This is a genomic window from Stenotrophomonas sp. YJH_SMC_14-1 (genome assembly GCF_059372275.1).
Map to the genome: position 1 here is coordinate 1 of NZ_JCAFVK010000005.1, position 55,637 is coordinate 55,637.

General features: G+C 67.2%; 51 protein-coding genes. 26 read left to right on the forward strand and 25 right to left on the reverse strand.

Annotated elements, in window-relative coordinates; all coding sequences use genetic code 11:
- Positions 1-146, forward strand: a 146-nt coding sequence (locus tag AC5P9P_RS13170) for an integrase core domain-containing protein (RefSeq protein WP_495216051.1), incomplete at its 5' end; no start/stop codon positions are given.
- Between the two features lie 151 nt (positions 147-297).
- On the opposite strand, the gene AC5P9P_RS13175 is transcribed toward AC5P9P_RS13170, so the two are convergent.
- Both AC5P9P_RS13175 and AC5P9P_RS13180 read right to left on the reverse strand, forming a co-directional pair.
- Positions 298-2,589 carry an NADP-dependent malic enzyme gene (locus AC5P9P_RS13175; protein WP_005410971.1) on the reverse strand — a complete coding sequence of 764 codons (2,292 nt, stop codon included), beginning with the start codon at positions 2,587-2,589 and terminating at the stop codon, positions 298-300.
- Between the two features lie 230 nt (positions 2,590-2,819).
- Positions 2,820-4,163: a dicarboxylate/amino acid:cation symporter gene (locus tag AC5P9P_RS13180; protein ID WP_005410972.1), complete on the reverse strand. Its 1,344-nt coding sequence runs from the start codon at positions 4,161-4,163 to the stop codon at positions 2,820-2,822.
- Between the two features lie 332 nt (positions 4,164-4,495).
- On the opposite strand from AC5P9P_RS13180, the gene AC5P9P_RS13185 reads away from it, so the two are divergent.
- Positions 4,496-5,665: an OprO/OprP family phosphate-selective porin gene (locus AC5P9P_RS13185; RefSeq protein WP_483693610.1), complete on the forward strand. Its 1,170-nt coding sequence runs from the start codon at positions 4,496-4,498 to the stop codon at positions 5,663-5,665.
- Between the two features lie 66 nt (positions 5,666-5,731).
- Entirely contained in the window at positions 5,732-8,374 is a 2,643-nt protein-coding gene (locus tag AC5P9P_RS13190) for a hybrid sensor histidine kinase/response regulator (protein WP_495232851.1), read from the forward strand.
- Between the two features lie 558 nt (positions 8,375-8,932).
- On the opposite strand, the gene AC5P9P_RS13195 is transcribed toward AC5P9P_RS13190, so the two are convergent.
- Genes AC5P9P_RS13195 through AC5P9P_RS13210 form a run of 4 tightly spaced genes read right to left on the reverse strand, consistent with a single transcriptional unit; the run spans position 8,933 to position 12,737 of the window.
- Positions 8,933-9,583, reverse strand: a complete 651-nt coding sequence (locus AC5P9P_RS13195; RefSeq protein WP_005414428.1) for a response regulator — start codon at positions 9,581-9,583, stop codon at positions 8,933-8,935.
- A gap of 28 nt (positions 9,584-9,611) precedes the next feature.
- Positions 9,612-10,667 carry an ABC transporter substrate-binding protein gene (locus tag AC5P9P_RS13200; RefSeq protein ID WP_495232852.1) on the reverse strand — a complete coding sequence of 352 codons (1,056 nt, stop codon included), beginning with the start codon at positions 10,665-10,667 and terminating at the stop codon, positions 9,612-9,614.
- Complete coding sequence (locus tag AC5P9P_RS13205) at positions 10,664-12,055, reverse strand: sensor histidine kinase (protein ID WP_099523995.1); 1,392 nt, start codon at positions 12,053-12,055, stop codon at positions 10,664-10,666. Before AC5P9P_RS13205 ends, AC5P9P_RS13200 begins: the two co-directional genes overlap by 4 nt.
- Positions 12,048-12,737: a response regulator transcription factor gene (locus AC5P9P_RS13210; protein WP_019662067.1), complete on the reverse strand. Its 690-nt coding sequence runs from the start codon at positions 12,735-12,737 to the stop codon at positions 12,048-12,050. The genes AC5P9P_RS13205 and AC5P9P_RS13210 overlap by 8 nt, the downstream gene beginning before the upstream one ends.
- Before the next feature lie 242 nt (positions 12,738-12,979).
- Here AC5P9P_RS13210 and AC5P9P_RS13215 point away from each other — a divergent pair, with 242 nt between their 5' ends.
- The 6 genes from AC5P9P_RS13215 to AC5P9P_RS13240 all read left to right on the forward strand — a co-directional run bounded on the left by AC5P9P_RS13215 (position 12,980) and on the right by AC5P9P_RS13240 (position 20,065).
- Entirely contained in the window at positions 12,980-14,119 is a 1,140-nt protein-coding gene (locus AC5P9P_RS13215) for an OprO/OprP family phosphate-selective porin (RefSeq protein ID WP_033835202.1), read from the forward strand.
- Positions 14,120-14,193: 74 nt separating this feature from the next.
- Complete coding sequence (locus AC5P9P_RS13220; RefSeq protein ID WP_149501626.1) at positions 14,194-15,522, forward strand: CitMHS family transporter; 1,329 nt, start codon at positions 14,194-14,196, stop codon at positions 15,520-15,522.
- A gap of 24 nt (positions 15,523-15,546) precedes the next feature.
- Positions 15,547-16,287 carry an acetoacetyl-CoA reductase gene (phbB, locus tag AC5P9P_RS13225; protein ID WP_005419193.1) on the forward strand — a complete coding sequence of 247 codons (741 nt, stop codon included), beginning with the start codon at positions 15,547-15,549 and terminating at the stop codon, positions 16,285-16,287.
- 182 nt (positions 16,288-16,469) lie between these two features.
- Positions 16,470-17,090, forward strand: coding sequence for a hypothetical protein (locus AC5P9P_RS13230; protein WP_065426815.1), 621 nt, complete (start codon positions 16,470-16,472; stop codon positions 17,088-17,090).
- Positions 17,065-17,607 (forward strand): hypothetical protein, encoded by a 543-nt coding sequence (locus AC5P9P_RS13235; RefSeq protein WP_049450563.1) that lies wholly within the window; start codon positions 17,065-17,067, stop codon positions 17,605-17,607. Before AC5P9P_RS13230 ends, AC5P9P_RS13235 begins: the two co-directional genes overlap by 26 nt.
- A gap of 160 nt (positions 17,608-17,767) precedes the next feature.
- Complete coding sequence (locus AC5P9P_RS13240) at positions 17,768-20,065, forward strand: TonB-dependent receptor (RefSeq protein ID WP_495232853.1); 2,298 nt, start codon at positions 17,768-17,770, stop codon at positions 20,063-20,065.
- 597 nt (positions 20,066-20,662) lie between these two features.
- On the opposite strand, the gene AC5P9P_RS13245 is transcribed toward AC5P9P_RS13240, so the two are convergent.
- Positions 20,663-21,916: a flavohemoglobin expression-modulating QEGLA motif protein gene (locus AC5P9P_RS13245; RefSeq protein WP_024956039.1), complete on the reverse strand. Its 1,254-nt coding sequence runs from the start codon at positions 21,914-21,916 to the stop codon at positions 20,663-20,665.
- Positions 21,917-22,126: 210 nt separating this feature from the next.
- Positions 22,127-23,236 carry a ribosome small subunit-dependent GTPase A gene (gene rsgA, locus AC5P9P_RS13250; protein ID WP_032965961.1) on the reverse strand — a complete coding sequence of 370 codons (1,110 nt, stop codon included), beginning with the start codon at positions 23,234-23,236 and terminating at the stop codon, positions 22,127-22,129.
- Between the two features lie 114 nt (positions 23,237-23,350).
- Between rsgA and AC5P9P_RS13255 the strand changes: the two genes are divergently transcribed.
- The 3 genes from AC5P9P_RS13255 to AC5P9P_RS13265 are packed head-to-tail and all read left to right on the forward strand — an operon-like array spanning position 23,351 to position 25,969.
- On the forward strand, positions 23,351-24,625 hold the full coding sequence (locus AC5P9P_RS13255) for a pyridoxal phosphate-dependent aminotransferase (RefSeq protein ID WP_495232854.1): 1,275 nt from the start codon (positions 23,351-23,353) through the stop codon (positions 24,623-24,625).
- A 2-nt stretch (positions 24,626-24,627) separates the two neighbouring features.
- On the forward strand, positions 24,628-25,245 hold the full coding sequence (locus tag AC5P9P_RS13260) for an SGNH/GDSL hydrolase family protein (protein WP_033835206.1): 618 nt from the start codon (positions 24,628-24,630) through the stop codon (positions 25,243-25,245).
- A 4-nt stretch (positions 25,246-25,249) separates the two neighbouring features.
- On the forward strand, positions 25,250-25,969 hold the full coding sequence (locus tag AC5P9P_RS13265; protein WP_033835207.1) for a class I SAM-dependent methyltransferase: 720 nt from the start codon (positions 25,250-25,252) through the stop codon (positions 25,967-25,969).
- A gap of 120 nt (positions 25,970-26,089) precedes the next feature.
- Here the strand turns inward: AC5P9P_RS13265 and AC5P9P_RS13270 are convergent, their stop codons facing one another.
- On the reverse strand, positions 26,090-26,869 hold the full coding sequence (locus AC5P9P_RS13270) for a polysaccharide deacetylase family protein (RefSeq protein ID WP_033835208.1): 780 nt from the start codon (positions 26,867-26,869) through the stop codon (positions 26,090-26,092).
- 59 nt (positions 26,870-26,928) lie between these two features.
- Here AC5P9P_RS13270 and grxD point away from each other — a divergent pair, with 59 nt between their 5' ends.
- On the forward strand, positions 26,929-27,855 hold the full coding sequence (grxD, locus tag AC5P9P_RS13275; protein WP_049396503.1) for a Grx4 family monothiol glutaredoxin: 927 nt from the start codon (positions 26,929-26,931) through the stop codon (positions 27,853-27,855).
- Positions 27,856-27,932: 77 nt separating this feature from the next.
- Here the strand turns inward: grxD and AC5P9P_RS13280 are convergent, their stop codons facing one another.
- Complete coding sequence (locus AC5P9P_RS13280; protein WP_111108633.1) at positions 27,933-28,472, reverse strand: DUF924 family protein; 540 nt, start codon at positions 28,470-28,472, stop codon at positions 27,933-27,935.
- 43 nt (positions 28,473-28,515) lie between these two features.
- Positions 28,516-29,292 (reverse strand): AMP nucleosidase, encoded by a 777-nt coding sequence (locus AC5P9P_RS13285; protein WP_005414446.1) that lies wholly within the window; start codon positions 29,290-29,292, stop codon positions 28,516-28,518.
- A 152-nt stretch (positions 29,293-29,444) separates the two neighbouring features.
- On the opposite strand from AC5P9P_RS13285, the gene AC5P9P_RS13290 reads away from it, so the two are divergent.
- The 5 genes from AC5P9P_RS13290 (at position 29,445) to AC5P9P_RS13310 (ending at position 34,242) form a co-directional block, all read left to right on the forward strand.
- Positions 29,445-30,854, forward strand: coding sequence for an amidohydrolase (locus AC5P9P_RS13290; protein WP_033835210.1), 1,410 nt, complete (start codon positions 29,445-29,447; stop codon positions 30,852-30,854).
- Positions 30,854-32,137: an amidohydrolase family protein gene (locus tag AC5P9P_RS13295; protein WP_049403550.1), complete on the forward strand. Its 1,284-nt coding sequence runs from the start codon at positions 30,854-30,856 to the stop codon at positions 32,135-32,137. The genes AC5P9P_RS13290 and AC5P9P_RS13295 overlap by 1 nt, the downstream gene beginning before the upstream one ends.
- Before the next feature lie 20 nt (positions 32,138-32,157).
- Positions 32,158-32,790 (forward strand): 2-hydroxychromene-2-carboxylate isomerase, encoded by a 633-nt coding sequence (locus AC5P9P_RS13300; RefSeq protein WP_495232855.1) that lies wholly within the window; start codon positions 32,158-32,160, stop codon positions 32,788-32,790.
- 94 nt (positions 32,791-32,884) lie between these two features.
- Entirely contained in the window at positions 32,885-33,826 is a 942-nt protein-coding gene (locus tag AC5P9P_RS13305) for a DegV family protein (RefSeq protein ID WP_049403548.1), read from the forward strand.
- Between the two features lie 77 nt (positions 33,827-33,903).
- Complete coding sequence (locus AC5P9P_RS13310) at positions 33,904-34,242, forward strand: hypothetical protein (protein ID WP_005410998.1); 339 nt, start codon at positions 33,904-33,906, stop codon at positions 34,240-34,242.
- A 112-nt stretch (positions 34,243-34,354) separates the two neighbouring features.
- On the opposite strand, the gene AC5P9P_RS13315 is transcribed toward AC5P9P_RS13310, so the two are convergent.
- The 4 genes from AC5P9P_RS13315 to AC5P9P_RS13330 all read right to left on the reverse strand — a co-directional run bounded on the left by AC5P9P_RS13315 (position 34,355) and on the right by AC5P9P_RS13330 (position 39,468).
- On the reverse strand, positions 34,355-35,767 hold the full coding sequence (locus AC5P9P_RS13315) for an efflux transporter outer membrane subunit (protein ID WP_495232856.1): 1,413 nt from the start codon (positions 35,765-35,767) through the stop codon (positions 34,355-34,357).
- On the reverse strand, positions 35,764-36,846 hold the full coding sequence (locus tag AC5P9P_RS13320; protein WP_012481236.1) for an HlyD family secretion protein: 1,083 nt from the start codon (positions 36,844-36,846) through the stop codon (positions 35,764-35,766). Before AC5P9P_RS13320 ends, AC5P9P_RS13315 begins: the two co-directional genes overlap by 4 nt.
- 21 nt (positions 36,847-36,867) lie before the next feature.
- Positions 36,868-38,397 carry an MFS transporter gene (locus AC5P9P_RS13325; RefSeq protein ID WP_495232857.1) on the reverse strand — a complete coding sequence of 510 codons (1,530 nt, stop codon included), beginning with the start codon at positions 38,395-38,397 and terminating at the stop codon, positions 36,868-36,870.
- Between the two features lie 153 nt (positions 38,398-38,550).
- Positions 38,551-39,468, reverse strand: a complete 918-nt coding sequence (locus tag AC5P9P_RS13330; protein WP_033835215.1) for a LysR family transcriptional regulator — start codon at positions 39,466-39,468, stop codon at positions 38,551-38,553.
- 141 nt (positions 39,469-39,609) lie between these two features.
- Here AC5P9P_RS13330 and AC5P9P_RS13335 point away from each other — a divergent pair, with 141 nt between their 5' ends.
- Together AC5P9P_RS13335 and AC5P9P_RS13340 are read left to right on the forward strand one after the other, a co-directional pair.
- Complete coding sequence (locus AC5P9P_RS13335) at positions 39,610-40,056, forward strand: universal stress protein (protein WP_049403545.1); 447 nt, start codon at positions 39,610-39,612, stop codon at positions 40,054-40,056.
- A gap of 5 nt (positions 40,057-40,061) precedes the next feature.
- Positions 40,062-40,532: a hypothetical protein gene (locus AC5P9P_RS13340; RefSeq protein ID WP_005411004.1), complete on the forward strand. Its 471-nt coding sequence runs from the start codon at positions 40,062-40,064 to the stop codon at positions 40,530-40,532.
- Positions 40,533-40,571: 39 nt separating this feature from the next.
- Here the strand turns inward: AC5P9P_RS13340 and AC5P9P_RS13345 are convergent, their stop codons facing one another.
- The 6 genes from AC5P9P_RS13345 to AC5P9P_RS13370 all read right to left on the reverse strand — a co-directional run bounded on the left by AC5P9P_RS13345 (position 40,572) and on the right by AC5P9P_RS13370 (position 45,857).
- Positions 40,572-42,017 (reverse strand): GGDEF domain-containing protein, encoded by a 1,446-nt coding sequence (locus tag AC5P9P_RS13345; RefSeq protein ID WP_049403544.1) that lies wholly within the window; start codon positions 42,015-42,017, stop codon positions 40,572-40,574.
- Positions 42,018-42,175: 158 nt separating this feature from the next.
- Positions 42,176-43,006, reverse strand: a complete 831-nt coding sequence (fghA, locus tag AC5P9P_RS13350; RefSeq protein ID WP_495232858.1) for an S-formylglutathione hydrolase — start codon at positions 43,004-43,006, stop codon at positions 42,176-42,178.
- A gap of 63 nt (positions 43,007-43,069) precedes the next feature.
- The gene (locus tag AC5P9P_RS13355; protein ID WP_049433572.1) at positions 43,070-43,429 is read right to left on the reverse strand and encodes a YqcC family protein; all 360 of its coding nucleotides are present in this window, start codon (positions 43,427-43,429) and stop codon (positions 43,070-43,072) included.
- 8 nt (positions 43,430-43,437) lie between these two features.
- Positions 43,438-44,547, reverse strand: coding sequence for an S-(hydroxymethyl)glutathione dehydrogenase/class III alcohol dehydrogenase (locus AC5P9P_RS13360; RefSeq protein ID WP_033835220.1), 1,110 nt, complete (start codon positions 44,545-44,547; stop codon positions 43,438-43,440).
- A 58-nt stretch (positions 44,548-44,605) separates the two neighbouring features.
- Positions 44,606-44,881: a formaldehyde-responsive transcriptional repressor FrmR gene (gene frmR / locus AC5P9P_RS13365; protein WP_005411009.1), complete on the reverse strand. Its 276-nt coding sequence runs from the start codon at positions 44,879-44,881 to the stop codon at positions 44,606-44,608.
- Positions 44,882-44,951: 70 nt separating this feature from the next.
- Positions 44,952-45,857: a LysR family transcriptional regulator gene (locus AC5P9P_RS13370; RefSeq protein WP_184014093.1), complete on the reverse strand. Its 906-nt coding sequence runs from the start codon at positions 45,855-45,857 to the stop codon at positions 44,952-44,954.
- A 129-nt stretch (positions 45,858-45,986) separates the two neighbouring features.
- Between AC5P9P_RS13370 and AC5P9P_RS13375 the strand changes: the two genes are divergently transcribed.
- The gene (locus AC5P9P_RS13375; protein WP_184014094.1) at positions 45,987-47,090 is read left to right on the forward strand and encodes an alkene reductase; all 1,104 of its coding nucleotides are present in this window, start codon (positions 45,987-45,989) and stop codon (positions 47,088-47,090) included.
- Between the two features lie 112 nt (positions 47,091-47,202).
- On the opposite strand, the gene AC5P9P_RS13380 is transcribed toward AC5P9P_RS13375, so the two are convergent.
- Positions 47,203-47,880, reverse strand: a complete 678-nt coding sequence (locus AC5P9P_RS13380; protein ID WP_049433570.1) for an SMI1/KNR4 family protein — start codon at positions 47,878-47,880, stop codon at positions 47,203-47,205.
- 114 nt (positions 47,881-47,994) lie between these two features.
- On the opposite strand from AC5P9P_RS13380, the gene AC5P9P_RS13385 reads away from it, so the two are divergent.
- A complete protein-coding gene (locus AC5P9P_RS13385) occupies positions 47,995-48,411 on the forward strand; it encodes a VOC family protein (RefSeq protein WP_005414461.1) in 417 nt (138 codons plus the stop codon).
- Positions 48,412-48,423: 12 nt separating this feature from the next.
- On the opposite strand, the gene AC5P9P_RS13390 is transcribed toward AC5P9P_RS13385, so the two are convergent.
- Positions 48,424-49,119 carry a DAPG hydrolase family protein gene (locus tag AC5P9P_RS13390; RefSeq protein ID WP_495232859.1) on the reverse strand — a complete coding sequence of 232 codons (696 nt, stop codon included), beginning with the start codon at positions 49,117-49,119 and terminating at the stop codon, positions 48,424-48,426.
- A gap of 76 nt (positions 49,120-49,195) precedes the next feature.
- Between AC5P9P_RS13390 and AC5P9P_RS13395 the strand changes: the two genes are divergently transcribed.
- The gene (locus tag AC5P9P_RS13395) at positions 49,196-49,858 is read left to right on the forward strand and encodes a TetR/AcrR family transcriptional regulator (RefSeq protein WP_049450581.1); all 663 of its coding nucleotides are present in this window, start codon (positions 49,196-49,198) and stop codon (positions 49,856-49,858) included.
- 109 nt (positions 49,859-49,967) lie between these two features.
- On the opposite strand, the gene AC5P9P_RS13400 is transcribed toward AC5P9P_RS13395, so the two are convergent.
- A complete protein-coding gene (locus AC5P9P_RS13400) occupies positions 49,968-50,852 on the reverse strand; it encodes a LysR family transcriptional regulator (RefSeq protein ID WP_049403539.1) in 885 nt (294 codons plus the stop codon).
- Between the two features lie 107 nt (positions 50,853-50,959).
- Here AC5P9P_RS13400 and AC5P9P_RS13405 point away from each other — a divergent pair, with 107 nt between their 5' ends.
- Positions 50,960-52,018 carry an NAD(P)-dependent alcohol dehydrogenase gene (locus AC5P9P_RS13405; RefSeq protein ID WP_012481247.1) on the forward strand — a complete coding sequence of 353 codons (1,059 nt, stop codon included), beginning with the start codon at positions 50,960-50,962 and terminating at the stop codon, positions 52,016-52,018.
- Positions 52,019-52,109: 91 nt separating this feature from the next.
- Here AC5P9P_RS13405 and AC5P9P_RS13410 read toward each other — a convergent pair whose 3' ends face one another.
- The gene (locus AC5P9P_RS13410; RefSeq protein ID WP_033835224.1) at positions 52,110-53,474 is read right to left on the reverse strand and encodes a glutamate--cysteine ligase; all 1,365 of its coding nucleotides are present in this window, start codon (positions 53,472-53,474) and stop codon (positions 52,110-52,112) included.
- A 152-nt stretch (positions 53,475-53,626) separates the two neighbouring features.
- On the opposite strand from AC5P9P_RS13410, the gene AC5P9P_RS13415 reads away from it, so the two are divergent.
- Entirely contained in the window at positions 53,627-54,331 is a 705-nt protein-coding gene (locus AC5P9P_RS13415) for a VIT1/CCC1 transporter family protein (RefSeq protein WP_049403538.1), read from the forward strand.
- Positions 54,328-55,152: a helix-turn-helix transcriptional regulator gene (locus AC5P9P_RS13420; RefSeq protein WP_005411020.1), complete on the forward strand. Its 825-nt coding sequence runs from the start codon at positions 54,328-54,330 to the stop codon at positions 55,150-55,152. The genes AC5P9P_RS13415 and AC5P9P_RS13420 overlap by 4 nt, the downstream gene beginning before the upstream one ends.
- Positions 55,153-55,637 lie beyond the last annotated feature (485 nt).

The following is a 55,637-nucleotide window of genomic DNA, read 5'->3' on the forward strand; positions in this document are numbered from 1 at the left end:
GCGAGTACGCTTCGTCAGAGCAACGTGATGCCGTGCTGCCTGAATGGCTGCATTACTACAACTGGCACCGACCCCACATGGGGATCGGCAGCCAACCGCCTATTTCCAGAATCCCGCTGAACAACGTGGTGGGTTTACACAGCTAGTCGACTATCGCGCGATCGCGCGATCGCGCGGGATTTTCGGCGTCCGAATCAAGAGCAGTCGACTAACAGTCGACTCTACCCGTTTCCGCTTTGCGGAAACAGAAACGCGCCCCGTGGGGCGCGTTTCTGCAGCTGTCGCTGAAAAGAAGGCTTACGCCTTCTTTTCCGCTTCCAGCTGCTTGCGAATCTGCGCATCCACCGCCGCAATGGCGGTCATGTTCAGGATCCTGCGCGAGGTCGCGCTGGTGGTCAGGATGTGCACCGGCTTGTTCACGCCCATCAGGATCGGGCCGATCGCCACGCCGTCGGTGAACACACGCACCAGGTTGTAGGCGATGTTGGCCGCTTCCAGGTTCGGCAGCACGAACAGGTTGGCGCGGCCCTGCAGGGTCGAGCCCGGCAGCAGCTTCTGGCGCAGCGCTTCATCCCACGCGGTGTCGCCCTGCATTTCACCGTCCACGTTCAGACGCGGGTTGCGCTTGAGCAGCAGCTCGCGCACCTGGCGCATCTTCAGCGCGTCCTTGGAATCGTGGCTGCCGAAGTTGGAGTGCGACAGCAGCGCCACCTTCGGCTCGATGCCGAACAGCTTCATGCGGTAGGCCGCCTGCAGGGTCGCTTCGCACAGCTGCTCGGCGGTCGGGTCTTCCTGCACGTGGGTATCGACGAAGAAGAACACGCCCTGCTGGTTGATCACGCCGGTCATCGCAGAGGTCGAGGTGACCTTCGGCTCCAGCGGCAGCACGCTGCGCACGTAGCCCAGCTTCTTGTGGAAGCGGCCGACGATGCCGGTCAGCATCGCATCAGCTTCGCCACGGGCCACCATCACCGCCGCGATCAGGGTCGGGCGCGAACGCATCAGGTTCTTCGCCGCGGCCACGGTCACGCCACGACGGCCGGTCAGGCCGTGGTAGTACTGCCAGTATTCGTTGAAGCGCGGGTCGTCGTTGATGTTGGTGACTTCAACGTTCTCGCCGATCTTCAGGCGCAGGCCGAGGCGCTCGATGCGCGACTCGATCACTTCCGGGCGGCCGATCAGGATCGGGTGCGCCAGGCCGTCGTCGACCACGTTCTGCACCGCCTGCAGCACCACTTCCTCTTCGCCCTCGGCGTACACCACGCGCTGCTTGTCGCTGCGCGCGCGGTCGTAGACCGGCTTCATCATCAGGCTGGTGCGGTAGACGAACTGGGCCAGCTTGTCACGGTAGGCGCCCATGTCCTCGATCGGGCGCGAGGCCACGCCCGAGTCCATCGCGGCCTGGGCCACGGCGGCCGACAGCTCCACCAGCAGGCGGCGGTCGAACGGACGCGGGATCAGGTATTCACGGCCGAAGCTCGGCGTCTCGCCACCGTAGGCCGAGCCCATGTCGGTGGCCGCACGACGTGCCAGCGCCGCGATGGCGCGCACGCAGGCGATCTTCATTTCCTCGTTGATCGCGGTGGCGCCCACGTCCAGCGCACCACGGAACAGGTACGGGAAGCACAGCACGTTGTTGACCTGGTTCGGGTAGTCCGAACGGCCGGTGCCGATGATCGCGTCCGGACGCGCGGCGCGCGCCACCTCCGGCATGATTTCCGGGGTCGGGTTGGCCAGCGCGAAGATCACCGGATCCGGCGCCATGGTCTTGACCATGTCGGCGGTCAGGATGCCGGGTGCCGACAAGCCCAGGAAGATGTCCGCGCCGTCGACGATCTCGGCCAGGGTGCGCTTGTCGGTGTCGCGCGCATAGCGCTGCTTTTCCGGATCCAGGTCGGTACGACCGGTGTGGATCACGCCCTCGCGGTCGAAGGCCAGGATGTTTTCCGGCTTCAGGCCCAGCTGCACCAGCATGTTCACGCAGGAAATGCCGGCTGCGCCCATGCCCGTGGTCGCCAGCTTCACGTCTTCGATCTTCTTGCCGGTGATCGCCATGGCGTTGAGCACCGCCGCGCCGACGATGATCGCCGTGCCGTGCTGGTCGTCATGGAACACCGGGATCTTCATGCGCTCGCGCAGCTTGCGCTCGACCACGAAGCATTCCGGCGCCTTGATGTCTTCCAGGTTGATGCCGCCGAAGGTCGGCTCCAGCGAGGCGATGATGTCGACCAGCTTGTCCGGGTCGGTTTCATCCACTTCGATGTCGAACACATCGATGCCGGCGAACTTCTGGAACAGCACGCCCTTGCCTTCCATCACCGGCTTGCCGGCCAGCGCGCCGATGTTGCCCAGGCCCAGCACCGCGGTGCCGTTGGAGATCACCGCCACCAGGTTGCCGCGGGCGGTCAGCTCGCTGGCCTGCTGCGGGTCGGCCTTGATCGCTTCACAGGCGTACGCCACGCCCGGCGAATACGCCAGCGACAGGTCGCGCTGGGTCAGCATGGGCTTGGTAGCGGAAACCTTGATCTTTCCCGGCGGGGACATCCGGTGGTAATCGAGGGCGGCCTGTTTGAAATCTTCGTTGGACATCGATGTGGGTTACATGAATGGGCAGAAGGGACAGGGGATGATACCCCCGTTGGAGCGTCTGGACCTGTCGCTATCCTGTCGCAGGCATGCTGCGACTGCACAATTCCGTGCCGTATGCGACGGTACTGGGATGCCAGCATCGGCGCCCCCGATGACAGCCATGGGACGCCCTGAAACGCCGCGGGGCCGTACCACTGTCGTGATCGGCCCCGCGGTACCACACACCTGGGTCAGCCCTTGGCCGGCAGCGCCTCGGGCAGTGCGTCCACCGGCGGCGGCAGCTCGCTTTCGCGGCCATCCAGCGCCAGCTGCAGGCGGTTGCGGTCCAGCGCGCCTTCCCAGCGCGAAACCACCACGGTGGCCACCGCATTGCCGATGAAGTTGGTCAGCGAGCGGCATTCGCTCATGAAACGGTCCACGCCCAGGATCAGCGCCATGCCGGCCACCGGTACCTCCGGCACCACGGCAAGGGTGGCGGCCAGGGTGATGAAGCCGGCACCGGTGACGCCGGCCGCCCCCTTGGAGCTGAGCATGGCAACCAGCAGCAGGGCGATCTGGTGGCCCAGGGTCAGTTCGGTGTTGGTGGCCTGGGCAATGAACAGTGCCGCCAGGGTCATGTAGATGTTGGTGCCGTCCAGGTTGAACGAGTAGCCGGTCGGGACCACCAGGCCCACCACCGACTTGCTGCAACCGGCGCGTTCCATCTTCTCCATCAGCGACGGCAGCGCCGACTCCGACGAGGAAGTGCCCAGCACCAGCAGCAGCTCGGCCTTCAGGTAGCGCGCCAGCTTGAACACCGAGAAGCCGCACAGTCGGCAGACCACACCGAGGATCACCGCCACGAACAGGAACGCGGTGAGGTAGAACGAGCCCACCAGCCACGCCAGGTTGACCAGCGAACCGACGCCGTACTTGCCGATGGTGAAGGCGATGGCGCCGAAGGCACCGATCGGGGCGGCCTTCATCAGGATGTGCACCAGCTTGAACACCGGGGCGACCAGCGCCTCCAGGAAGTTCAGGATCGGCTTGCCCTTCTCGCCCACCGAGGCCAGCGCGATGCCGAACAGCACCGCGATGAACAGCACCTGCAGGATGTTGCCGTCGACGAAGGCGCTCACCAGCGTCTTCGGAATGATGTCCATCAGGAAACCGACCAGGGTCAGGTCGTGCGACTTCTCGACGTAGCTGTGCACCGCGGTCTGGTCCAGCTCGGCCGGGTTGATGTTCATGCCGGCGCCGGGCTGTACCACGTGCGCCACGATCATGCCCACGATCAGTGCCAGCGTGGAGAAGAATAGGAAGTACGCCATTGCCTTGGCGAACACCCGACCCACCGTGCGCAGGTGGGTCATGCTGGCGATGCCGGTGACGATGGTGAGGAAGATCACCGGCGCGATGATCATCTTCACCAGGTTGATGAAGGCATCGCCGAGCGGCTTCATCTTCTCGCCGATCAGCGGTTCGTAGTGGCCGAGGATGGCGCCCAGGACGATCGCCACGATCACCTGGAAATACAGCTGGCGATAGATCGGCAACGGCTTTGCAGGCGCCGGGGCTGCGGTCGGGATGTGCATGGCGGACTCCGGAAGGGGCGTTTTCAGGCACGTACGGCCCCGGGACAGCACGGGAACCGTTACCGTGGAAACTGATCGCAGGCCCTGTGCTGCATGCGCAGGAGGTGCGACCAATGGACGCCTTTGTACGCGCCGGGCACGCCGGCGCAGATAACCTATTGGTACTAGCCCCCCGGTTCAGGTGGCGGCGATGCCTACACTGGCGCCGCACCGCCCGATCCTGGGGAGGCCGGTGGCCCGTGCTGAACGGCCGGGCGCGTCATTGCGAAAGTTTCGGCCCCTGCGGCCGTTGTTGTCCTGTCCACACGCAATCTGAGAGAGCCGCACCCAACATGCGCCCGATTCCCACCTTGCTGGCCCTGTCGCTGGCCGCGCTTCCCGTCTTCGCTTCGGCTGCCGATTTCGACAACTGGCCGACCAAGTACGCCTTCGGCGACGGCACCGAGTTGGCCGCTACCGCCAACATCGCCTACGACTACAACGATTTCTCCTCGGGCAGCGGCCTGGAGGACGACGACGCCGTGCGCCGCAAGGAGTTCGGTGCGACGCTGAAGAAGAAGGGCGTCTACGACGCGATGGTCTACTACGACTTCCAGTCCGATACCTGGCTGGACGTGTTCGTGCGCTTCGAGAGCAAGGCCTTCTTCGGCCGCGACATCGGCCGCTTCCGCTTCGGCTATATGAAGACCCCGGTCGGCCTGGATGCGAACACCTCTTCGCGCGCCGGCAGCTTCCTGGAAACCGCGCTGCCCGTGCAGGCCTTCTACGAAGGCCGCCGCACCGGCGTGGAATGGGTGCTGGAGCGTCCGCAGTACCTGCTGCAGGCCGGCGCCTATGGCGGCAAGGACCTGCAGGGTGACAACCCCGGCACCACCCAGGCAGTACGTGCGGTGTGGACCCCGGTGAAGGCGCCGGGTGACGTGATCCACCTGGGCCTGGCCTACTCGCAGGAAAATCCGCGCGGTTACAGCGATGGCCGTGACGTGCACCACGAGGCCAGCGCGCGCCTTCGCGCACGCCCGGAAGCCGGCCTGACCGACATCCGCTACGTCGATTCCGGCGCCCTGGTCACCGCCGACCAGATCCGCCGCACCGGCCTGGAAGGCATCTGGATCCGCGGCCCGTTCTCGCTGCAGGCCGAAGCCCTGCGCGCCACGGTCACCCGCCATGACGGCAAGCCCGACTACACCGGCAGCGGCCAGTATGCGATGGCCAGCTGGGTGCTGACCGGCGAGTCGCGCCCGTACAACGCAGGTGCCGTGGCCAACATCAAGCCGGCGCACGACTACGGCGCGGTGGAACTGGTGGCCCGTTACAGCCGCATGGACCTGGACGATGGCAGCATCCTTGGTGGCCGCCAGCACGACCTGACCCTGGGCGCGAACTGGTACCTGACCAGCCACTTCAAGTTCCAGGCCAACTACGTGAAGGTCGACGCCAGCCGTCGCGGTGTGCACAGCACGCCGGAGATCTTCGAGCTGCGCGCGCAGATGCACTTCTGACCCCTTCCACGTCAGATCCCGGCGGGCGTGCACGCCACGCCCGCCGGCCCTGCGTAGACTGCCGCCATGTACTGGCTCAGCCGCCATCGGATGCTGTTGCTGACCATCCTGGTGATGGTCGGTGGCACCGTGCTGTGTGCAGTCGCCGCCGGCCACTACGCCTGGCGGCGCGCCCTCGGCGAGGAAAGCAGCCAGGTGCAACGCCAGCTGCAGCTGTACGGCCAGGGCCTGCAGCAGCGCATCGACCGCTTCGGCACGTTGCCGCAGGTACTGGCGCTGGATCCGGATCTGCTGCACGCCCTGCGTGTGCCACCCTCGCCCACCGAACAGCAGCGGCTGAACCTCAAGCTGCAACGCGCCAATGAAGTCACCCGTGCCTCGACCCTGACCCTGGTCGGCCACGACGGCGTGGCAGTGGCGGCCAGCAACTGGGACCAGCCGACCAGCAACGTCGGCGAGAACTACAGCTACCGCCCCTACTACCGGCAGGCGCTGGCGCAGGGCCGCGGCCGCTTCTACGGCATCGGCATGACCACCGGCGTACCCGGCTACTACCTGTCGCAGGCCATCGAGGAAGACGGCAAGCGGCTCGGCGTGGTGGTGATCAAGGTCGAGCTGTCGGCGCTGGAGCAGGAATGGTTGAGCAGCCCGGACGTGGTGCTGGCCAGCGACGACCATGACGTGGTGTTCCTGGCCAACCGTGACAGCTGGCGCTACCGCCTGCTGCGCCCGCTGGGCGCCGATGAGCGCCGCGAAATGCTGGACGCCCGCCAATACGCCGACCGCGCGCTGCAGCCATTGCGCGCGCGTACTGAAGACGTGCTTGCCGATGGTGGCCGCATGGTGCGCCTGCTCGATCCCGCGCTGCCGCAGCCGATGCTGTGGCAAAGCCTGCCGCTGCCCGCCGAAGGCTGGAAGCTGCATCTGCTGCACGACGCCAGCGCCGCCACCGCCGCCGGTCGCGCAGCCGCCCTCACCGGAGGTGCCGCGTGGCTGGCGCTGGGCTTCCTGGTGCTGTTCGTGCAGCAGCGCCGACGCCTGGCCAAGCATCGCCTGCGCAGCCGCCGCGAACTGGAAACCCTGCTCAAGCAGCACGCACAGGAACTGCGCACCGCACAGGATGGCCTGCTGCAGGCGGCCACCGACGCCGACAGCGGACTCAGCCGCAGCCTCGAACACCTGCCGCAGGGCGTGGTGGTGATCGACCGCGAACTGCGCCTGGTCGCGTGGAACTCGCGCTACCTGGAACTGTTCCGTTTCCCACAGGACCTGGTTCGCGTCGGCCGGCCGATCGAGGAACTGTTCCGCTTCAACGCACGCCGTGGCCTGCTCGGTCCGGGCCCGGTCGATGAAGCAATCGAGCGTCGCCTGAACCACCTGCGCAGCGGCCGCCCGCACATGCGCGAGAGCGAGAAGGACGACGGCACGGTGCTGGAGATCCGTGGTAATCCGCTGCCTGACGGCGGCTTCGTCACCAGCTATGCCGACATCACCAGCTACAAGAACGCCGCGCGCGAACTGCGCTCGCTGGCCGATGCGCTGGAGCACCGCATCGCCGAGCGCACCCATGATCTGGAAGAAGCACGCCGCGAAGCCGAGCAGGCCAACCGCTACAAGACCCGTTTCGTTGCCTCGGCCGTGCACGACCTGCTGCAGCCCCTCAACGCGGCGCGCATGTTCGTCTCGGTGCTGCGCGGCAAGCTGAGTGACCCGGCGCAGCAACAGACCAGCGACCACATCGATGCTGCATTGGCCGCGCAGGATGCGATCCTCAACAGCCTGCTGGATATCGCGCGCCTGGAATCGGGCAGCCTGCCCACGCGCGTACAGGCGTTCCGGCTCGGGCCTTTGCTGCAGACGCTTGCACGCGAGTTCGGCATCGCCGCGCAGTCACGCGGGCTGGCGGTCGACTGGGTCGACACCGCTGCGGTGGTGGTCAGCGATGAAGCGCTGCTGCGCCGCATCCTGCAGAACTTCCTGTCCAACGCACTGCGCTACAGCGATCGTGGCCGCGTGCTGCTCGGCTGCCGTCGCCGCGAAGGCCTGCTGTGGATCGAAGTTCACGACCAAGGCCCCGGCATTCCCGATGCGCTGCAGGGCGAGATCTTCGAGGAGTTCCGCCGCCTGCACGACGGCCAGCAGCGCGGCGCCGGCCTTGGCCTGGCGATCGTCGACCGCATCGGTCGGCTGCTCGGCCACCCGATCCGGCTGCGCTCGCAGCTGGGCCAGGGCAGTGTGTTCGCGGTGGGCGTGCCGTTCGGCGAAGCCAGCGCGATTCCCGCTACTGCTCCTGTGCCGGTGCTGGTGCAGGAACCGGCCGCGGACAATCCGCTGCGCGGTCGCCGGGTGTGGGTGATCGACGACGATCCGCACGTCTGCGCCGCCAGCCGCGCGCTGCTGGAGCGCTGGGGCTGCGAGGTGGCGCTGGCCGACGGCCCGCAGGCGGCGCTGCAGCTGGCGGCAACAGGCGCGGTGCCGGAGCTGGTGCTGCTGGATGTGCGCATGGGCGATCACCACGGGCCGGTGCTGTACGAGACGCTGGCCGAGTTGTGGCAGGCCCGCCCACCGGTGGTGCTGGTCACCGCCGAGCGCGATGCGGGATTGCGTGAGATGGCCGCCGAGCGCGGCTGGGGAATGATGGCCAAGCCGGTGAAGCCGCCGGCGCTGCGGGCGTTGATGAGCCAGTTGTTGATCCGCCATCGCGGGTAGTTTCCAGCCAACGGCGCAGCCCCTTGTGGGTGGTCGCACAAAGCAGTTCATCGGTGGGGCCGGGCAGATGGGCTGCACAGGGGCCGCTGCAAGTACGTCCCTGTAAGCTCGGTCGCCGCATCCATGCGGCTCACGCCCCTGTGCAGCCCATCTGCCCGGCCACGGACACGTTCCGTGCGCGTCCACCCTCGGAGAAGAAAAAAGATCAAAAGCGGGTCGCGCGCTGCGCTTGCTCGTGTAGAGCCGAGCCCATGCTCGGCTTCACGGACCGGCCAGAAAGCAGCCGAGCGTGGGCTCGGTTCTACGAAAAATGGCCTGCCAGGCTGCCTTTGCTTTTGATCTTCTTTTCTCTTCCGTGGGTGACAGGCCACCGAAATCTGTCAGAGGTCGGTCGGGTTGGGTGCGCGGGGGTGTCAGCCGCATGGATGCGGCTGCCAAGCCTCCAGGGACGGATTCACGGCGTCCCCCGCGCACCCAACTCGACCGGCCCGCTCGCAGCTTCTGCTTTCAGCGACCAACCCAAACCCACCCACGAGGGGCTGCGCCGTTGGCTGGAAACTACAACCCGATGCCGGCGTCGCCCTCAGGCTCCAGCGCCTTCACCAGTACCGCTGCCTGTGTGCGGCTGTGGCATTCGAGCTTCTTCAGGATCGCAGTGACATGTACCTTCACCGTGTTCTCGGCCAACCCCAGCGTGTAGGCGATCTGCTTGTTGAGCAGGCCATCGGCCAGGCACAGCAGTACCCGGAACTGCTGCGGGGTCAGCTGGGCCAGGCGGCTGGCCAGCAGTGCGTCGGCCTCGGAGCGTTCGGCGGCCATCGCCGGGAACCACAGGCCACCATCGAGCACCGCCTGCACCGCCTCGCCGATGGTCTCGGCCGGAGCAGACTTTGGAATGAAACCAGCCGCGCCGAACTGCTGGGCACGACGGATCACCCGCGGATGGTCGTTGGACGAGAGGATCACCACCGGAATGTCCGGATGCGAGCCGCGCACGTGCAGCAGGGCGGAGAAACCGTGCGCGCCGGGCATGGTCAGGTCCAGCAGCACCAGGTCCACATCCGGGTGGGCATCCAGCGCTTCGGCCAATGCCTCGGCGCTGGCGACCTCGCGCACCTGCGCCAGCGGCAGGCTCTGCCGCAACGACTGCACCACCGCCGAACGCAGCAGCGGGTGGTCATCGGCGATCAGGATGGTGTATTCGCTCATGCCGCCATTGTACGGGCAGGCCGGAGCCTCAGCGCCCCGCCGGCTCCACGCTGCTGCGCCAGGCATCCAGGAACTGGCGGCGCTTGAGTGCGTCCAGGTACACCAGCAGGCCCGGGCCGAGCTGGATCGGGCGGCGGCTGCGGCCGGGCGCATCGTCGCCACGTGCGTTGCCGGTCACGATCGGCATCAGTCGTGCCTCGCGCGACAGCACCTGCTGGCCACGCGGTGACAACAGGTAGTCGAGGAAGCGCCGGGCTTCTTCCGGGTGTGGGCCGGTACGTGGAATCACCGCGGTACGCAGCACCACCAGCGTGTAGTCCTCGGGCTCCACGATCGCCAGCGGCGCACCCGCGTCGATGCGCGCCTGCGCGTAGGAGCCGAGCACGTTGTAGACCAGCGACAGCTGTCCGCTGGCGACCTTGTCCAGCAGCACGCCGGTGCGCTCCTCGCGCACCACGTCGTTGTCGCCCAGCGCGCCCAGCAACGCGCCGGCGATGCTGCCACGCTGCGCATCCTGGGTAGACAACAGGTAGCCGACACTGCTGCGCTCGATGTCATAGGTACCGACCCTGCCGCGCAGCGGTGCCCCCTCCGCGCGCAACCGGTCCAGCAGTTGCCGACGCGTGTGCGGCACCTTCGCAGCCGGCAGTGCGCGGGTGTTGTAGACCATCACCACCGGCTCGTAGCTGATGCCGAAGGCCTCGTTGCGCCACTGCGCCCAGGCCGGTAGCGCAGCGGTCTGCGCCGAACGATGCGGCAGCGCGTGGCCGTCGTTGACCAGCTTGGTCTGCAGGTCCATGCCGCTGGAGATCAGCAGGTCCGGCGATGCCGGTCCGCCGCGGTCGTGCAGGTACCGCGCGTACAGGTCCTGGGTGATGATGTCCTCGTACACCACCTCAGTGCCGGGGTGCAGCCGCTGGTAGTCGGCAATCACTACCGCGAAAACTTCGATGTCGGTGGTGCCGTGGATGCGCAGCTGCGCAGTGGCCTTTGCCTGGGCCCGGAAGCGGCGCACGTCGCCCGGTGCCGCAAGCACCGGCAGGGCCAGCAGCAAGGCAACAGCAGCAGCGAACAGGCGGATCATGGACTGCTCCGGGGCAGGCGGATGGTGGCGACCAGCCCGCCCTGTGGGCGATTGCTGAGGTCGATGCGACCGCCATGGCTGTCGACCACGCGCTTGACGATGGCCAGGCCAAGCCCGGCGCCGCCGGACGGCGCGCCTTCGCCACGGGCGAAGCGCTCGAACACGCGTTCGGCATCGGCGGCGGCAATGCCGGCACCGTGGTCGGCGATGGTCAGCACGGCCTGCCCGCCTTCCACGGTCAATGCGATCTGCAACGGCCCATCACCACCGTACTTCAACGCGTTGTCGACCAGGTTCTTGATCGCCTCGCGCAACAGCAGCGCATCGCCATGTACCTGTACCGGCTCGGCGGTCATCGCCAGTTGTACGCGCGGTGCCGGGCCGGCCTGCGGCAGTGCTTCATGCAGGGCCTGGTGCACGGTCTCGGCCAGGTCCACCGCTGCAAAGCGCTGCAGATGCGAGCGATGGATCACGCTGGCATCGCTGAGCAGCTGGTTCAGCAACCGGCTCATGTGGGTGGCATTGCGTTCAATCGCCTGCAGGCTGCGCCGCATGTCCTCGGGGTCGTCGTCATCGAGCGCCAGCTGTGCCTGCGCGCGCAGGGCAGCCAACGGCGTACGCATCTGGTGCGCGGCCTCGGCCATGAACGCGCGCAAGGTCTCGTTGCTGCTGGACAGTCGTTCCATGAAGCGGTTCAACGCCGCCACCATCTGGTCCATCTCGCGCGGCACGCGCGCATCCAGCGGTTTCAGATCGGACGGCTCGCGGCGCGACAGCTCGCGTTCCACCCGCACCAATGGCCGGAACGCGCGATGCACGCCAAAGGCCACCAGCGCCAGCAGCAGCCCGGACAGCACACCGATCGCCAGCAATGCACGGTTGACCATGTCCTGCGCAACCGCTTCACGTGCACGCCGGGTCTGGCCGACCTGCACCTGCACCTCGCCCTGCGCCGACGCGGCGGCGAAACTGCGGCCGACCACCACGAAGCGCACGGTCTCGCCGCTGTATGCCGCATCAAACAGCTGCGGTTGCGTGCCGGGCCGACGCGGTGGCGCCGGCAGGTCGCCGTAGCCGGTGATCAGATTGCCGCGACTGTCGGCGACCCGATAGAACACACGGTCTTCCGGGGCCATCGCCAGCAGGTCCAGCGCGGCATAGGGCAGATCGACCTGCCACTGGCCATCGACCAGGGCCACCGAATCGGCGATGGACAGTGCCGAGGACACCAGCAGATGGTCGTAGGAACGGTTGGCGGCGCGCTGGCCATAGCCGCGCGCGGCAAACAGCAGGGCCACCGCGAACACCGCCAGCAACGCGCCGAGGTAGACCAGCAGCGTGCGCCGCAGCGAGCCCGGTGCGGCATTCGCGGTACGCGCGTCAGCCATCGGCGTCGGCGCTGCCGTCACTGGCTTCCAGCAGGTAGCCAACGCCGCGCACCGTGGTGATGCGCAGCGGTGCGCCTGCCAGCTTCTTTCTCAGGCGACCGACATACAGCTCGATGGCATTCGGGCCGGCTTCGTCGTCGAAGCCGAACAGGCCGTTGCCGATTTCGTCCTTGCCGACTACCTGGCCGAGGCGGCCGACCAGGATCTCCAGCAGCCGGTACTCGCGGTTGGGCAGTTCGATCGGTTCACCGTCGAGACTGACCCGGTGCGCCGCGTTGTCGAACTGGAAGCCACCGATCTGCACCACTTCGCTGGCCTGCCCACGCGCACGCCGCAGCAGCACGCGGCAGCGTGCTTCGAACTCGCGGAAATCGAACGGTTTGCCCAGGTAGTCGTCGGCGCCGACATCCAGCGCCTGCACGCGGTCTTCGATGCCATCGCGCGCGGTCAGCATCAGCACTGGCGTGCTGTCGCCGCGCTCGCGCATGCCGGCCAGCACGCGCAGGCCATCGAGCTTGGGCAGGCCGATATCCAGCACCACCAGGTCGAAGCTCTGGTAGCGCAGCACGCTGGCCGCCGCCAGGCCATCGGCCTGCCAGTCCACGGCATGCCCACTGCGGCGCATGCGGCGGATGATCGCATCGGCCAGATCCGGGTTGTCTTCGACCAGCAGCAGGCGCATGGGCACGGGGGTGGGAGGGGAAACGAATGCTACCGCATGCCGCTGCCGCGCTCGCCGGGCCCCGCCCGGAGGCAGCAGCGGGCCGCTTTACGCTGCACCGCACAATCCGTTGACAGGACGATGACAGCTTGCCCGACCCAGACTGCGGCCGCGCACCGTCCGGTGCCCACGATTGCCGCGCGCCTGGCGCGCACCTGGGAGGGTTTGTGGAATTCACGTTTGCCTGGCGGCGCCCTGCCGCCATGATGGCGCTGGCTGCCCTGTCGGCGCCGGCCTTCGCCGCGGAAGACGACCGTCCGGTCACCGCCACCCTCGGTGGTCGCCTGCACCTGGACTTCGCCACCTTCGACAACGACAACCGGGGCACCCCGAACAAGGACGACACCGAAATCCGCCGTGCGTGGGTTGACGTGTCCGGCAAGTTCTTCGTGGTCGACTACAAGCTGGAAGCCGATTTCTCCGGCGACCGCGTCGAGGCCAAGGACGTGTACCTGGCACGCAGCTTCGGCAAGGCCGGCAAGCTGACCGTGGGCCAGTTCAAGCAGTACTTCTCGCTGGATGACCGCACCAGCTCCAACTACGGCAGCTTCCTGGAACGTGGCAACGCCGGCACCACGTTGGCGCCGCTGTACCGCTTGGGTGCGTCATGGCAGGCCAACCCCGGTGACTTCACCTGGGCGGCCAGCCTCTACAGCCTGGAGAGCATCGACGCCTGGCAGGTGAAGGGTCGCGCCGCCGGTGGCCGCGTCACCTGGGCACCCTCGCCCAGCGATGGCAACGTGCTGCACCTGGGCCTGTCGCTGGCCCGCGAGGCCTACGACAACCCCGGCGCCAACGGCGTGCCCGGCCTGCGCATCCGCCCGCGCCCGGCCGGCCATCTGTCCGACAACAGCCGCCTGACCCTGGTCGACTTCTCCGCCGGCCGCGATACCGACGTCAACAAGTGGTCGCTGGAATACGCGCAGGTGCGCGGCCCGCTGTCGTGGCAGGGCGAGTTCAGTGGCGCCACCTTCGACGACGGCGCGCAGCGCGGCGATGTAATGGCGGCCTACGGCATGCTCAGCTGGTTCGTCACCGGCGAAAGCCGTGCCTACGACCGCAAGACCGGTCGATTCGCGCGGGTCAAGGACATCCGGCACAAGGCCGGAGCCTTCGAAGTGGCGCTGCGCTACGACCAGATGTGGGGCGCGCAGCATCTCGACGGTGCGCCGGACCTGCGTCGCGGCAGCACCGAAGCCTGGACGCTGGGTGGCAACTGGTACCTGCGCGACAACCTGCGCTTCATGCTCAACGTGATCGAAAGCCGCAACCGTGATCGCCTGGCCGGGGTCACGGTGGACCGCACGCGCGCGGTCACCGGCCGCCTGCAGTACGACTTCTAGGCCCGACATTCCGGGCATTCCGCCCGGGCCCCTTCCACTCCCCACGTCCTGTTTTCGCAAGGAGTCCGCAGATGATGCTGAGCATCCTCGGCTTTGGCATGGTCATTACGTTCATGTACTTGATCATGAGCAAGCGCCTGTCGCCGCTCGTCGCCCTGATCACCATCCCCATCCTGTTCGCGCTGATCGGCGGCTTCGGTGCCGGCATCGACGAGATGATGCTGGAGGGCATCAAGAAGATCGCGCCGACCGGCGTGATGCTGATGTTCGCCATCCTCTACTTCGGGGTGATGATCGACGCCGGCCTGTTCGATCCGCTGGTGCGGGTGATCCTGCGTTTCGTCAAGGGCGACCCGATGAAGATCGTGCTTGGCACCGCGGTGCTGGCGATGCTGATCTCGCTCGATGGCGATGGCTCGACCACCTACATGATCACCGTCTCGGCGATGCTGCCGCTGTACCAGCGGTTGAGCATGAACGCGCTGAACATGACGTGCGTGACCATCCTCGCCGGCGGCGTGATGAACCTGACCCCGTGGGGCGGCCCGACCGCACGCGCGGCCACCGCGCTGCACGTGGACCCGGCCGACGTGTTCGTGCCGCTGATCCCGTCGATGGTGATCGCCTGTGCCGGCGTGCTGCTGCTGGCCTGGTACCTGGGCCTGAAGGAACGCCGCCGCCTCGGCGTGGTGACCCTGCCCAAGGGCGGCAGCTGGATGGACAACAGCGTGTCCGATGACAGCAACCCGCTGCCGACGGTGGAAGACGCCGAAGACATCAAGCGCCCGAAGCTGCTGTGGGTGAACCTGGCCCTGACCGTGGCACTGATGACCGCGCTGATCATCGGCGTGCTGCCGATGCCGGTGCTGTTCATGGTCGGCTTCGCCATCGCCCTGGTGATCAACTATCCGAACCTGGCCGAGCAGCGCCGCCGCGTGGTCAACCATGCCGGCAATGTGCTGTCGGTGGTGTCGCTGATCTTCGCCGCGGGCATCTTCACCGGCATCCTCAACAACACCGGCATGGTCGAAGCGATGTCACACAGCTTCCTGGCGGTGATTCCGGAATCGTGGGGCCCGTACCTGGCGGTGATCACGGCGGTGGCGTCGATGCCGTTCACCTTCTTCATGTCCAACGACGCGTTCTACTTCGGCGTGCTGCCGATCCTGTCCGAGGCTGCCGGCAACTACGGCATCACCCCGGTGGAAATGGCACGCGCCTCGCTGGCCGGCCAGCCAGTGCACCTGCTCAGCCCCCTAGTGCCGTCCACCTACCTGCTGGTGGGCCTGGCCAAGGTCGAATTCGCCGACCACCAGAAGTTCACCCTGAAGTGGGCCATCGCCATCTCGATGCTGCTGATGGTCGGCAGCCTGCTGTTCGGCCTCTATCCCCTCGCCGCCTGACCCTTTGCCAAGGAGCCTTCTGCAATGACGCTTCGAATCGCTTACGTCACCAGTGGAATGGGCAGTGTCGGCACTGCCATCTGCCAGAGCCTGGCCCGCAGCGGCCACACCGTGGTTGCCGGCTGCGCGCCGAACTCGCCGCGCAAGGCCAACTGGCTGCGCGAGCAGCGCGAACAGGGCTTCGACTTCATCGCCTCCGAAGGCAACGCGACGGACTGGGCCTCGACCAGCGCGGCGTTCGCCAAGGTCCGCGCCGAAGTCGGCGAGGTGGATGTACTGGTCAACAATTCCGGCGGCAGCCGCGACCTGCTGTTCCGGCAGATGACGGTGGAGGACTGGAACGCGGTGATCGCGTCCAACCTCAACGCGCTGTTCAACCTGACCAAGCAGGTGGTGGACGGCATGGCCACGCGGGGCTGGGGCCGCATCATCAACATCGGTTCGGTCAGTGCCCACAAGGGACAGATCGGCCAGGTGAACTACGCCACCGCCAAGGCCGCGATGCATGGCTTCAGCCGTGCGCTGGCTGCCGAAGTTGCGTCGCGCGGGGTCACCGTCAACACGCTGTCACCGGGCTACATCGCCAGCCAGGCGATCAGCAGCTTCCCGCCGGATGTGCTGGACCGGCTGGCCGCCTCGGTACCAGTGCGCCGCCTGGGCCGCCCCGAGGAAGTGGCCGGCCTGTGCGCGTGGCTGGCGTCGGATGAAGCCTCGTATGTGACCGGTGCCGACTATCCGGTCAACGGTGGTCTGTACATGGGCTAAGCCCTCCCCCACGGAGTGCGCGGGGGCCGGATCACCTTCAGTTGTGAAGGTGATCCGGCCCCTTTTGTTTCTGCATTTCTGAGACGCACTTCCCGATACATCGGCAGAACCGGTGCTATACCTGCCAGCGCTCGCCGAGCCCGATGGATGAACGGCTGGAATCGCGGATCAAGGAGGTTGGCATGCGTGCATTGCTGATTGCGCTTCTCGTGGTCGCCACTACGCTGCTGGCGACACCGACCCGCGCGGAGCCCCCGCCTATGCGGGTGATCACGGGCCTGGGCTGCCCCGACTGGCTGATCCCAGGCGCGCCCACGCTCGACGCGCAGATCACCGGCCATCCGGAGTGGACCTTCGCCTGGGCTCCCGCGTCCTATACCAATCGCGATCCCATCCGGATCTACATCCAGTCCTTCGACTGCGATTCCTCCGACATTGCAGGCTATTACTTCCGGATCGCAGCCATTGCCCATGAAGTGGGACACGCACTGTATTTCGAAGGTATCGCCTTGAGCACCCGAGGTGCGTTCATCCAGCACTTCTGCACCATGGAGGGGAAAGCGGTACTCAACAACCTCACCGCGCGCAGTGAGCTTCTGGTGACCAGCCTGGGGTACTACGACATCGGCGTAGCTGCGTCCAACGGTCCTGGCCTCATCGCACAGGCCGATGCCGGCGGTGAAGACCTGGACCGGCAGGTAGGTAAGCTGTTCTGCGACAACAACGTAACTTCAACCACCGGCGAGAACTACAACGACTTCTACGGAAGAATCTACGATGAAGCGATCGCAGCCCGTCCCTGAACTTCTTCTGATCCTGAGCCTGTTGGTTGCCGGTTCTGCAACAGCAGCCACGTCCGCTGCCACTGCGGAAGAGGCGGATGCAACCTGGCGGCTCGTGGAGCGCTGGTCCTTGCAGCTGTCACGCTCTGACCTTGTCGCGCAGCTATCACCCCTGGCTCCGGCCGGCTCGCGTTCGGAAGCAAGAATGGGCCGGGGCGACAGCGCCACCATCGATCTGGCGCCATTCGCGGTCGCTGGGAGGATCAAGGGGCCCTCTGGCCAGATCTACACCGACGCGTCGGGGCGAATCATCAAAGGCATTACGCTGCGGCTGAGCGGCGCCTGCATCTCGCGAAAGCAGATGGGTCGTCGCTACCCCGACTTCAATGTCCTTTCCGTGCCGTCAGGGCATAGCCTGGACGAGTCGACGGTGTTCGGCACAGTAGTGAACGGCATCCAGATCGGGTTCTCATTCTCCGAACATGACCGTGACTGCATGGACCAGCTCAAATTGAGCTGGCCTGGGGAGCGCTTCTGATTCCCACCGGCCTACCACCATGACGAACATGTTGCAGGACACGCACCACTGCCCTGCATCGTTCGTTGGTTTTTCGTAAAGAAGGTTTCATGTTCCGTTCGCATAGTGGCCATGCACCGCGCACGCGTGCCGGTGACCACCCCCAATGCAACGGACCACCATGCAGACCCGACACCTGACGATCGCCGTGGCGATCGCCCTCTCCGCCGCCACCAGCGCCCATGCCGCCACCGCCGCCGATACCGGCGCCAGCACCGATGCCGCGCTGAGCGCGCAGACGCTGGATACCGTCTCCGTGATCGGCCAGGGCGAGACCCGCCAGGTGCAGCGCATCACCACCGTCGACAAGCAGGTGCTGCCGCCGGGCACCAGCGGCCAGAAGATCCTCGACCGCCTGCCGGGCGTGTCGGTGCAGTCCAACGATGCCTTCGGCGCCAACGAAGAATCGCAGACCATCAGCCTGCGCGGCTTCGACAAGAGCCGCCTCGGCTACACGCTGGACGGCATCCCGCTGGGCGACAACAGCTACGGCAACTACGACGGCCTGAGCATCGCCCGCGCGATCATCGCCGAGAACCTGGCCGGTGCCGAGCTGTCGCAGGGCATCGGTTCGCTGGGCGTGGCCTCGACCAGCAACCTGGGCGGCACCATCCAGTACTTCTCGATGGACCCGTCCACCGAGTTCGGTGGCCGCGCCAGCGTCACCGTCGGCGACAACAGCCAGCGCCGTGGCTACCTGCGCGTGGATACCGGTGACATCAACGGCTTCTCGGCCTATGTGTCCGGCGTGCACCAGGACCAGGACATGTGGGCCGCGCCCTACCAGAACCAGACCACCCGCCAGTTCAACGCCAAGGCAGTGTGGAATGTCGGCGACCACCGCTTCGGTGCGTTCGTGGCCACCTCGCGCGCCAGCCAGGCCAACTACGCCTACCTGTCCAAGGACATGCTGGCGCGTGGCCTGGGCTGGGATTGGAACATCTACGCGCCGGACTGGGATCGCGCCGTCGCCGCTGCGTACTGCGCGCCGGGCACCTACAACAAGGCACGCTGCAAGTTCAGCGGCGGCGTCAACAGCATCGACGATGCCTACTACCAGAGCCGCGCATTGCGCGACGACAATCTCTATTCGGTCGATGCCGACCTGCGCCTGGGCGAGCAGGGCCGCCTGAAGCTGCTGGCCTATCACCACGACAACCGTGGCCAGGGCCACTGGTGGGCACCGGGCCAGCCATCCTACCCGGGCACCGACAGGATGCTGCCGATCTCGATCCGCAGCACCAACTACACGATCAACCGCGATGGCCTGACCGCCGCATTGTCGTGGACGGTGGGCATCCACGAACTGGAAGCCGGCCTGTGGTACGAGCAGAACGACCACAACGTCTCGCGCAACTTCTACTACATCAGTGGCCCGTTCCTGGACGACCTGTACCTGAAGAACCCTGATCGCCTGCTGTTCAACCAGGACTTCGACATCCGCACGCGCCAGTTCTACGTGCAGGACCGCATGCGCTTCCTGGACCAGCGCCTGACCGTGGACGTGGGCATCAAGAGCCCGAACACCCGCATGCGTGCCACCGCCCAGCCGGGCGTGGAAACCAGCATCGCCTCGGGCACGCTGACCGCCAAGGAATCGGTGCTGCCGCAGGTGGGCCTGGGCTTCAAGCTCAACGCCAACAACGAGCTGTTCGCCTCGTACGCCGAAAACATCGCCGCCTTCGTCGGCGGTGGCAGCGGCGGCCCGCTGCAGGTGTCGCCGGAATCGTTCGCGGCCAGCGCTGGCTTGGAGCCGGAGAAATCCAAGAGCCTTGAAGCCGGCTTCCGTACCTTCGGCGAGAAGTACCAGGCGTCGATCGCGGGTTACAACGTGAAGTTCGACAACCGCCTGCTGTCGTTGAACCCGTGCTCGAGCATCGAAGTCGGCACGCGTCCGGAGTGCGTGACGCGCTTCATCAACGTCGGTTCGGTGAAGAGCTACGGCGCGGAACTGACCTTCATCCTCAAGCCGATCGACGGCCTGCAGTGGTACAACGCGCTGTCCTGGAACAAGACCACCTACGAGGATGACTACACCTCGGGCGGCGCCATCGTTCCGGTGGCCGGCAAGATCACGGTGGATACGCCGCAGCGCATGGCCTCCAGTGAGATCAGCTGGAACCGCGATGGCTTCTTCGCCAGCCTGCGTGCCAAGTACACCGGCAAGCGCTACTACACCTACACCAACGACCAGTCGGTGCCGGGCGTGACCACCTTCGACGCCGGTGCGGGCTACGACTTCGGCCCCGGCCTGGGCCTGCGCAACGTGCGGGTGTCGTTGAACGCGACCAACCTGACCAACAAGCGCTATGCCGGCCAGCTGAGTTCGTTCGCACCGACTGATCCGAAGGGCACGCGTTATGCGATCCATGCAAGCGCGCCGCGACAGTTGTTCATGACGTTGGCGGCGGAGTTCTAAATCGAAAGCGGGCGCTGCGGCGCGTTGATTGTTCCTGCATGGCGTGGGTAGGCAGGCCCATGCAGGACACGCCGTAAACCCCGCTCCACGGTCCGGCCCAGCCGCTGGCGGCTGTGCGTTCGGGCGCTTGCGAAGCAGTGCTTCGCAAGCAAAGCGCCCTCACCCTTGGGGGCTCGATGGCGCCTTGCCGTGTGCGCTGTCCTGCGCACACGGCAAGACCGGGGTTGGGCGTCCTGCCCAACCCGCCCGAGGCATGCCTCGGGCCCATGGCGCCAACGGTCCTGCATGGGCCTGCCTACCCGCGCTCGACAATTCACTGCGCCGGCGCGGAGGCAATGGAAAGCAAGAGCAAAAGCAAAGCGCCGGGCATTGCCCGGCGCTTTGCTTTTCAAGCTCTTCAAGCGCAATTCCTCTGGTGGACCTGCTGCCGCGCCCGCAGAAAACTATCTGGAGGAGGCGGGGCACCCTGGCCAGGACCGTTGGCGCCATGGATGGCGCCATCGAGCACCATGGAGGGGTTTTTGCGTGTCCTGGCCAGGGTGCCCCGCCTCCTCCCCACCGATAGCAGGCAGGCGCTGGAGAATCCGCCAACGCCTTTCATTCCGGCGCCAGCTGGTCCATCCGTATCCGGTTGGCAAACAGCGAGAACGCCAGCATCCCGGCCAGGCCATTCGCCCGGCTCACCCAGTGCGGCAGCCAGCGCGGAGGCTTCAGCACCCCCGCCTCGAACAACGGCGCGAACGCGATCGCATCGGTCAGGCTCATCTTGCCGGCGAACAACCAGCGGCAGACCTGCAGGCGGTCCTCGGCCAGCATGTGGCGGAAGAAGGTGTGCACCGACACCAGGCCGCGCAGGTACACCGTGTCCTTGGTGAAGGCCAGGCCGCCACTCGGCGGCACGCCGCGGAACACGCGCTGTGCCGAGGCGAAACTCTCCTCTGCGTTCTGCCCCGCATCGCAGAAATAGCGGAACACTTCGATGAAATCGGCGCCTTCGCGTGCCATCGCAATCGCTTCGGTACGAAGGCTGATGCGCTTGAGTCGCTCGATGTCGATGCTGCCGGTGATCTGCTCGGCGAAGGTGGCCAGACCTTCCTGGGTGGCGGTCACCCGTGGCGAGGACAATGCCAGGCTCGGCAGCACCGGTTGTTCGCGGCCGTTCAATGCGGTCAGCGAATGCACCAGCGCTTCGTGGTGGAACAGCTGCGCGCGGTCGTAGGCACTGAAGCGGGCACTGGTGCGCAGTCGGATACGGGTCGGACCGGCAGCCGCCTTGGACACCAGTTCCGGGTCGAGCTGCACCTGGATGATGCGCGATTCGAAGAAGGCATCCAGGTCGTTCTGCAGCTGCAGCTGCAGCGCGATGGCCGAGACCGGCACCTGCTCTTCCGGCGCCAGCAGTTCGTGGTCCAGTTCGGCGGCAATCTGGATGAAGTGGCGCGCCGCTTCGCGCGTGCTCGGGCCATTGCCCGGCAGCGGCTGCTCCGGCGCGCCGAACAGCTGCACCGAACAGGTATCGACGGCGGCGGTGCCCAGCCCTTCCAGCAGTTGCGCGGCCAGATCCCAGCTCTGCGCCGACTGCCGCACGTAGTGGCCCAGTGGGTGGCTGTCGTCGCAGTCGGCGGCGATCGCGGCCAGCGCGCGACGTTCTTCGCTGAAGTCCAGCCGTGGGTAATCCACCTTCGGCAGCACCGGCTGACCACGTGCCACGCTGTCCAGGAACGGTGCCTGCACCGTTGCCGGCCAACTGGTCAGGCCCAGCAGGCGGATGCCTCCCACGGCCTCGACCAGGCGCGCATCGAGCGCTGCATGGTGGGCCACGTCACGGTCCAGCGTCGCAGTCGGTTCCATGCGCGGACTATAGCGCCCTGCCCGCGCGTTGGTAGGTGCCAATCTTGGTTGGCATCCGCCGAAGGCGGGCTTCGGACACGTCCGTGCCAACCAAGGTTGGCACCTACCAGAAGCAGGTTTCCTGCACCTGCCAGGCGCGGGCAGAGGCGGGATTCATTGCGCAGATCAGCGCCCATTGCGGTGCAATGGGATCCGACCCCGCGGTACCGATCAGCGCCTACGCGGCTTGCCGGCCGGGCGAAACTGCTGGCCCTTGCCCTTCTTGCCGCCACGCTCCTGCGCGGTCTCGGCCTGGCGGACCGCCAGCTTGGCGGCGGCGGCGGCCACTTCTTCCTTCAGCTTGAAGTAGTTGAGCAGCCGGCTCTCTTCGATCTCACCTGCGTCGATCGCTGCGCGTACGGCACAGCCCGGTTCCTGCTGGTGCTTGCAGTCGTTGAAACGGCACTGTGCGGCCAGCGCTTCGATATCGGCGAAGCCGCCTTCGGACAGCGTCTCTTCACCGGTCGGCTTCAGCTCGCGCATGCCGGGAGTGTCGATCAGGCAGGCGCCGGTCGGCAGCGGCATCAGTGCGCGGTGCGTGGTGGTGTGGCGTCCGCGCGAATCGTTGGCGCGCACCGCGTTGGTCTTCATCCGCTGCTCGCCCAGCAGGGTGTTGGTCAGCGTGGATTTGCCGGCACCGGACGAGCCCACCAGCACCACCGTGCGACCCGGGCCCAGCCACGGTTGCAGCACCGCCACGCTGTCGGCATCCAGGCCATTGATCGCATGCAGGGCGATACCCTGCATCTCCAGCTCTTCCAGCACCGCCAGCGCGTCTTCGCTGTACTCGGTCTGGTCAGCCTTGGTCAGCACCACCACCGGTTCGGCACCGCCACCGCCGACCAGCAGCAGGTAGCGCTCGATGCGCCTCGGATTGAAGTCGGCATCCAGGCCGCAGACGATGAACACCGTATCGATGTTGGCTGCGATCACCTGCTGGTGGTAATGCTCGCCGGCAGCACCACGCTTGATCGCGGTACGACGCGGCAGCAGGGCGACGATGCGGATGCCATCGAGCAGCACCCAGTCACCCACCGCCGGCCGTTCATGGCTGGGGAAGCGCGGGCGCTGCCATTCCGGCAGCGACTCGGCCTTGATCGACGCATCCGGGCCATCGGCCACCACGTAGTGGGTGCGGTGCTGTTCGATCACCCGTGCCGGGCGGGCCTGCGGATGTGCGGCCATCGCGGCCTGCCAGTCGGCCTGCTGCGCCGGGCCCGGCCAGGGCCAGCCAATGGTCTGCAGGGCGATGAAATCGGGGGTCTGGGTCATCGCCGCCATTCTACCTGTGCCGGCGCCCTGCCAGCCCAGCAATGACGGGCCCCGCGCCCTTGCCATGCATTGCAGCAATTCCGGTAGGATGGAAGCCCCATGCCTTTTGACGGCCCAGCTCCCATGTCCACCAACTCGCCCAAGCCCCTGGCCATCCGCGAGCGCCTTTCCGAAGTGCGCTACGAAATCCGCGGAGAACTGGCGCGGCGAGCCCGGGAGCTGGAGGCGCAGGGCCGCAAGCTGATCAAGCTCAACATCGGCAATCCGGGCGCTTTCGGCTTCCGCGCGCCGGAGCACCTGCAGCGTGCGATCGCTGACGACATGGGCCGCACCGACCCGTACACGCACCAGCAGGGCCTACCGGTGGCGCGCGAAGCCATCGCCAGCTACTACGCCCGTCGTGGCGCGCCCGATGCGCACCCGGACCGCGTCTTCCTCGGCAATGGCGTCAGCGAGCTGATCGACCTGTCGCTGCGTGCGCTGCTCAACCCGGGCGATGAAGTGCTGGTGCCCTCGCCCGACTACCCGCTGTGGTCGGCCTCGACCATCCTCAACGATGGCCGTCCGGTGTACTACCGCTGCGCACCGGAGAACGGCTTCCAGCCGGACCCGAGCGAGATCGAGACGCTGGTGTCCTCGCGCACCCGCGCCATCGTGCTGATCAATCCGAACAACCCCAGCGGCGCCAGCTACCCGCGCGAACTGCTGGAGCGCGTGGTCGAGATCGCACGCCGCCACAACCTGTTGCTGCTGGTCGACGAGATCTACGACCAGATCCTGTACGACGACGCGGTGTTCCAGCCGGTCGCGCCGCTGGCCGGTGATCATCCGTGCCTGACCTTCAGCGGCCTGAGCAAGGTGCACCGCGCCTGCGGCTGGCGCGTGGGCTGGGCCCACCTCAGCGGCGACGATGCCCGCCTGGGTGACTTCCGCGCGTCACTGGACCTGTTGGGCGCGCTGCGCCTGTGCGCCAACGTGCCGGGCCAGTACGCCATCGAGGCCGCGGTGAACGGTCCGGACACCATTTCCGAACTGTGCACGCCGGGCGGCCGCCTGTATGAAACCCGCCGCGCGGTCATCGAGGCCTGCGAAGCCAGCGAGCACCTCTCGCTGGTCGCACCGGCCGGCGCGCTGTACGCGTTCCCGGCCGTGGTCGGCGCCGCTGCGAAGGGCTTCGACGACCACAACTTCGCGCTGGACCTGATGAACAACGAAGGCGTGCTGGTGGTGCCGGGCTCGAGCTTCAACGTGCCCTACCGCCATCATTTCCGCGTGACCCTGATGCCGGAGGCCTCGGTGATGCGCGATGTGTTCGCGCGCATCGACCGCGTGCTGGCGCGACGTGCCGAGGACGCGACCAAGGTCGTGCCGCTGAAGCCGCGCCGCTCGGTGGCCTGAGCGTGGCGCTGTCCTACCTGGCGCTGGGCGATTCGTACACCATCGGTGAAGCGGTTGCAGTCGAAGGCCGCTGGCCGCACCAGCTGGCCGCCACGCTGCGTGCGCAGGGCATTGAGCTGTCCGATCCGCAGACCATCGCCACCACCGGCTGGACCACCGACGAACTCGATGCGGGCATCGATGCGGCTGCGCCGCAGGGGCCGTTCGATTTCGTCAGCCTGCTGATCGGCGTCAACAACCAGTACCGCGGGCGTCCGCTGGACGAATACCGCAGCCAGTTCCAGGTGCTTCTGCAGCGGGCGATCGGCTTCGCTGGCGGTGATGCCGGACGCGTGCTGGTGCTGTCCTTCCCCGATTGGGGCGCGACCCCGTTCGGCGCAGGCAGTGGCCGCGACCTGGCCGCGATCGAGATCGAGACCGACGAGTTCAACGCGGCAGCCGAGGTGATCAGCACCCAGCAGGGCGTGGCCTTCGTCGACATCACCGATATCAGCCGCGCACAGGGCGAAGACCCGACGATGATCGCCGAGGATGGCCTGCACCCTTCGGCGCGGATGTACGCGCTGTGGAGCGCACGCGCCCTTCCGGTGGCCGCGCACCTGCTTGGCGGCACGGACTGAGGCGATGGACGGCACGCCACGGAACGGCCCGCCCCTGCCCTGCACTCCCCTGACGGCCCCGCAGGCCCGCTTGATTGCCGAGGCCTTCCGCCCGGCGCAGGCCTGGGGCAGCCGCCGCGACTACTACTACACCCGCGGCAAGCTCGGCAGCGATCCGCTGTACGACGGCGTGCTGCAGCATCTGCCTGACGATGGGCAGCCGGTGCTGGACCTGGGCTGCGGGCTGGGCCTGTTCGCCCATGTACTGCGCCAGCGCGGCGGTACCCAGCGCTACCTTGGCGTGGACGTGGATGCCGGCAAGATCACCCGCGCGAAGCGTGCTGCCGCCGACCTGCATGACGTGCGCTTCGATTGCGTGGATGTGCAGGCGCCGCTGCCGGCGCAGGCCGGGCACGTCCTGCTGCTGGACGTACTGCAGTACCTGGACGCGGGCCCACAGCAGGCACTGCTGCGCGCGGCCAGCGCTCAGGTGGCCCGCGGCAGCTGCCTGCTGCTGCGCACGCCGCTGGCCACCGGCGATGGCCGCGACCGCACCACGCGGGTGGCGGACCGGCTGGCCTGGCTGATCGGCTGGATGGGCACGCGACCACGCCACTACCCCGATCCGCAGGTATTGCAGACAACGCTTGCCGAAGCTGGATTGCAGGTGACCGCACCCCGCCCGCTGCACGGGCGTACCCCCTTCAACAGCTGGCTGCTGGTGGCCAAACGCCCCGCGTTGTAGGACCGAACCCAGGCTCGGCTGTGCTGTTGCGGTAGATCCACGCCATGCGTGGATGGCCTCGCGACCATTCCTGTAGGGGCGAGCCCACGCCCGGCTGCCCCAAGCGGCCAGAAGCCTGGTTTACAGGACCGGCAGCCGCGCCTTCAGCCCCCGCTCGTCCAGCGCCTGCAGCACGCGTTCGATGATCACCCGATTGTGACCGTGGGCGGCGCCCTCATGCAGCAGCACGATGGCGCCGGGTTGCAGGTCAGGCAGCAGCCGCGACAGCACGCCCTCCGGCGTGCAGCCGACGCCGTCGTAGCCCCGGGCACTCCAGCCCACGCGCACCAGGCCCAGCGCCTTCAACACCGGTGCCACGAACGGATTGGTCATGCCCACCACCGAGCGGTACCAGCGCACCGGATGCCCGCTCAGGGCCTGCAGTGCATGCTGGCAGCCCTCGATCTCGGCCCGCATCGCCGCCGGGCCCAGACGCCAGAAGCGCGCCTGTGGGTGGCTGTGGCTGTGGTTGCCCAGGTCGTGGCCGCGGCGCAGGATCTCCTGCACCAGTTCCGGCTGTGCCAGCGCACGTTCCCCCACCAGGAAGAAGGTGGCGCGCGCCTGGTGGCGGTCCAGCAGGTCGAGCACGGCGCGGGTTTCCGGGCCGGGGCCGTCATCGATCGTCAGCCAGACGCTGTTGCCGGCCTCTGGCAACCGGCTCAGCACCGGTGCGTAGAAGCGGCTGTTGGGCAGGAATATCGGCACCATGAACAGCGCGTGGCTGGCCACCATCAGCGGCAGGCCCCAGTGCCAGCCTGCCAGCACCCATACCAGGATCACGGCCAACTGCGACGCCACCAGCCAGGGCAGCCAGCGCCAGGGCCGGGTCGGGATGCGATGCAATGTTCCTGCGTTGCTCATCCCCCATGATGCCATGAGGGGTAGAATTGATGATTCGAATTCCCGGAAACCCGACGTCCATGTCCCTCGATCCCGCCCTGCGTTCGCGCATCGAATCCATCCTCAACGCCAACCGCGTCGTGCTGTTCATGAAGGGCCAGCCGTCGATGCCGCAGTGCGGTTTCTCGGCCAAGGCCGTGGGCGCCCTGCAGGATCTCGGCGTCGAGTTCGCCCACGTCAACGTGCTGGCCGACCAGGAAATCCGTGAAGGCATCAAGGCCTACGGCGACTGGCCGACCATCCCGCAGCTGTACATCGACGGCGAACTGGTCGGTGGCAGCGACATCGTGCTGCAGATGGCCGCCAGCGGCGAGCTGAGCAGCGTGCTGGGCCTGGCCGCACCGGACCGCACCCCGCCGAGCATCACCGTGACCCCGGCCGCCGTGGAAATGCTCAAGGGCGCGCTGGCCGATGCCCCGGGCGCTGCCCTGCAGCTGAGCATCGACGCCGGTTTCCAGCCGAACTTCCAGCTGGCCCCGCACGACGAAGGCGCGATCGCTGCCGAGTCCAACGGCCTGCGCGTGCAGTTCGACCTGGCCAGCGCGCGTCGCGCCAACGGCATCACCATCGACTGGGTGGACGACATCCGCGGCAAGGGCCTGGCCATCGACAATCCGAACGCACCCAAGCCGGTGCAGGAAATCAGCGTGCGTGATGCCGATGACCTGGTGCGTGCCGGCAACATCACCCTGGTGGACGTGCGCCCGGCCGAGGAGCGCGAGATCGCTGCCGTGGGCGTGCCGTTCAAGAGTTTCGACGGAAACGGCCGTGCGCAGCTGGAGGCCCTGCCGAAGGACACCGCACTGGCCTTCATGTGCCACCACGGCGGCCGCAGCGCACAGGCTGCCGAGCAGTTCCGTGCACTGGGCTTCACCAAGGTGTTCAACGTCACCGGCGGCATCAACGCCTGGTCGGAAGAGGTGGACAACGGCGTGCCGAAGTACTGATCGGCACTGAAAAAGGGGACGGAGGGGATTAAGTCGTTTATGGCACAAACGACTTAATCCCCTCCGTCCCCTTTTTCTTAGCCGGCGAACCCGCCTTCGGCCAGGTAATCCAGTTCTTCCGCCGTGGGGAAGCGACCGAGCACGGCATTGCGATGCGGGAAACGACCGAAGCGGCGGATGATGTCGCGGTGCAGTTCGGCGTACTGCAGGTATTCCTTGTCACCCAGCACGTCGAACATCGCCACCGAGCGGTCCTGGTCCAGCGGATCCTCGGAGTGCTCGAACGGCAGGTAGATGAAGGCGCGCAGCTTCGGCACCAGCTGCAGGTCCAGGCCTTCCTCGATGGCGCGCATGGCGTAATGCCGGGCCAGGCCATCGGTGGCGTAGGAATGGGCAGTACCCCGGAAGCAGTTGCGCGGGAACTGGTCGAGCAGCAGCATCAGGGCCAGCGCCCCTTCGGCACTGCCCAGCCAATGTTCGCGCGCGCGCGAAGCGGCGGCGAAATGCTCATCCAGAAACAACTGGCGGAACTGCGCGTCGAACGCGTCGTCGCGGGCGAACCACTTCGCAGGGCCCGCCTCCTTCCAGAATTCCACCACATGCGCGGCAACGTCCATCACCTACTCCCCAGGGCCGGCGCGCCGCGCCAGGCCATCATCATCATTCGTCGAAGCGCAGGTGGCGGACCGACTTGCCGTTGCGCCGGATAAGCTTAAGCGCCTCGATACCGATCTGGATATGGTTTTCCACGAACTGGGAGCTGACCTTGGCATCGGAGGCTTCGGTCTTGACCCCATCGGGGATCATCGGCTGGTCCGACACCAGCAGCAGCGCACCGCTGGGGATGTGGTTGGCGAAGCCGGCGGCGAACACGGTGGCGGTTTCCATGTCGATGGCCATGCAGCGCATCGCCCGCAGCCGCTCCTTGAAGGCCTCGTCGTGTTCCCAGACCCGGCGGTTGGTGGTGTAGACGGTACCGGTCCAGTAGTCGTGGCCGAGGTCGCGGATCATGGTCGAGACCGCACGCTGCAGCGCGAACGCCGGCAACGCCGGCACTTCCGGCGGCAGGTAGTCACCCGAGGTACCCTCACCACGGATCGCAGCGATCGGCAGCACCAGGTCGCCCAGCTGGTTCTTGCGCTTGAGGCCGCCGCACTTGCCCAGGAACAGCACCGCCTTGGGCATCACCGCCGACAGCAGGTCCATGATGATCGCGGCATTGGGGCTGCCCATGCCGAAGTTGATCATGGTGATGCCGTCGATCGTGGCGCTTGCCATCGGCCGGTCCAGGCCGATGACCGGCGCACCGGTCAGCTCGGAAAAGGTATGCAGGTAGCCGCCGAAGTTGGTCAGCAGGATGTGCTGGCCGAACTGGTCCAGAGGCACGCCGGTATACCGGGGCAGCCAGTTGTCGACGATTTCCTGCTTGCTTTTCATGGGCGGTCCGGTACGGCGGGGGACCGGGTATTTTCGGCCACCCGGCCGGTGCAGTCGAGCCGCCGTCGACCGTCCTGTGAAGAAGGTCACTTGGCAAGCCCGCCGCCACCGGGCTAGCGTCGGCGGTTGGACCAGGTTGCAAGGGGAACTGCATGGCATCGACGTTGTTGCGCGCCGGGGTGGTCCTGGCGCTGCTTTCATTGAGTACGGCTCCGGCGGTGGGCGCCTCGCGCTTTGTCGCCGATCCCTACCCCAGCACCTACCAGGCCCATCCCGATGCGCCGGTACTGATCCACAACGCCACCGTGCTGACCGGTACCGGCCAGCGCCTGGACAACGCCGATGTGCTGCTGCGCGACGGCCGCATCGTTGCCGTCGGCCGCCAGCTGCAGGCCGATGCCGGCGTCACCCGCATTGATGCACAGGGCAAGTGGGTCACTCCGGGCCTGATCGACGTGCATTCGCACCTGGGCGTGTATCCCAGCCCGGGTGTCGGTGCGCACAGCGACGGCAACGAGATGACCGCACCGGTCACCGCCAACGTCTGGGCCGAACACTCGGTGTGGCCGCAGGACCCGGGCTTCGCCACCGCGCTGGCCGGCGGCGTGACCAGCATGCAGGTGCTGCCGGGCTCGGCCAACCTTGTCGGTGGCCGCGGCGTGACGCTGAAGAACGTCCCGGCCATCACCTACCAGGCGATGAAGTTCCCCGGTGCGCCGTGGGGCCTGAAAATGGCCTGCGGCGAGAACCCCAAGCGGGTCTATGGCGAGGGCAAGGGCGTGACCCCGGCCACGCGCATGGGCAACGTGGCCGGCTATCGTGCCGCCTTCATCGATGCCGCCGACTACATCGCCAAGAACAAACCCAAGCCGGCCAAGCGCAAGAGCTGGTTCGGCAGCGACAAGGGCGACAGCGCCGGTGATGCCGGCGGCAAGCGCGATCTCAAGCTGGACACGCTGGCCGGCGCGATCGAAGGCGACATCCGCGTGCACATCCACTGCTACCGCGCCGACGAGATGGCCACCATGCTCGATCTGGCCAAGGAATTCGGCTTCAAGGTAGCCGCCTTCCACCACGGCGTGGAGGCCTACAAGCTGGCCGACAGGCTGGCCGCCGACGGCGTCTGCGGTGCGCTGTGGGCCGACTGGTGGGGCTTCAAGATGGAAGCCTTCGACGGCATTCCGGAGAACATCGCGCTGGTCGACCGGCCGAAGAACAGCTGCGCCATCGTCCACTCCGATTCACCCGAGGGCATCCAGCGCCTGAACCAGGAAGCAGCCAAGGTGATGGCGTCCGCGCGCCGCGCGCGCATGCCGGAGATCACGCCCGAACACGCCATCACCTGGATGACCGCCAACGCCGCCAAGGCGCTGGGCATTGAAGGCCAGACCGGCACCCTGGAGGCCGGCAAGATGGCCGACGTGGTGGTCTGGAACGGCAACCCCTTCAGTTCGTATGCGCTGGCCGAGCAGGTCTTCATTGATGGCCGCAGGTTGTACGACCGCAGTGCACCGGCAGCGACGCCGCGTTCTGATTTCCAGCTTGGCCAGGAGGTGCGTTGATGATGGTGCTCAAGCAGTTGGCGCAGTCTGCCGCGAAGGGCAGCCGAGCATGGTTCGGCGCTACTGTCATGGTGCTGGCCTGCATCTCCGCATCCGCACAGGCACAGGACCTGCTGGTGCGCAACGCAACGGTGCACACGGCCAGCGCACGCGGCAGCCTGCACAACGCCGATGTGCTGGTCCAGGGTGGCATCATCCGCGCGGTCGGCCCCGGCCTGTCCGCGCCGGCCGGGGCGACCGTGGTCGAAGCCAATGGCGGACCGCTGACCCCGGCCCTGTTCGGTGGCATCACCGAAACCGGCATCGAAGAGGTCTCGGGTGAATCGAGCACGGTGGACAGTTCGTTGAAGCTCGGTGAGCAGCCGCTGCGCCCGGAATTCGACGTCACCCTCGCCTACAACCCGGCCTCGGTGCTGATTCCGGTCACGCGCCTGGAAGGCATCGGCTTCACTGCATTGGGGGCAGCCACTGGTGGTGGTTTCGTGGCCGGCCAGGGCGGCGTAATGCGGCTGGACGGCAGCGCCGACCCGATCGGCCCGCGTGCCCTGTTCCTGCGCATCGGCGCGGCCGCCTCCGAACTGACCGGCCATTCGCGCGCCGCGCAATGGATGCTGCTGCAACAGATGGTCGACGAAGCACGCGGCCAGGTTGCTGTGGATTCTCCGCACGCGCTGTTGACCCCGGCCGGGCGCCGTACGCTCAGTCGCTACCTGGCCGGCCAGGGCCGCATCGTGGTGGAGGTGGATCGTGCCTCGGACATCCGCCAGCTGCTGCGCTGGGCCACACGCGAGAAGGTAAAGATCGCCATTGCCGGTGCCAGCGAAGCCTGGCAGGTCGCGCCGGAGCTGGCCGCTGCGCACGTGCCGGTATTCGTCGACGTGCTGGCCAACCTGCCGGCCAGCTTCGATCAGCTCGGTGCCACCCTGGAAAACGCCGCGCGCCTGCAGCGTGCCGGCGTGGCGGTTTCTTTCGTGCAGCGCGGCGACGCCACCCACAATGCGCGCAAGATGCGCCAGCTGGCTGGCAATGCAGTGGCCAACGGCCTGCCCTGGGCTGACGGTCTGGCCGGGCTGACCCGGGTACCCGCACAGGCGTTCGGCGTGGCCGACCAGATCGGCAGCATCGAGCCCGGCAAGCGCGCCGACCTGGTGCTGTGGGAAGGCGACCCGCTGGACGTGGCGCACTATGCCGAACAGGTCTGGCTGGGCGGCCGTGCGATGCCGATGCGCTCGCGCCAGACCGACCTGCGTGATCGCTACCTGCAGCGCAATGCGCAGCCCTGACCGCATTGAAGGACACCACCATGGCCACCCTGCGCTGGTACTTCGACTTCGTCTCGCCCTACTCCTACCTGCACTGGCAGAAGCTGAAACAGTTGCCGCAGTTCGCGCAGATCCAGACCGTGCCGATCGCCTTCGGCGCGGTGCTGCATCACCTGGGCAATCTCGGGCCGGCCGAGATTCCGGCCAAGCGCCGTTTCATCTACCGCCAGCTGCAATGGACCGCGCAGGCCGAGGGCACGCCGATGCGCTTCCCGCCCGGCCATCCGTTCAATCCGTTGTCGGCGCTACGCCTGTGCCTGGCCGCCGGAGCCAGCGCACAGGCGGTGGACGTGCTGTTCGACTGGATCTGGCGCGACGGCCATGCCGGTGACAGCGCCGAAGCCCTGCGCGAACCAGGTGCGCAGCTGGGCATCGAGGATGTCGCCAGCGCCATCGCCGCCCCGGCGGTCAAGGAACAGTTGCGGCGCAACACCGAGGCCGCAATCGGCGCCGGGGTGTTCGGGGTCCCAACCCTGGCCATCGACCAGGAACTGTTCTGGGGCAACGACGCCCATCCGCTGATGGCGGCCGTGCTGGCCGATCCTGCCCTGCTGCAGCAGCCCGGATGGCAACGCCTGGACAGCCTGCCGGTGGCGGTGCAGCGCGATAGCTGAACAGGGGTGGCGCGTTTCCCTCGGGCGCGGGCTCTGGTTTTGAGATAGATTTCACGTTTCCGAACCTACAACCGCCCTGGAGGGGGAGCCGCGGATGCGCATCGGAATCGTCGTCGACTCGGCCTGCGACCTGCCGCAGGACTTCATTGCCGAGCACAACATCGTGCTGCTGCCGATCACCGTCCGCATCGGCGAAGCCGTGCTGGCCGATCACCGCGATGAGCAGGCCACGCTGAGCTTCCTGCACGCGCACGTGGCCGAACACGGCGCCGAGGCGGAAACCATTCCCTTCAGTGTCGCCCAGATCCGCGACCTGTTCCTGCAGCAGCTGGTGATCGATTACGACCACGTGTTCTGCATGACCATCACCAAGACCCGCAGCCCGATCCACGACAACGCACTGCAGGCCAGCTTCGCCATCCTCAACGACTACAAGCCGGTGCGCCAGGCGGCAGGCTACAACTCACCGTTCGCGCTGCGCGTGCTCGATACCCAGAACCTGTTCGCCGCGCAGGCGGTTACGGCGGTGGAAGCCGTGCGCCTGCGCGAGAGCAACGCCAGCGTGCAGCAGATCCGCGAGCGGCTGGAGGAACTGGCCGGCAACGTGCACGGCTACATGGTCACCCGTGACCTGTACTACATGCGTGCGCGCGCACGGCACAAGGGCGACCGCAGTGTCGGCCTGCTCAGTGCGGCGCTGGGCAGCGCGCTGGACATCAAGCCGGTGCTGCACGGCTACCGCGGCGAAACCGGGCCGGTAGCCAAGATCAAGGGCTTCGACAATGCCGTGCAGAAGCTGTTCGCGGTGGTCGGCCAGCGCGTACGTGCCGGACTGATGACGCCGACGGTGTGCGTCAGCTACGGCGGAGAACTGGACGAGCTGCGTGCCCTGCCCGGCTACGCACAGCTGAAAGAGGTCTGCGCCACCCATGGCGTGACCGTGTACGAATCGGTGATGAGCCTGACCGGCATGGTCAACGTCGGCAAGGGCGCGGTCACCGTAGGCTTCGCCGATGGGCCGCATCGGTTCGAATGAGCGCTGGCCACGGCCGGAATCTGCACATCGATTCCACTGCGGTTGTGCCAGTCTTGCCGCACTTCAAGGAGAACTCCATGCCTGCGCAGTACCACATCAGCCTGCCCGACCCGTCCAAGGCCCGTGGCAATGACCCTGACCTGTCCTTCCACTCGCAGGGCGCCGCCGGTTTCGCCGAAGAGCTGCAGGACGCCCTGCGCAGCGGCACGCTGTTCGAGCGCTGGAAGGCCAAGCAGCCCGACCCGGACGCGGTGGAACCGCAGTGGGGCGTGACCGATCCGGAGGCCACCGTGACCGGCGAGCAGAAGGACCTGCGCATCAACCTGGTCGCCACCACCCGCATCGACAGCGACGTGTTCAAGCAGCGCCTGCGCCTGCTGGCCGGCAGCCACTGGGAACTGCGCGACGTGCGTTGAGGCCCTGCCCTGGTAGTTGCCAACCTTGGTTGGCAACTACCGGGACGCGAGGTAGTGCCGGCCGCTGGCCGGCATCCGCAACATCCATGAAGGTGCCGGCCAGCGGCCGGCACTACCAGCCTCCACCCAGCGCGCGGTACAGCTCTACACGCGCGATCGCGGCGGTGGCCTGGCTGTTGGCCAGCGCGGCCTGGTTGTCCAGTGCGATGCGCTGGGTGGTCAGCACGTCCAGCATGTCGACCACGCCGGCCTGGTACTGCCGGCGCGCCGCCCCCAGTGCCGTCTCGCTCTCATCCACTGCCACGTGCAGCTGCACCGTGCGCTGCTGCTCGGCACTGTAGCCATCCATGGCGTCATCCACTTCGTGCCATGCCTGCAGCACGGTACGGCGGAACTGCAGGGCCGACTGTTGCTGCTGCAGCCTGCTCAGCGCGAGATTGGCCTTCAGCCGTCCGCCCTGGAAGATCGGCAGGCTGATCGACGGACCGATGCTGAAACGGTGCGCGTTCCAGCCATCCAGATCATCGAGCTGCTTGGCCTGGAAGCCGGCGTCGCCATTCAAGGTGATGCGCGGCAGGAAACTGGCCTTGGCCACGCCGATGCCTGCCGTTGCCGCATGCAGTGCCGCTTCGGCACGACGGATGTCCGGGCGACGCTCGGCCAGTTCACTGGGCAGCCCCATCGCTACGGCCGGCAACGCCGGCCAGTCACGGCGTGCATCCTGCAGCTGCGCGTCCAGCGCCTGCGGCGGCTGCGCCAGCAGGAACGCCAGCGCATTGCGCAGCTGCGATTCGCGATGCCGCAACGGCGCGATGCGTGCCTGCAGCGATGCCACCTGCGCGGCCGCGCTGGACACCTGCAGCGTGCTGGCCACACCCTGGCGTTGGCGTGCTTCGGTCAGGCGTTTGATGTCGTGGGCGATGCTGAGGTTGTCCTCGGTGATCGCCAGCAGCTGCCGCGTCGCGCGCAGCTGCAGATAATCACGCGCGGTTTCCGCCAGCAGCGCGATGCGCGCTGCATGTGCATCATCCTCGGCCATCTGCACGCGCGCTTCGGCCGCTTCCACCTGGCGCCGCACGCGGCCCCACAGGTCCAGTTCCCAGCTCAGGCCGATACCGGCCTGGAACAGCCCGTAGTCATCACGGCCGCCGTTGCCGGACGGATCATTCAGGCCCACCTCGCTGTTGCGTGCACGCACGCCACTGGCGCTCGCGCTGACGCTGGGCAGGCGATCGGCGCCGGTGATGCCGCGTGCAGCACGGCTCTGCTGCACGCGGTTGGCCGCCAGCTGCAGGTCCAGGTTGGCCGCCAGCACCTGGTTGGCCAGCTGCCCCAGCAGCGGATCGTCGAAACCGGCCCACCAGGCCGCGTCCTGGTCGATGGCGTTGCCGGCGACGGCCTCACCCTGCCAGTGGCTGGGCAGTTCCGCCTGCGGGCGTACGAAGTCCGGACCCATCGTGCAGGCAGCCAGGGCCGTGCACAGGCTGGTCGCAACGAAGGTGCGGAACACGGTGACTGCGCTCATGCGCCCTCCCCGCTCTTGTGGCCCGGACTGTGCTGCACGCTCTGCGCGCGCGCGCGGCTGCCCAGGTCAACGCTGGCTTCCACCGACATGCCGGCACGCAGCTGGTCCAGCAGCGGCTGGCCCGGCTCCAGCACGATCTTCACCGGAATGCGCTGCACCACCTTGGTGAAGTTGCCGGTGGCGTTCTCTGGTGCGACGGCAGCAAAGGTGACGCCGGTGGCTGGTGCAATGCTGTCGATGTGCCCGCGCAGCGGCTTGCCCGGGAATACGTCCACCTTCAGTTCGACCTGCTGGCCGGCCTGCATGCGGGTCATCTGCGTTTCCTGGAAGTTGGCGACCACGAAGGCGCGCTTCAGCGGTACCACCGCAGCCACCGGCGTACCCGGCGTCAGGTAGGCACCCACGCGCACTGCGCGGCGACCGACCATGCCATCGATCGGTGCGCGCAGCACGGTGTGCGACAGATCCAGTTCGGCGCGTGCCTGCGCGGCTTCCGCACGCTGCACCGCCGCCTGTGCAGCCTGCACGCCCGCGCTGAGGATGTCGGTGCGCTGACGTGCGGTCGACAGCGCGGCCTGGCCCTGCTGCAGATGCGCACTGGCCACGGCCTGCTTCGACTGCGCCTGCTGCGCGTTCTGCACGGTACCGGCGCCGTCACGGGCCAGTTCGCGGTAACGCTGCTGGTCGGCACTGGCCAGGGTCAGTTCGGAACGGCTGACATCGACACTGGCCCTGGCCTGCGCGATCAACGAGTCCTGCTGGGCCAGTGCGGCCTGCGCATTGGCCAGCTGTGCACGGGCATTGGCGAGGTCGGCACGGGCCGCCTGCAGGGCGACCTGGTAGTCGCGGTCGTCGATGCGGGCCAGCACATCACCGGCCTTCACCGACTGGTTGTCCTCGACTTCCACGGCACTGACGAAGCCGGGAATCTTCGGCGCTACCAGGGTGTAGTCGGCCACCACGTACGCATTGTTGGTGGTCTGGTGGCCGCCATCGCGCAGCAGCAGCCACGCGCCGACGGCCAGGGCCAGCACGCCCAGGCCCAGACCAGTGTTGAGGGTGGTTCGATTGATCGTCATGAGGGGGTTCCTGCGAAAGGTTCAGGCCACGGCACGTGGCGGATGGATGCGGGTGGGCATCCAGGCAATGAGGGGAATGAAGGCCAGCGCCACCAGTGCGACCACCCAGTACAGGTCGGCCGAAGTCAGCGCCTGTACCTGTGCATGCAGGCGCGCGCCCAGCTGCGGGCCATCGGCCAGCCACGGTTGCTCGCCAAGGCGGTCGACCAGCACGGTGGAATGGAAATGACGGCGGCCCTGGGCGACGGCATCCAGCACGCCACCGGCGAGCACGGCAGCGAAGCCCTTGACCGTGTTGAACCAGGCCGAGGCGAACGGGCCGTCCTGCGGCGCCAGGCCGCCGGTGGCCAGCATCAGCAGCGGCAGCACCGCCATCGATTGCGCGAACACCTGCAGCAGCTGCACCCACAGGAAGTTGTCGCGGATCCAGGCCACGTCCAGGTGCGAGCCCAGCCAGCAGGCCAGCGCCAGCATCGCCAGGCCCGTGGCCTGCACCCAGCGGCAGTCCACCGCGCGGATGTTCAGCAGCGCCGCCACCAGCGGCAGCGCGATCACCTGCGGCAGCGCCACCCACAGCAGCATCGGTGCGGTCTGCAGCGGCCGGTAGCCCTGCACGCTGGCCAGGAACCCGGACGGGATCGAGATCACTGCCAGCAGCACGAACAGCACGCCGCCCAGCGTCACCAGCGAGTAGCTGAGATTGCGGTTGGCCAGCAGCTGCAGCTTGAAGAACGGCAGCGGATGGAACCATTCATTGATCATGAACAGCACCATCAGGCCGGCACCGCCACCGATCATCAGCGTGATCATCGGCGAGTCGAACCAGTTCAGCCGCGGGCCCTGCACCAGGCCCAGCACCAGCAGCACCAGCGCCGGCAGGCCCAGCAGCAGGCCGACGCCATCGAACTGGGCAAAACGCTCCAGCCGCAGCGGGTCCTGCGGCAGGCCCCAGCCGACCATCGCCATGGCGGCCAGGCAGTACGGCACGATCTGCCAGAACGCCCAGTGCCAGCCCACCTGCTCGACCCAGAACGCGGCCAGCGGCGTGCCCATGCTTGGGCCGAACGTCGCCGTCAGCGCGTAGCCGGCCAGGCCATACAGCTTGGTGCCCGGGGGCAGGAAGCGCAGCGCCACGCTCATCAGCAGCGGCGGCAGCGCGCCACCGCACAGACCCTGCAGCGCGCGCAGCAGCAGGAACACCTGCAGGTTCGGGGCAAGCGGGCACAGCACGCCCAGCACCATGAAGCCACCGATCATCGCCAATGCGAAGCGGCGCAGCGAGAAGGTGGCGGCACACCACGGTGCGAAGGCCATCGCGCTGACCGACATCGCGCTGTAGAGGGCGACGATCCAGCTGCCGTCGTCGACGCTGAAACCCATCGCGCCACGGATGTCGGCCAGGGCGACCTTGGTGATGTTCTCGTTGAAGCCCGACACCAGCACCGCCAGCAGCACGCCACACAGGCCGACCAGAATGCGGCGATCGAGCCCGGGGGCGGCGGCAGGACGGGGCGCTGCGGCGGCCGGGACAGCGGCGGCCGGCGTACTCATCGCCGGGCACCTATCCGTGCAGTGCACGGCATGTTGGGGATCATTGGAATGCGCTCAGTGAAACTCCGGGGAGCGCAGTCTAGGGAGCCGGTACCCTGCGAAAAATGGCGCAACCCGCATCCCAGGCGTGCGCCAGGCGCACGCCTGCAGATGTCAGCGCGGGGCCTCCCCTGCGCTTTCGCACATGGTCTTGATCGAGCGCCGCAGCCACTGGTGGGCGGCGTCGTTGTCCAGGCGTGGATGCCAGGCCTGCACGATGGCGGCGGTCCGCACCGGGATCGGCAGCGGGAACAGGCGCAGCGGCAGGCGCATGCTGACGATCCGCTCCAGCATCACGCTCGGCATCTGCGGCAGGATCAGGTCCGATTCGGCCGCCGCGAAGATCGCGCCGTGGAAGGTCGGGCTGATCAGCGCCACCCGCCGCTGCAGGCCCAGCGCGGCCAGATCATCGTCGATCGGACCACGCGGCAGGCCGCGGCGCGACACCGCGATGTGGTCGCAGGCGGCAAAACGCTCGGCGCTGATCTCCTCATCGAACAACGGATGATCTTCGCGCGCGGCGCCCATGAACGAGGTACTGAACAGGTTCTGCACCTTGGTATCGGGCGCATGCTTGCCGGCCGTGCTGATGTACAGGTCGATCCGGCCCTGCGCCATCGCATCGTCGTCGGTATCGCCTTCGGGCACGAAGCGCAGCACTGCGCGCGGCGCCTGCTGGCGGAACAGCTCGCGCAGGCGTCCGCCGAAACCACCGACGAACACATCATTGGCACGCACGCTGAAGGTCCGCTCGAGCACGCGCATGTCTACTTCGCGACCGGCGTTGAAGACGCGGTGGGCCTGCTCGATCACATCGCGGACCTGCTCGCGCAGCTGCAGGGCGCGGGGCGTGGGCGCCAGACCGCGGCCGGCACGAACCAGCACCGGGTCGCCCAGCGCGGTGCGGACCCGGCCCAGGGTACGGCTCATCGCCGGCGCGCTCAGGTTCATCCGGCGCGCGGCGGCGGCCACGCTGCATTCGTCAATCAGCACGTCCAGTGCCAGCAACAGGTTCAGGTCCGGCAGGGGCATGAGAGTCTCCAGTAAATCAGATGACTTTACGGCACTTGCAACCACGGTGGATTGCGTTCGACGCATTCATTGACTGCCGCGCACGGCATGGGTGCGCGCGGTGACATCGGCGACCATCCCCGGCCTGCCAAGGAGACATCCATGTTCAATACCCTGCTGGTCGCCCTGGATGGTAGCCCCCAGCACGCACGCGTGCTGGACCTGGCCGCCGCCATCGCCGGCCCCCACAGCCGCCTGCACCTGCTGTGCGTGCTCGACCCCGAATTCGCGCTGGCGGCCAATGCCAGCGAAGCCGACCGCATCGAGTACCCGGAAGCCGCCCGCCAGCGCTCGCGGGCCGAAGCGGTGCTGGCCGAAGCCCTGGCCGAGCTGTGCGAACGCGGCGTCGACGCCATCGCGCAGATTCCCTCCGGCGACCCGGGCGAAGTGATCAGCGAGCAGGCCCGGCGCCTGAAGTGCGACCTGATCGTCATCGGCCACCGCCACCTGTCCCGGCTGGAACGCCTGTTCGAACCCTCGATCGGGCAATGGACCATCGACCACGCGCCCTGTCCGGTGCTGGTGGAAACCCGCGACCCACAGCCCTAGCCACCATGGCCTCCCGTTCCCCGTTGTTTCCCACCCGGGTCAACTACCGCGCCTTCGGTCGACAGTTCGGCCGCGGCGAACAGGCGCTGCTGGGCGCGATACGGCAGCTGCGCGACCCCGATCTGCAGGCCGATGGCCTTGCCCAGCTGAGCGGACTCGGGCTTGGCCAGGAGGGATGCGACGCCTTCATCGGCCTGCTGCCGCTGCTGGCCACCCCCGCCGCTCCGATCGATCTGCTGCCGGCCGGCTCTCCCTTCATTGCCGCCAGCGAGCTGGACCTGCTGGTCTGCCTGCTGCGCATCGCACAATGGCGGCATGCGCGGCCCCGCGAAGACGACACGCTGGCACCGTTGCGCCGTCAACTGGCACGCTGTGCGATGGCCGTGCAGGCGGCAAACCTGCCGTTGCGGCAGCGCTCGTTGTCACCGGTCGGGCTGAGGCTGCTCGATCCGACCGGCTGGTTGCGGCAGCGATAAGCCGTCGCGTCCCCCGTGTGATCGCATGCAGAGAGCTGCTCAGCAGTCCATCGTTCCGTGCGTGCTGCCCTCGTCGTCCAGCACGTGCGCATGCAGGATCACCTGATTGCGGCCAGCCCGCTTGGCGGCATACAGGCCGGCATCGGCGTCTGCCAGCAACTGATCGGCACTGGCCAGAGCCGGCGGATGCAGGTAACCCACGCCGACGCTGATGCTGACCGGGCCTTCCGGCAATGGCAGCGCTTCGACCGCTTCGCGCAGCCGCTCGGCCAGCGCCAGCACGCCCGACAACGGGCTTCCGGGCACGATGACGGCGAACTCTTCACCGCCATAACGCGCAACGCTGTCACCACCGCGACCGGCTATGGTCTTCAGCACCCCGGCCACCGCCTGCAGGCAACGATCACCGGCCGGATGGCCGTGCTGGTCGTTGAAGGCCTTGAAGTGGTCGATATCCACCAGCAGCAGGCCCAGCTCGGTGCCGCTGCGCCGTGCGCGATTCCACTCGGACGTCAGCCGTGCGTCGAACTCGCGGCGGTTGGCCACGCCGGTCAGGCCATCCTGCCGCGCCAGTTGATCCAGTGCTGCCTGGCGTTCCAGAAGATCGGTCTGCAGCAGGACGCTGCGCAGGCCGAAGCCAAGGGTGGCTACGACGAAGCCGGCAACGGCCAACGGCCGCGCATGATCGACCACCAGCGTGCCGACCACCAGCAGCAGCAATGGCAGGATGATCGGACCGGCGGCCTGCACCGTCCTCGCCAGCCGCGGGTGTGCCGTGGTGCCTGTGTCCGGCCTCGTGTCCAGCGCCAGGCAGGCGATCAGCAGAAAAGGTACGTCGATCAGCAGATCGTTGAACGCACCGAATGCATCATCGGAGGTGTAGTGGTTGATGTAGTAGGCCACCAGCAGATAGGCCAGTGCGTACAGCGCCAGTGCGCGGAAGAACCTGCGCCGTTCGGGCACGTCGCCGGCCAGCCATCGCACCACGGCGAACGCGGCGATACACAGGTTCTGGATGTCGAACATGCGCTGCATGTTGGACATCGCATGGGCGTCGACCTCGACACGGGCGGCGAACGATGCGGTGTGCACGAAGAACAGCACACCCAGCAGCGCCGCCATCGCCGCGTCGATCAGGCTGATGCTCAGGCGCTCGCGGCGTGCCCGCGCCAGGATGAACACCAGGGGCACGCCATACAGCACGTACAACAACAGGCTGACGCGTGGGGTGAAGTCAGCCCGGCCGGCACCCAGCGCATCCACCATGTTGAACGTCATGCCGCCGGCCCACAGCAGCAGTGCCATCGCGGTAGAACGCCAGCCCAGAGTGGCGCGGTCACGTTGCGCCCGCACCAGGCACGCGGCGGCGGCCAGCAGCGGTGCGCCGGTCAGGAAAACGAAGGAGCCTACCCCGGCGGGGCCAGGCCACAGAGCCAGCACCATGCCATGGCACAGCACATACAGCAGCGCCAGCACTACCGGCATGCATCCCCCGATCCGCAAGGCCTTCTACGCGCACGATAGCGCGGGGCGGCGCCATAAGGGTGTGATCCATCGCTGAAAAAGGGGACGGAGGGGATTAAGTCGTTTGCGGCACAGCGGCAAATGACTTAATCCCCTCCGTCCCCTTTTTCCCAGGGCGCTCAGCCCTGCAGGGCGCGGGCGTGGTGGGCGATGTGCTCGCCGATGAAGCTGGCGATGAAGTAGTAGCTGTGGTCGTAGCCGGGCTGCAGGCGCAGGGTCAGCGGATGGCCGGCGGCATCGCAGACCTGCTGCAGGCGCTGCGGCTGCAGCTGGGTCTGCAGGAACTCGTCCGCCTCGCCCTGGTCGACCAGCAGCGGCAGACGCTCGTCAGCCATAGCGATCAGCTCGCAGGCATCCCATTGCGCCCAGTCGGCCGGGTTGTCGCCCAGATAGGCATGGAAGGCCTTCTGCCCCCACGGCACGTGGCTGGGCGCGACGATCGGCGAAAACGCCGACACGCTGCGATAGCGCCCGGGGTTGCGCAGCGCGATCACCAGCGCGCCATGGCCGCCCATCGAATGGCCACTGATCGCGCGCGCGTCGGTCACCGCGAAGTTCGCCTCGATCAGCGCCGGCAGCTCCTGCGCCACGTAGTCGTGCATGCGGTAATGCTTCGCCCACGGTGCACGGGTGGCATTGAGGTAGAACCCGGCGCCCTTGCCGATGTCGTAGCCTTCGGCATCGGCCACGTCATCACCGCGCGGGCTGGTATCAGGCGCAACGATGATCACACCGTGTTCGGCGGCGTAGCGCTGTGCGCCGGCCTTGGTGATGAAGTTCTGCTCGGTGCAGGTCAGGCCGCTCAGCCAGTACAGCACCGGCAGCTTCTGTGTTTCCGCCTGCGGTGGCAGGTACACGGCAAACTGCATGTCGCAGCCCAGCGTGGTCGAATGATGGCGGTAGACGTCCTGCCAGCCGCCAAAACAGGCGCGGTGTTCAATGCGTTCCATGGTGCTCTCCTGCGCGGCGCGTCAGCGCACGCGTGCTTCTGGTAGATGCCGACCTTGGTCGGCTTATCCACGCCCGGCGTGGATGCCTTGGTTGATCAGTTCATCCAGCTGTGCCAGCAGGCGCAGCAATGATTCGACGCCAGGCTGGCCGTCCAGGTTGCGATACGCCGCCACCGCCACGTCGCTGCGCGGTGGCCACTGGCCGTCGGCGCGGGCCTCGTAGAGGCGCGGCAGGAATACCTGCGCAAGCCACTGCTCGAACGGCATGCCATCGTCGCTGCCGAAGGCCGAAGTCACCGCACGCGGTGGTCCCACCTCGCCGTCGACCCAGCCCAGCGCACGCAACGCCTGCTCGATCGACACCACCAGAGCCGCGCGCGGGTCTTCCGCACGCGGCCGGCGCAGGGCATCGAACCAGCCCATGACGCGGCTTAGTAGTGGACCACCGAACGGATCGACTTGCCTTCATGCATCAGGTCGAAGGCGTCGTTGATCTTGTCCAGGTCCATGGTGTGGGTGACGAACGGGGCCAGTTCGATATCGCCCTTCATCGCATCCTCGACCATGCCTGGCAGCTGGCTGCGGCCCTTCACGCCGCCGAAGGCGGTGCCCATCCACTTGCGCCCGGTCACCAGCTGGAACGGACGGGTGGAGATCTCCTGGCCCGAACCGGCCACGCCGATCACCACGCTCTGGCCCCAGCCACGGTGCGCGCATTCCAGCGCCGCGCGCATCACGTTGACGTTGCCGATGCACTCGAAGCTGTGGTCCACGCCCCAGGTGGTCATTTCAACGATGACCTGCTGGATCGGCTTGTCGAAATCCTTCGGATTGATGCAGTCGGTGGCACCGAATTCGCGCGCCAGCTCGAACTTGGACGGGTTGGTGTCCACCGCGATGATGCGGCCGGCCTTGGCCTGGCGTGCACCCTGGATCACCGCCAGGCCGATGCCACCGAGGCCGAACACGGCCACGCTGTCGCCTTCCTGCACCTTGGCGGTGTTGTGTACCGCGCCGATGCCGGTGGTGACGCCGCAGCCGAGCAGGCAGACATGTTCCGGGTTGGCGTCCGGGTTGATCTTCGCCAGCGAGACTTCGGCAACGACGGTGTACTCGCTGAAGGTCGAGCAACCCATGTAGTGGTACAGCGGCTCACCGTTGTAGCTGAAGCGGCTGGTGCCATCGGGCATCACACCCTTGCCCTGGGTGGCGCGCACGGCCACGCACAGGTTGGTCTTGCCGCTCTTGCAGAACAGGCACTCGCCGCACTCGGCGGTGTACAGCGGAATCACGTGGTCGCCGGGCTTGACGCTGGTCACGCCCTCGCCGACCTCCACCACGATGCCGGCACCTTCATGGCCCAGCACCACCGGGAACAGGCCTTCCGGGTCATCGCCGGACAGGGTGAACGCATCGGTGTGGCAGACACCGGTATGGGTGATCTTCACCAGCACCTCGCCTGCCTTCGGCGGGGCGACGTCGATCTCGACGATCTTCAGCGGCTGGCCGGGACCAAAGGCGACGGCGGCACGGGACTTCATGGTGGATTCTCCAGAGACAGGCAATGACAGGATGGGCGGCGCCATGTTGCGCCATCGTTTATTTCAGGTACGAGCGGATCAACGCGCTCATGTCGCGCACGCGTTCGGCGCGTTGTTCATCGGAGGCTGCGGGTTGCCCGAACTCCTCGCGCAGATGAGCCTCCATCACCTCGGACATCAGGCCGTTGACCGCGCCACGGATGGCGGCGATCTGCTGCAGCACCGGCCCGCAGTCGGCGCCGGCTTCCAGCGCGCGGTCCAGCGCATCGCACTGGCCGCGGATGCGGCGCACGCGGGCCAGGACCTTTTTCTTCTCTTCGGGGGAGTGCGGCATGGCGGGCCACCTCGGAACTATACTGGGGGACAGTATACAAGCCGAAGTCACGAACTCAATCCTGGCCGGCTCAATCGAACAATCCCTCACCCGCCAACCGGGTCAGCTCATCCACCACGTAGCGCACCTTGGGCCGCAGGTGGCGCGTCGGTGGCCACAGTGCGTGGATATCGATGTGCCGTTGCATGTGCGCATCCAGCACCGACCGCAACGCGCCGGAATCCAGGTGGCGTCGTACCAGTGAAACCGGCATCTGGCAGATACCAAGCCCGGCGATGGCCGCCTCGATCACCGCGTCGCCGTCATTGAGTTGATACGGCGCATTCGGGATGAATGTCCCTTCGTCCTCCTCGCTACCGATCCGCCACCACGCCGGTTGCCCGTGGCGGAAGCCAACGATGCTGCGGTGCTGCGCCAGTTCCTCCACCGTGCGCGGCACGCCGTGGGCCTGCAGGTACTCCGGCGATGCGCAGGTGACCAGTCGCTGGCGCCCCAGCCGCCGCGCCACCAGATGCTCGGCCTGGTGCAGCCCGCCGAAGCGGATCAGCAGGTCGATGCCGTCCTCGACGGGATCGACGAAATGATCGGTGAAGGTCATCGTCAACTGCAGGTCCGGGTACTGCCGGCACAGCCGCAACAGCACCGGCAGCACCACCAGGCGCCCGAACGAGGATGGCATGTCGATGCGCAGCCGCCCGCTGGGCAAGCCGGCCGAACCCAGGCAGGCCTCGGCGGCGGAGATTTCTTCCAGCGCCGCCGCGCACGATGCGTAGTACGCCTCGCCATCGGTGGTCAGCGCGATGCGCCGCGTGGTGCGGTGGAACAGGCGCACCCCCAGCCGCGCTTCCAGCCGGGCGATGGCCTTGCCCACCGCCGAGCGCGAGATGCCCAGCGCGTCGGCGGCCTCGGTGAAGCTGCCTGAGCGGGCCGTGGTGACGAACGTGACCAGGCCATTCAACGATTCCAGCGGCAGCATCTATCGCGCTCCATTGGGGACAAATAGTCCCGCACTCAGGGAGATCGAAGCGCTTTATGCGCCCGCATGTCAACTCCATCCTGTGTGCATCGCGCCGCTGGCGCCTTCCCCCGCACCGAGATGACCGACATGACCGCCGTCCTGTTCCGCCCCTTCGACCTTGCAGGCACTTCCCTGCGCAACCGCATCGCGATGGCGCCGATGACCCGTGCCCGCAACCCCGGAGCGGTCGCCAACGAACTCACCGCGCAGTACTACCGGCAGCGCGCCAGCGCCGGCCTGATCATCAGCGAAGGCACGCCTGTCTCGCCGCAGGGCCAGGGCTACATCGACGTGCCGGGCATCTGGTCGGCCGAGCAGGTGGCCGGGTGGAAGCGTGTCACCGAGGTGGTGCATGCCGCACAGGGCACGATCTTCGCCCAGCTCTGGCACGTTGGCCGCATGTCGCATTCCTCGCTGCAGCCCGACGGTGGGCAACCGGTCAGCGCCGGTACCCGCCCGGTGGCCAGCGCACCGAAGAACACCTCGTTCGTGTACCTGGACGATGGCAGCCGCGGCCACGCCGATCCCACTCCGGCACGTGCACTGGAGACTGCGGAGATCCCCGGTATCGTCGACGACTTCGTGCGCGGGGCGGACAACGCCATTGCGGCCGGCTTCGACGGCATCGAACTGCATGCCGCCAACGGTTACCTGTTCGAGCAGTTCCTCAACCCGCTCATCAACCAGCGTGATGATCGCTACGGCGGCTCGCTGCCCAATCGTGCGCGCTTGATCCTGGACACCGTCGATGCGATGGCGCAGCGTATCGGTGCGCATCGCATCGGCGTGCGCCTGGCACCGAACAACCTCACCTTCGACATGCCGTTCTATCCCGACAATGAAGCCACCTATGTGTACCTGGCCGAGGAACTGGGCAAGCGCGGGCTGGCCTACGTGCACCTCAACGACAACCTGCAGGCGGGCCGGTCGGTGCTGGGCGAGGCGTTCCTGCGGCAGTTCAGGCAGGCCTACGGTGGCACCGTCATCCTGGCAGGTGGCATGACCCGCGAACGCGCCCTGCAGCTGGTCGAAGCGGGCACCATTGACCTGGCCGCGTTCGGCCAGCCGTTCATCGCCAACCCGGATCTGGTCGAACGCCTGCAGCGCAACATCGCGTTGGCCACGCCCGACCGCAGCACCTATTACGGGGGCGGCGAAGCAGGCTACCTCGACTACCCGGCCGCGGGCTGATCCCCCACGGGGCCCGCACGGGGTCGGATCCCTTTCCAACGGAAAGGGCTCTGCCCCCTGTTCGGCGAACAAAGCGTCAGAGCCACGCTGCGCGCGGATCCGACCCCGGCCTTCAGGCGTCCTCGCGCACGTAGGCGAACGACTCGTCCAACCGCTCGAAGCCGATCACCTCAGCGACGATGGCCTGTGCATCCTCGTCGCTGATGTTTCCTTCAGCGATATCGTCAACGCGGGCGAACAGCCGCTGCAGGGCTGCGTACTGGTCATCGCGCAGGAACGGCTGGTGGCTCTGCAGCCAGCGCCGCAGGTTGCTGGCCAGCTCGCCGTGCGACAGCAGCGTGTACGGCCCCTGGTAGTCAGCAACGGCTTCGACCATCTTGCGGAACAGGAAATCCTGATAGCTGGCGGCCAGCACATCGGCACGATCATCGTCATGCCACACCAGCACGACGGGGGACTCGGCAAAGCCGGGCGCGTTGCTCCAGAAGCAGTAGCTGTCGCCGCCGCCGGTCCGCGCGAAGGGCAGCAACTGCAGGTCAGTGCGCAGGGGATTGTAATGATCCTCCGCAGTCAGCTCCTGCCACGCCTCGAGCAGTTCATCGTGTTCCAACGGCTCATAGTCCTGGGCGTACAGCAGCACCGGCGGTTCTGCCTGCAGCGCCGGGAATACCACCTCGGACCATTCCGGATGGGTAGCACCCCAGCTCAACCGACCCGCTGCATGCAACTGCTTGAACAGGGGCGGGAAGGTCTGGCCCGTGGCCTGTTCGATGCCGGATAGCGCGCTCATGGATGTCCTTGTCGATGGAGACCGCCCAGCTTGCCCGAATCCGCGCAGGAGATGAACCGGCCGCAGCACGCGGCAGGACTAGACTGCGACCACCGGATGCCGCCCATCGCTGCCATGAACGCCACTGCCCACAGCTTCATCGTCAACCTCGACGTCCCCGACCTGGCCGCCGCCGAAGACTTCTACATCCGGGCCTTCGGCCTGCGCATCGGCCGCCGTCTCGGCCCGGGCGCCGTGGAGCTGCTCGGTGGGCCAACGCCGCTCTACCTGCTGCACAACGAGGCCGGCAGCGCCGCCACCGAAGACGGCGACGTGCGCGACTACGAGCGCCATTGGACGCCGCTGCACCTGGATTGGGTGGTGGATGACATCGAAGCCGCGCTGGTACGTGCAGTCGCAGCCGGAGCGACGCTCGAGCAATCCGTGCGCGAGCGCCGCTGGGGACGCATCGCCGTGCTGGCCGATCCGTTCGGCCACGGCTTCTGCCTGATCCAGTTCAGCGGCGAAGGCTACGACGCACTGGTCGAATGACCGCTGCACCGCTCACCACGGCAACGGCACCGCTTCGCCGTTGGCGCGCTCGCCGTAGTACAGCGACGGCAGCAGGCGCGAGAGGAAACTGAACTCCGTGTAGCAGTGCTTGAGCAGGCCCAGCCCGACCGCATCGCCGGCATCACGGTGCGGATCGGTGCTGTCCAGGCCGAGCACGAAGCGGCTGCGCAGCACACAGCCAAACGGCGTATCGCGTGCGACGTGCAGCATCTGCCCGTCGCAGGGGTCAGCGTTTGCATCCAGACGGACCTGGTCGCCGAAGCCGATTCGCGCGGCGATCACCGCCGATACATCGCCTGCATCCTTTGCCGCCTGCAGGCGCTCGGGCACCAGCAACGTGCGCGGGTCATGGAACTTCAAGCGCGCCGCCACCGGCGGAATGTCGGCCAGCGATTCCACCGCATGGATGCTGGCGCCGTGGTAGCTGCGCCCGCGCTGCCAGGCCGCGTCCCAGCCGCGATGCTCGACATGATCGACCGGATGCCACCAGCGGATGTGCTGGGTGGTCTCGAAGAAGGTGAACCACCAGTCGAGCATGCGGCCCTTGCAGCCGTGCAGATCGGTGCGCACCGCCACCAGCAGGGTGCCGTCTTCGCGGCGCTGGATGCCGGTCTCCAGATGCATCGGCGCCGGGTCGAGCAGATCGTGGTGGTCCAGCCAGGCGCGGGCGTTCACAGCGGTATCCATCGGGGTCTCCTGCGGTGTTGGGAGTCCCGACAATACGGACACGTCTACCGTTTCGCAATTGTCCGGATGCGGTAAGATGGGCGCAATGAACAGCACCACCGTGCCCGAGCCCACATCACCGACCCGCCGCCGCGGCCGCCCTGCGCGGCCGGAAGCCGAAGTCCGCCACGCCGTGCTGCAGGCCACGCTGGAACTTCTGCTGGCGCAGGGCTACGAGGCCACCACCATCGAAGCGGTGGCGGCGCACGCCGGAGTGGCAAAGAAGACCGTCTACCGCCACGCCAGCAACCGCGAGGAACTGGTTGGGTTGGCGGTGCGTGAGTGGACCGACGGCTTCGCGCCACAACTGCAGCGCGATGCGCGCAATGCCCAAGAGGTCGTGCCGTTGCTGCAGGACATCCTGCACGCGGTGTGCGCGCAGGCGCTGTCGGCGCAGGCGGTGCAGGTATTCCGCCTGCTGGCCACCGACTTTCCCGGCAAGGACGCGCTGCTGCAGGCCTATCTGGACAACGGCATCGAACGCGGCCGTGCGCTGCTGGCCGACTGGCTGGCGCGCCAGCAACAGCGTGGGCTGCTACGCGAGGGAGATCCTGTTTGCATGGCGCGATTGCTGCTGGCGATGGCCGTGGCCGAGCCGCTGCGCGAACGCGTGATCGGTGTGGTGGCCGAGGATGCGCCGGTGGACGTGCACCTGCGCGACTGCGTGGCGTTCTTGGCGCCGGTGTTGCAGGCGCCGTAAGGTTGCTCCATCCACGCGTGGCGTGGATCTACCGGCCGATCCCGATTCGTTGGTCGGCAATGGCCTGCCCCGGTGGGTGCCGACCGTTGGTCGGCACTCCTGCAGCACCTCACTCGCGCAGCATGTCCACGAACGCACGCAGCGCGGCAGGCATCTGCCGCTGCTTCGGGTAATACAGCGCGAAGCCGGCGAACGGTTCGCTCCAGTCTTCCAGCACCGCCACCATCTGTCCGGATTCGATGTACGGCCGCGCGGTGTCTTCCAGCACATAGGCCAGGCCAATGCCATCGAGCACCGCGCCGACCACGGTGCCCTGCTCGCCCAGCGTCAGCCGCCCCGGTACATCGATCTCCAGCGCCTGCCCACCGCGCTCGAACTGCCACTTGTACAGATGCCCGCTGGCGAAGCGGAAGCGGATGCATTCGTGTGTGGCCAGGTCGCGCGGATGCTGTGGCGCCGGGCGCCGCCGCAGGTAGTCCGGCGAGCCGACAATCAAGCCACGCAGCGGTGGGCCCATCGGCACCGCCACCATGTCCTCGGGTACGAACTCGTGCAGGCGCACGCCGGCGTCGTAGCCTTCGGCAACGATATCGACCAGGCCATCGTTCTCGGTCAGCTCCACCCGCACGTCGGGATGGGCGTGCAGGAAGCGCGCCAGCCGTGGCCCCAACTGGGTCGGCACTGCGGCGCGGGTAGCATTGATACGCAGCAGGCCCGCCGGTGCGGCGCGGAACTGGTTCATCTCCTCCAGCGCGTCATTCACCTGGCCCAGCGCGGGCTGCAGGCGTTCCAGCAGGCGCTGCCCGGCCTCGGTCAGGGCCACGCTGCGGGTGGTGCGATGGAACAGGCCCACGCCCAACCGTTCCTCCAGCGCGCGGATCGCATAACTCACCGCCGAGGTCGACAGCGCCAGCTCGGCGCCGGCACGGCGGAAGCTGCGGTGACGGGCGACCGCCGCGAACGCGGCCAGGTGGGTGAGATTGTCAGTGGCCATGATTGTGCAGTTTCACTTGATGAATCATGCCGATATCCGTGCTTCTTGCGGCTGGGTACGGGGCGTATTGTAAAACGCCTTTCGACAAACCCTGCCAAGGATTCCCCATGTCCCTCGCCCGTGGTTACGCCGCCCATTCCCATACCGACCCGCTGGTGCCCTTCGAGTTCGAACGCCGCGCGGTCGGCCCGGACGATGTGCGCATCGAGATCCTCTACAGCGGCATCTGCCACTCCGACCTGCACCAGGCCCGCGACGACTGGGGTGGCTCGATCTACCCGATGGTGCCGGGCCACGAGATCATCGGCCGTGTGACCGAGGTCGGCAGCAACGTCACCCGCTTCAAGGTCGGCGACCACGCCGGCGTCGGCTGCATGGTCGACTCCTGCCGCCACTGCGATGCCTGCGAGCACGACCTGGAGCAGTACTGCGCAGAGGGCGCGACCTGGACCTACAACGGCCGTGAACGCGAAAGCGGCGCGCCGACCTACGGCGGCTATTCCGACCACGTGGTGGTCGAACAGCGCTTCGTGGTGAAGGTGTCAGACACCCTCGACCTGAAGGCCGCCGCCCCGCTGCTGTGCGCCGGCATCACCACCTGGTCGCCGCTGCGCCACTGGAAGGTCGGCCCGGGCCAGAAGGTCGGCGTGATCGGCCTCGGTGGCCTCGGCCACATGGGCGTGAAGTTCGCCAAGGCACTCGGCGCGCACGTGGTGATGATCACCACCACGCCGGAAAAGGGTGCCGACGCCAAGCGCCTGGGCGCCGATGAGGTGCTGGTCTCGCGCGATGCCGCGCAGATGAAGGCGCACGCGGGCAGCTTCGACTTCCTGCTCAACACCATCCCGGTCGGCCATGACACCAACCCGTACATGGGCCTGCTCAAGCGTGAAGCCACCATGTGCCTGGTCGGCGTGCTGACCGAACTGGACCCGCCGTTGACCGGTGGCAGCGTGATCTTCGGCCGCAAGCACCTGACCGGCTCGGCGATTGGCGGCATGGCTGAAACCCAGGAAATGATGGACTTCTGTGCCGAGCACGGCATCGTCAGCGATGTGGAGATGATCGACATCAAGAACGTCAACGAAGCCTGGGAACGCATGGCGAAGAACGATGTACGCTACCGCTTCGTGATCGACATGGCGACGATGAAGGACGCCGCCTGATCCAACGCAGATGTGGAAATGAAAAACCCCGGCAATGCCGGGGTTTTTCTTCTGGTAGTGCCGGCCGCTGGCCGGCACCCCCGCATGGCGATCAGTACGCGAATTCGCGGAACACCGGATCGACGTCGCCGTGCCAGCGGCCATGGAACAGTGCCAGCTTGCGCTCGGCCGGGGTCAGCCCGGATTCGACGATCTCCTGCAGCACGTCCAGGAACTTGCTCTCGTCCTGGCCGTCGGCATTGCGCGCCGCGCGGCGCTTTAGGCCTTCGACGGAAATCCTCACGGCTTCGCGGGCCAGGTCGCGCACCGTGCCATTGCGGAACGGCAGGCTCATCGCATGCTTCGGCACGCCGTCGCGCAGTGCATGGCGCTCGGCCAGGGTGAAGTCACGCACCAGGTCCCACGCAGCGTCCAGCGCAGCGTCGTCGTACAGCAGGCCGACCCAGAACGCCGGCAGCGCACACAGGCGGCTCCACGGACCACCATCGGCGCCGCGCATTTCCAGGTACTTCTTCAGGCGCACTTCCGGGAACGCGGTGGTCATGTGGTCCGACCAGTCGCGCAGCGTCGGCAACGCGCCCGGCAGCACCGGCAGCTTGCCCTGCAGGAAGTCGCGGAAACTCTGCCCGCTGGCGTCGTGGTAGATGCCATCGCGGTAGGAGAAGTACATCGGCACGTCGAGCAGGTAATCGACATAGCGCTCGTAACCGAAGCCACCCTCGAACACGAAGTCGAGCATGCCGGTGCGGTCAGCGTCGGTGTCGGTCCAGATGTGCGAGCGGTAGCTCAGGTAGCCGTTGGGCTTGCCTTCGGTGAACGGCGAATCGGCGAACAGCGCGGTGGCGATCGGCTGCAGCGCCAGCGATACGCGGAACTTCTTCACCATGTCCGCTTCGGTGGCGTAGTCCAGGTTCACCTGTACCGTGCAGGTGCGGGTCATCATGTCCAGGCCGAGCGAACCGACCTTGGGCATGTACGAACGCATGATCTTGTAGCGGCCCTTGGGCATCCAGGGCATCTCGTCGCGCTTCCACTTCGGCTGGAAGCCCATGCCGAGGAAACCCAGCTGCAGTTCGCCGGCCACCTGTGCCACTTCGTTGAGGTGGGTGCCGGTCTCCACGCAGGTCTGGTGGATGGTCTCCAGCGCCGCGCCGGACAGTTCCAGCTGACCGGCCGGTTCCAGCGTCACCGAGGCGCCATCGCGCAGCAGGGCGATCGTGTTGCCGTTCTCCTGCACCGGCTCCCAGCCGAAGCGGACCAAGCCGTTGAGCAGCGCTTCGATGCCGCGCTCGCCTTCGAAGGTCGGCGGGCGCAGGTCATCCAGGCGGAACCCGAACTTCTCGTGCTCGGTGCCGATGCGCCACTGCGCGCGGGGCTTCTCGCCGGAGGCGATCACCTCCACCAGCTGCGAGCGGTCGGTAATGGGGGTATCGGCGACGTGGCTGGGGCTCGACAAGGGAAAGGCTCGCTGGACGGTGGCGGGGGATGTGGGGCTCGCGGCCTTCCATCGCAAGGGCGCACTATAGCGTGGCACCCCGTTGCGTCATGCGACGGTGACGGGTTTCAGCATCCTACCGACGCCCTCTTGACCCTCGTACACTCAGAGCCATGAGCCGCCATTCACGACACCCCGAACTGCATCGCTCCGAGCGCGTCGGCTGGCTGCGAGCCGCCGTGCTGGGCGCCAACGATGGCATCGTCTCGGTGGCTGGCCTGGTGGTCGGCGTGGCCGCCAGCGGCGCCTCGGCTGCGACCATCCTGGCCACCGGCGTGGCAGGTACCGTGGCCGGCGCGATGTCGATGGCGGCGGGCGAATATGTCTCGGTGCAGACCCAGGCCGACACCGAAGAGGCCGATCTGGCAATGGAAAAGCGCGAGCTGCGCGACGATCCGCACAGCGAACTGGAGGAGCTGGCCGCGATCTACCGCCACCGCGGCCTGAAGCCTGCGCTGGCGCGGCAGGTGGCCGAACAGCTCACCGCCCACGATGCGCTGGGTGCCCACGCCCGCGACGAACTGGGCATCACCGATACCCTGCGCGCCCGCCCGCTGCAGGCAGCGCTGGCCTCGGCCGGTGCGTTCACCTGCGGTGCGGCGCTGCCAGTGCTGACCGCCCTGCTGGCGCCGGTCGACAAGGTCGCCCTGATGACCACGGCCAGTACCCTGCTTGGCCTGTGCCTGACCGGCGCGGTGGCAGCCCAGGCCGGCGGCGCCCCGCCGGTACGCGGCGCAATGCGGGTGATGTTCTGGGGTGCACTGGCAATGGCCGCCGCTGCAGGCGTCGGTCGCCTGTTCGGCGCCCAGGTGACATGACCGGCATGCTGCCGCCAGTTACCGCACTGCTGGCCGAGATGGCCAGCCTGGCCGGCTGCGCACGCGCCGAAGGTTATGCGTGCATCACCGCTCGGCGCGAACATGGCGCCAGCTCGGTGGAGATTCCGCAACCGCAGTTCGCGATCCTGCTGGAAGGCCGCAAGCAGGTGCGTACCGCGCACCAGTCGCTGGAGTTCATCCCCGGCGACATCCTGCTGCTGACCCAGCGCTGCCGCATCGATGTGGTCAACACCCCCGACCCACGCAGTGGCCGCTACCTCAGTGCCATCGTGCCGCTGTGTGCCGAAGTGCTGGCGGCCGCACGCACGCTGTGGAGCGAGGAGCTTCCCGCGCCAGGCCAGGCGATGGCGCGACTGCCGTTGATCGATCATGGCGCGGTGCTGCGCCAGTGGCGGCAATCGCTGCAGGACGGTCGTTACAGCGAAGCGCGGCTGGCCCTGGCCTCGCTGGTACTGACCTTGTGCCGGCAGGGCCACGGCAACCTGCTGCTGCCGCAGGCACCGAGCCTGGGCGAACAGATCCGCGACCGCATCGCCGCCGAACCGGCCCGCGACTGGCAATCGCGCGATGTGGAAGAACAGTTCGCGTTGAGCGGCGCGACACTGCGCCGCCGTCTTGCCGCCGAAGACACCAGCCTGCGCCAGCTGCTCACCGAGGCGCGGCTGGCGCATGGCATGCAGCTGCTCTACACCACGGACCTGCCGTTGAAGACCGTGGCAGCGCGCGCGGGCTACCGGTCTGCGGCGAGTTTCAGCAAGCGCTTCGCCGAGCAGTACGGACTGGCTCCCACAGACATTTGAGGGGGTTCGGCAGGGCTGCGCCCTGCACCCGCCGAAGCGAGAGCAAGAGCCGGAGCAACAGCAACAGCAACAGCAACAGCAACAGCGTGCATTCCGTGGGATGGCGGGGCGGTGTGGGTGGGCAGGACACGCCGTAAACCCGTCCCTGGGGGCTCGATGGCGCCATCCATGGCGCCAACGGTCCTGCCCACCCACACCGCCCCGCCTTCGACAGGTTCACTCGGCTGTTGGCAACTGCGGCTTTGTTCCGCGCGGCTGTTGGTAGGTGTCGACCTTGGTCGACACATCTGTCAGATATCGAATGAAACTCTGGGGTCAGATCCGTTTTCCTGCGGAAAACGGATCTGACCCCACGAGCTGACAGATCGCGGAGATCTGTCGAAGGCGGGGCGGGTCCGGTTGCGGGAGTGTCCGCGGCATGGATGCCGCGGCCAAGCCCCCATGGACGGGTTTACGGCGTCTCCCGCAACCGGACCCACCCCGCC

Bases quoted from the DNA above. Each gene is read 5' to 3' on its own strand.
- AC5P9P_RS13175 (WP_005410971.1), bottom strand. From the start codon at position 2,589: ATGTCCAACGAAGATTTCAAACAGGCCGCCCTCGATTACCACCGGATG.
- AC5P9P_RS13180 (WP_005410972.1), bottom strand. From the start codon at position 4,163: ATGCACATCCCGACCGCAGCCCCGGCGCCTGCAAAGCCGTTGCCGATC.
- AC5P9P_RS13185 (WP_483693610.1), top strand. From the start codon at position 4,496: ATGCGCCCGATTCCCACCTTGCTGGCCCTGTCGCTGGCCGCGCTTCCC.
- AC5P9P_RS13190 (WP_495232851.1), top strand. From the start codon at position 5,732: ATGTACTGGCTCAGCCGCCATCGGATGCTGTTGCTGACCATCCTGGTG.
- AC5P9P_RS13195 (WP_005414428.1), bottom strand. From the start codon at position 9,583: ATGAGCGAATACACCATCCTGATCGCCGATGACCACCCGCTGCTGCGT.
- AC5P9P_RS13200 (WP_495232852.1), bottom strand. From the start codon at position 10,667: ATGATCCGCCTGTTCGCTGCTGCTGTTGCCTTGCTGCTGGCCCTGCCG.
- AC5P9P_RS13205 (WP_099523995.1), bottom strand. From the start codon at position 12,055: ATGGCTGACGCGCGTACCGCGAATGCCGCACCGGGCTCGCTGCGGCGC.
- AC5P9P_RS13210 (WP_019662067.1), bottom strand. From the start codon at position 12,737: ATGCGCCTGCTGCTGGTCGAAGACAACCCGGATCTGGCCGATGCGATC.
- AC5P9P_RS13215 (WP_033835202.1), top strand. From the start codon at position 12,980: ATGATGGCGCTGGCTGCCCTGTCGGCGCCGGCCTTCGCCGCGGAAGAC.
- AC5P9P_RS13220 (WP_149501626.1), top strand. From the start codon at position 14,194: ATGCTGAGCATCCTCGGCTTTGGCATGGTCATTACGTTCATGTACTTG.
- phbB (WP_005419193.1), top strand. From the start codon at position 15,547: ATGACGCTTCGAATCGCTTACGTCACCAGTGGAATGGGCAGTGTCGGC.
- AC5P9P_RS13230 (WP_065426815.1), top strand. From the start codon at position 16,470: ATGCGTGCATTGCTGATTGCGCTTCTCGTGGTCGCCACTACGCTGCTG.
- AC5P9P_RS13235 (WP_049450563.1), top strand. From the start codon at position 17,065: ATGAAGCGATCGCAGCCCGTCCCTGAACTTCTTCTGATCCTGAGCCTG.
- AC5P9P_RS13240 (WP_495232853.1), top strand. From the start codon at position 17,768: ATGCAGACCCGACACCTGACGATCGCCGTGGCGATCGCCCTCTCCGCC.
- AC5P9P_RS13245 (WP_024956039.1), bottom strand. From the start codon at position 21,916: ATGGAACCGACTGCGACGCTGGACCGTGACGTGGCCCACCATGCAGCG.
- rsgA (WP_032965961.1), bottom strand. From the start codon at position 23,236: ATGGCGGCGATGACCCAGACCCCCGATTTCATCGCCCTGCAGACCATT.
- AC5P9P_RS13255 (WP_495232854.1), top strand. From the start codon at position 23,351: ATGTCCACCAACTCGCCCAAGCCCCTGGCCATCCGCGAGCGCCTTTCC.
- AC5P9P_RS13265 (WP_033835207.1), top strand. From the start codon at position 25,250: ATGGACGGCACGCCACGGAACGGCCCGCCCCTGCCCTGCACTCCCCTG.
- AC5P9P_RS13270 (WP_033835208.1), bottom strand. From the start codon at position 26,869: ATGAGCAACGCAGGAACATTGCATCGCATCCCGACCCGGCCCTGGCGC.
- grxD (WP_049396503.1), top strand. From the start codon at position 26,929: ATGTCCCTCGATCCCGCCCTGCGTTCGCGCATCGAATCCATCCTCAAC.
- AC5P9P_RS13280 (WP_111108633.1), bottom strand. From the start codon at position 28,472: ATGGACGTTGCCGCGCATGTGGTGGAATTCTGGAAGGAGGCGGGCCCT.
- AC5P9P_RS13285 (WP_005414446.1), bottom strand. From the start codon at position 29,292: ATGAAAAGCAAGCAGGAAATCGTCGACAACTGGCTGCCCCGGTATACC.
- AC5P9P_RS13290 (WP_033835210.1), top strand. From the start codon at position 29,445: ATGGCATCGACGTTGTTGCGCGCCGGGGTGGTCCTGGCGCTGCTTTCA.
- AC5P9P_RS13295 (WP_049403550.1), top strand. From the start codon at position 30,854: ATGATGGTGCTCAAGCAGTTGGCGCAGTCTGCCGCGAAGGGCAGCCGA.
- AC5P9P_RS13300 (WP_495232855.1), top strand. From the start codon at position 32,158: ATGGCCACCCTGCGCTGGTACTTCGACTTCGTCTCGCCCTACTCCTAC.
- AC5P9P_RS13305 (WP_049403548.1), top strand. From the start codon at position 32,885: ATGCGCATCGGAATCGTCGTCGACTCGGCCTGCGACCTGCCGCAGGAC.
- AC5P9P_RS13310 (WP_005410998.1), top strand. From the start codon at position 33,904: ATGCCTGCGCAGTACCACATCAGCCTGCCCGACCCGTCCAAGGCCCGT.
- AC5P9P_RS13315 (WP_495232856.1), bottom strand. From the start codon at position 35,767: ATGAGCGCAGTCACCGTGTTCCGCACCTTCGTTGCGACCAGCCTGTGC.
- AC5P9P_RS13320 (WP_012481236.1), bottom strand. From the start codon at position 36,846: ATGACGATCAATCGAACCACCCTCAACACTGGTCTGGGCCTGGGCGTG.
- AC5P9P_RS13325 (WP_495232857.1), bottom strand. From the start codon at position 38,397: ATGAGTACGCCGGCCGCCGCTGTCCCGGCCGCCGCAGCGCCCCGTCCT.
- AC5P9P_RS13330 (WP_033835215.1), bottom strand. From the start codon at position 39,468: ATGCCCCTGCCGGACCTGAACCTGTTGCTGGCACTGGACGTGCTGATT.
- AC5P9P_RS13335 (WP_049403545.1), top strand. From the start codon at position 39,610: ATGTTCAATACCCTGCTGGTCGCCCTGGATGGTAGCCCCCAGCACGCA.
- AC5P9P_RS13340 (WP_005411004.1), top strand. From the start codon at position 40,062: ATGGCCTCCCGTTCCCCGTTGTTTCCCACCCGGGTCAACTACCGCGCC.
- AC5P9P_RS13345 (WP_049403544.1), bottom strand. From the start codon at position 42,017: ATGCCGGTAGTGCTGGCGCTGCTGTATGTGCTGTGCCATGGCATGGTG.
- fghA (WP_495232858.1), bottom strand. From the start codon at position 43,006: ATGGAACGCATTGAACACCGCGCCTGTTTTGGCGGCTGGCAGGACGTC.
- AC5P9P_RS13355 (WP_049433572.1), bottom strand. From the start codon at position 43,429: ATGGGCTGGTTCGATGCCCTGCGCCGGCCGCGTGCGGAAGACCCGCGC.
- AC5P9P_RS13360 (WP_033835220.1), bottom strand. From the start codon at position 44,547: ATGAAGTCCCGTGCCGCCGTCGCCTTTGGTCCCGGCCAGCCGCTGAAG.
- frmR (WP_005411009.1), bottom strand. From the start codon at position 44,881: ATGCCGCACTCCCCCGAAGAGAAGAAAAAGGTCCTGGCCCGCGTGCGC.
- AC5P9P_RS13370 (WP_184014093.1), bottom strand. From the start codon at position 45,857: ATGCTGCCGCTGGAATCGTTGAATGGCCTGGTCACGTTCGTCACCACG.
- AC5P9P_RS13375 (WP_184014094.1), top strand. From the start codon at position 45,987: ATGACCGCCGTCCTGTTCCGCCCCTTCGACCTTGCAGGCACTTCCCTG.
- AC5P9P_RS13380 (WP_049433570.1), bottom strand. From the start codon at position 47,880: ATGAGCGCGCTATCCGGCATCGAACAGGCCACGGGCCAGACCTTCCCG.
- AC5P9P_RS13385 (WP_005414461.1), top strand. From the start codon at position 47,995: ATGAACGCCACTGCCCACAGCTTCATCGTCAACCTCGACGTCCCCGAC.
- AC5P9P_RS13390 (WP_495232859.1), bottom strand. From the start codon at position 49,119: ATGGATACCGCTGTGAACGCCCGCGCCTGGCTGGACCACCACGATCTG.
- AC5P9P_RS13395 (WP_049450581.1), top strand. From the start codon at position 49,196: ATGGGCGCAATGAACAGCACCACCGTGCCCGAGCCCACATCACCGACC.
- AC5P9P_RS13400 (WP_049403539.1), bottom strand. From the start codon at position 50,852: ATGGCCACTGACAATCTCACCCACCTGGCCGCGTTCGCGGCGGTCGCC.
- AC5P9P_RS13405 (WP_012481247.1), top strand. From the start codon at position 50,960: ATGTCCCTCGCCCGTGGTTACGCCGCCCATTCCCATACCGACCCGCTG.
- AC5P9P_RS13415 (WP_049403538.1), top strand. From the start codon at position 53,627: ATGAGCCGCCATTCACGACACCCCGAACTGCATCGCTCCGAGCGCGTC.
- AC5P9P_RS13420 (WP_005411020.1), top strand. From the start codon at position 54,328: ATGACCGGCATGCTGCCGCCAGTTACCGCACTGCTGGCCGAGATGGCC.